Genomic DNA, 55,793 nt, shown 5'->3' with positions numbered 1-55,793 from the left:
AGGCCACGATGGACGAGCTGGTGGCCGCCGTGACCGCCTTCGACGCCGACCCCGACGTCGGCGCCGTCGTCATCACCGGCTCGGCGAAGGCGTTCGCCGCCGGCGCGGACATCAAGGAGATGGCCGGGCAGTCCTACATGGACATGTACGCCGTGGACTGGTTCCGGCACTGGGAGGACCTGACCCGGCTGCGGATCCCGCTCGTCGCCGCTGTGTCCGGCTACGCGCTCGGCGGCGGCTGCGAACTGGCGATGATGTGCGACCTGATCATCGCCGCGGACACCGCCCGCTTCGGTCAGCCCGAGATCTCCCTCGGGGTGCTCCCCGGGATGGGCGGCACCCAGCGGCTCACCCACGCCGTCGGCAAGGCGCTCGCGATGGACATGATCCTCACGGGGCGGCAGATCGACGCCGAGGAGGCCCTGCGCGCCGGCCTCGTCTCGCGCGTCGTGCCCGCCGACCGGCTGCTCGACGAGGCCCTCGAGGCAGCCGGGACGATCGCGAGCAAGTCCAAGCCCGTCGCGATGCTCGCCAAGGAGGCCGTCAGCACGGCGTTCGAGACCGGCGTGACGCACGGGGTGCAGATCGAGCGCCGTCTGTTCCACTCCGCCTTCGCCACGGAGGACCAGAAGGAGGGCATGGCCGCCTTCGTCGAGAAGCGGACGCCCGACTTCCACCACCGCTGAATTCCGCCTCTTCCCGCCAGCTCGTCACCAGATGTCCCATCCGGGCCCGATCCGGGGTCACGGTGAGCATCTATTGACGAGCTGGCGCTGAGATCGGGTTCAGGCGGGGTCGAAGTCGCCCGCCTGCTGGCGGAACCGGGCGAGGATGCCGATCAGTGCGTCGACGTCGTCGGCCTCGAAACCGGTGTCGGTGAACACCTCGCGGTTCAACGCGTCGGTGGCCCGGCGGGCGAGGTCCCGGCCGTCGGTGGTCAGGCGCACCAGGGTCGTCCTCCGGTCCAGCGGGTGCGGCGCCCGGTCCACCAGCCCGGCGGCCTGCAGCCGGTCGACGGCGTTCGTGACCGACGTCGGGTGCACCTGCAGCAGCGAGCTCGCCCGGCTCATCGGCAGCTCCCCGCGGCGCGTGAACGCGAGCAGCGTCAGCAGTTCGTACCGGGAGAACGTCAGGGCGAACGGCTTGAGCACCCCCTCGATGCGCAACATGAGCAGCTGCTGCGTGCGCATGATGGCGGTGATCGCCGCCATCGGCGCCGCCTGAGCCTCCCAGCCCCGACGCACCCAGTTCCGCTGAGCCTCAGCGATCGGATCCCGCGGCAGCGGCTGATCCATCCTCGCCTCCCTCACCGGTCCCCGAGCCGGCGCCGGCATCGGCGACGGTGCCGCCTGCATCGCCGCCGGAACCGGCATCGTCGGCGGAGGCTCCGCGCAGGGACGGGAAGTCCGTGTCGGCGTACTCGACGCCGAGGCCCTCCAGCGACGTCGTGTCCTGAGGCGTCGACGCGCCCGATCCGTGCCGCGCCACCTCAGCCGCGCGCAGTTCGACCCGGCGGATCTTGCCGGAGATGGTCTTCGGCAGCTCGGCGAACTCCAGCCGCCGGATCCGCTTGTACGCGGGCAGGTGCTCCCGGCAGTACCGCAGGATGTCCTCGGCGAGCGTCGCGGACGGCTCGTGTCCGCCCACGAGCACCACGAACGCCTTCGGCACCGAGAGACGCAGCTCGTCCGGGGACGGCACGACCGCCGCCTCGGCGACCGCCGGGTGCTCGATCAGCACGCTCTCCAGCTCGAACGGGCTGAGCCGGTAGTCGCTGGACTTGAACACGTCGTCGCTGCGGCCGACATAGGTCAGCACCCCCCGCTCGTCGCGGGAGGCGATGTCCCCGGTGCGGTAGTAGCCGTCCCGGAACACGTCGGCGGTGCGCTCGGGGTCGCCGTGGTACCCGCGCATCAGCCCCACCGGGCGCGGGTCGAGTCGGAGGGCCAGCTCGCCCTCGTCGGCCTCCGCGCCGGTCGCCGGGTCGAGCAGGACGACGTCGTAGCCGGGCAGCGGGCGTCCCATCGCGCCGAGCGTCACCCGCTGGGCGGGCGCGTTGCCCACCTGCACCGTCGTCTCGGTCTGCCCGAACCCGTCGCGGATGGTCGTCCCCCAGGCGGCGGCCACCCGGTCGATCACCTCGGCGTTGAGCGGTTCACCCGCGGAGACCAGCTTGCGCGGCGGCGTGCGCAGCTGGGTCAGGTCGGCCTGGATCAGATAGCGCCACACGGTCGGCGGCGCGCAGAAGCTCGTCACGCCGTGGCGGTCCATGCTCGCCATCAGAGCGACCGGGTCGAACCGCGAGTAGTTGTGGATGAACACGGTGGCCTCGGCGATCCACGGCGCGAAGACGTTGGACCACGCGTGTTTCGCCCAACCCGGCGAGGCGACGTTCAGGTGCACGTCGCCCGGCTCCAGGCCGATCCAGTACATCGTCGACAGATGGCCCACCGGGTAGGACGTGTGGGTGTGCTCGACGAGCTTGGCCTTCGTCGTCGTCCCGGTGGTGAAGTAGAGCAGCAGCAGCTCGTCGGCGTCCGTCGGGCCGTCGGGGGCGAAGGTCTCGGGCGCGGTACGGGAGTCGGCGTAGTCGAGCCGACCGGCCGCTACCGTCCCACCGACCTGGATGATGCGGTAGTCCCCGGGCACGTCGTCGAACTTGTCCGCGTCCTGGCGCCCGCCACCGGCCGTGCCCGGCGTCGTCGTCGCGTCCCCGGCGGCGACCGCCCACCGGGCCTCGCCGCGGGCCACCCGGTCTCGCAGGTCGGCCGGACCCATCTGCGTCGTCGTGGGGATCAGGACGACGCCGAGCTTGATGCCCGCGAGCATCAGCTCCCACAGCTCGACGCGGTTGCCGAGCATGAGGATCATCCGGTCGCCGCGTTGCACCCCCTGCTCCCGCAGCCAGGTCGCCACCTGCGCGGACCGGCGCGACAGGTCGGTCCACGTGTGGTGGGTCGCCTCCCCGTCCTCCTCGACGAGGACGAGCGCGTCCGTGTCCCCGCGCGGCCCGGCGGCGACGGCGTCGAACCAGTCGAGCGCGAAGTTGAAGTGCTCGAAGCGGGGCCAGGTGAAGGAGGCGACCGCGGTCGCGGCGTCCTCGCGCAGCTCCACGAGGTGGTCCCGCGCGGCGCGGAAGCGCTCGGTGACCGTGCCGGGAGCGTCGGGCGCTGTGGTCATGAGAACCTCCGTCGGTACGGGCTGTTCGTGATTCAGGTCACATCGGACTATACTTGGACATCCAACCATGTGGAAGTCTCGATCAGACTCCGCTGACGTGGCCGTACCCGTCTCCACACCGAGGAGCCCGCCCCGTGCGCCCCATCGCCACCCCCGTCGTCCCCGCCACCGCGTCGTCCTCCACCGCGTCGTCCTCCGTCGAGGGCAGCGCCCCGTCCGACCTGCTCGCGGGGCTGCTTCCCCTCGACGCGCTCGACGTCGCCGGGTCCCTGCCCGCGGACGAGCAGCGCCGCCTGGCCGAGGCCACCGTGTGGCTGCAGGACCATCTCCGGCCGGCCAGCATCGCGCCGTGGCGCGACGAGGCGTTCCCGCGGGACCTGGTCGCCGACCTCGGTGAGCGCGGTTACGGGAACCTGGGTCTGCAGCCCGGCAGCCGGCTGTTCACGGGGCTGCTGCACGCCCAGATCGCCCGGGCGGACGTCTCCCTCTCCTCGTTCGTCGGCATCCACAACGAGCTGGTCGTCGGCATGATCGACGCCCTCGGCTCCGCGGAGCAGCGCGCGCGGCTGATCCCCGGCCTCTCCCGCTTCACCACGCTCGGCTCCTTCGCCCTCACCGAACCCGACCACGGTTCGGACATCGCCGGGGGCCTGGCCACGACGGCCCGGCGTGACGGCGACGAGTGGATCATCTCGGGCGCCAAGCGGTGGATCGGGGCCGGCACCGTCGCCGACATCATCCTCACGTGGGCCCGCGACGAGGCCGACGGCGTGATCAAGGCCTTCATCGTCGAGACCGACCGGCCCGGCTTCGCCGCCACGAAGATCGAGCACAAGCTCGGCCTGCGGATCATGCAGAACGCGGACCTGACGTTCGACGCGGTGCGCGTGCCCGACGCCAACCGTCTGCCCGGGGCCCACGGCTTCGCCGCGGCCAACCGGCTGCTGTGCGACTCGCGCGCCTGGGTCGGCTGGCAGGCCGTGGGCGCCCAACTGGCGGCCGTCGACATCGCGCGCCGGTACGTCCTGGAGCGCGAGCAGTTCGGGCGGCCCCTCGGGGCGTTCCAGCTCGTGCAGGCCTCCCTGGTCGAGATGTTCGGCAACGTCACCCTCAGCCTCGGGCTGATGACGCAGATCGCCCGCACCCAGGAGGAGGGCCGGCTGACGATGCCGCAGGCCGCCCTGGCCAAGTCCACGCTCACCCGGCTCGCTCGGGAGACCGTGTCGCTGGGGCGCAACCTGCTCGGCGGCAACGGCATCCTCGTCGACCACGAGATGGCCAAGCTGCTCGCCGACGTCGAGGTGCTGCACACCTACGAGGGCACCTTCGAGATCAACACCCTCATCGTCGGCCGTGCCGCCACGGGCCTCTCGGCGTTCGTCTGAGCGGCGGTGGTGAGACCGCTGCCCCTGCTGCCGGACGGACCCATCCGGATGCCGTCACGCCGTCGAATACCTCACATCACGAGGCGTTCACTGGACATTCACGCGGCGTCGGTTTCAGACTTGTTGACTGGTGTCGTTACCGACGGGTCGGTCTCGATCATGTGACGATCGTTCCGTCGGGCCGGGTGAATCGACACCCGGGAACGCCACGCAGACACGTCTCACGAGAGAGCCGACCGATGACCACGATCCGGTCCGAACACCCCGATCCTTCCTATTTCCTGCTCCACCTCAGCGATACCCACCTGCGAGCCGAGGGCCGCGTGGGCGGCGTCCTCGACGCCGAGGAGCGCACCCGGGGGGTGTTCGAGCAGATCCGGACGGCCGGGGGATCTCCCGACGCGATCGTCGTCACCGGCGACCTCGCCGACCACGGCGAGGCCGACGCGTACGCGGCCCTGCGCGCGATGGTCGACCCGGTCGCCGAGAGCCTCGGCACGCGGATGATCTGGGTGATGGGCAACCACGACGACCGCGCGAACCTGCGGGAGCACCTGCGCGGCGACGCCCGCACCACCGAGCCGATGGACGAGGTGCACTGGGTCGGAGGCCTGCGGATCATCGTCCTGGACACCACGGTGCCGGGCTACCACCACGGCGAGCTCTCCGACGAGCAGCTGCGCTGGCTCGCCGACGAGCTGGCCGTGCCCGCACCCGACGGCACCCTGCTCGCCATGCACCACCCGCCCGTGCCGTGCGTGCAGGACCTCGCCGCCCTCGTCGAGCTGCGCGGCCAGTCCCGGCTCGCCGACGTGGTCCGCGGCACCGACATCGTCTCGATCATCGCCGGGCACCTGCACTACTCGACGACGGCGACCTTCGCGGGCATCCCCGTCTCGGTGGCCTCCGCCACCTGCTACACGCAGGACCTCACCCGCGCCGTGGACGCCGAGAGCGGCATCCGGCCGACCATGGGCCGCGACGCGGCGCAGACCTACAACATGGTGCACGTCTACCCGGACACCGTGCTGCACACCGTGGTCCCCGCCGCCGGTGGCGACCTGGTCGGGGAGCGCGTGGACGCCGAGGAGGTGGCGCGCCGCCTCGCCGCCGCCGGGCACGACGTGCGCACCGCCCCCGCGACCCACACCCTCGCCTCCTCCGGACTGCGGGCGTAGGGCGACTCGCAGCGTCGGCACACCCCGCGCCGGCGCACCGCCGGCCTCACGGGGATGCCGGCGTTCGGCGCGTCAATTCGACGCTGCGGGGGCCTCCGGAGCGGGCACGACGCCGCTGACGGCGTCGTCGGCGGAGGGCTTCTCCCAGGGGGCCGGGATCGGGAAGTACCGGGTGAGGAAGTCGGTCACCCGCTGCTGCCGCTCGGCGGCGCTCACCTCGGGGAAGGACCCGTCGTTGAGGCAGAAGAAGTCCTGATTGCGCTTGCGCAGCAGCTTGTCCAGCTGGTTCAGGCCGCTCGGCACCGTGGTGTCCACGTACTTCACCTTCGCGCCCACCTTGGTCACCGCGCGCCCGGTCAGCAGCGCGTAGTAGTGATACAGCGAATTGGTCACCGAGATGTTGTCCTTCGCCCGGAACCGGCTGGCCGCGGTCTCGGCGAAGTCCGTGCTGAACTCGTGCTCCATCTCCCGCAGCACGCTCTTGCGCATCGGCGCGGCCGTGTGCTCGAGGTGGCGGGTGGTGATCCGGCCGAACTTCTCGTACAGCAGGCGGCGGTTCACCCGGGCGGCGTTCTCGAAGCCGGAGCGGTCCAGGTGGTTGTCGCCGAGCCCGATGCGGGTGCTCGCCTCGATGAACTTCGTGATCCCGCCGGGGGAGAAGAAGAGGTCCGGGCTGATCGGGCGGCCGAAGAACATGTCGTCGTTGGAGTAGAGGAAGTACTCGCTCAGTCCCTCGATGTTCTGCAGCTGCGCCTCGATGGCCTGCGAGTTGAACACCGGCAGCACGGACGGGTCGGCGAAGTGGTCCTCGGCGCGCACGACGGTGATCGCCGGGTTCTCGGCGTCGAGCCACTCCGGCAGGGCCGAGTCGGTGCACAGGAAGATGCGGCGGATCCAGGGCGCGAACATGTGCACGGACCGCAGCGCGTACCGCAATTCGTCGATCTGCCGGTACCGGGCCTCGGCGTCGTCGCCCTCGCCGAGCACGGCACCCGGCAGGTAGGACGCGCGGCGGGCCAGCAGCTCGGCGTCCGAACCGTTCACCCACGAGAAGACGATGTCGATGGGGAAGGCGATGTCCGTCGCGTGGTCGGCGAACATGTTCTCGATGGTCGGCCAGGTCCGGCCGAACCGATCGACGGTGCCGCGCACCGCCTCGTCGGACGGCAGGGTGCGCCGCGTGATCGAGTTCTCGATCGGCAGCTGGAGGGTCGCGCCCTCCCACTTCCACAATTCGATCTGCACGCCGGTCTCGTGCCCGTACAGCAGCCCGCCGTGCGTGACCACCCGTGGCCGGTAGAGACGGAACATGCGCGCCTTGGTGCTCTCGGCCAGCTTGCCGTCCGCCACCAGCAGCGCGCGGTTCTTCCGCGCGTCGACGGTCACCGAGTAGAACGGCTCGTCCTGGCACGCGGCGACGAGCGCCTCCCGCAGCTTCTTCCGCTCCGTCCACGGCACCGCGATCACCGGCCGCGCGTCGTTGCCGCGCACCAGCAGCAGGGAGATCCCGGCCCGGTCCAGCGCGTCCCGGACGAACAGGAGATCCTCGACCATCGCCTCGTGCGGCGTCAGCCCCTCGTTCACCAGCGCGTACCCGCGGGCACTGTGCACGACGTCGGGCCGGTCCGCGAGCCGCCGCCCGGCCGCCGCGGAGGTGACCTCCTGGACCGTGGTCAGATAGGTCTCGTCCTCCGCGGTCGCGTGATAGACGTCGGTGGGCGTGACGGTGGGATTCACAGCATCCTTTCCTGGACGGTCTCGCGGCCATGATAGGTCCTCGCGGTACCCGCGGGCGCCGCACCCGTGCTGACGGGGGCCGCGACCGCGCTGGATAGACTGGCGTGCATGAGCACACCCCCTTCCCTCGACGACGCCCGCGCGCGCCTGCAGGAACTGATCAGCGCGCTGGCCGTCGTGCGCGGCCGGGTCACGCTGGCCAGCGGGATGGAGGCCGACTACTACATCGACCTGCGCCGCGTCACGCTGCACCACGAGGCCTCCCCGCTGGTGGGCCGGGTGCTGCTGGACCTGATGGACCGCAACGACCTGGGCGACGTCGACGCCGTCGGCGGCCTGACCATGGGCGCAGATCCGGTGGCCACGTCGATCATGCACGTCGCCGCCGCCTCCGACCGGCAGATCGACGCCTTCGTCGTCCGCAAGGCGCAGAAGTCCTACGGGATGAGCCGGCAGGTGGAGGGGCCCGACGTCGCCGGGCGTCGCGTCGTGGTCGTCGAGGACACGTCGACCACCGGCGGATCGGCCCTGACCGCGGTCGAGGCGCTGGTCGCCGCGGGCGCCGAGGTGGTCGCGGTGCTCGTCATCGTTGACCGCAACACCGGGGCGCGCGAGCGCATCGAGCAGACCGCCGGCGTCCCGTGCCTGGCGGCCTTCAGCAAGGACGATCTCGGGTTGTAGCGCCGTGGACGGTCTGCCGGATCTGACGGGGACCGCGGAACAGCTGCGGTTCATCGCCCGGACGCGGGCGATGTCGCGGCGGGCCTTCCTGCGCACGGCGGCCGTCGGCGCCGTGCTCGCCACCGACCTGGGGATCACCGGCCGCATCGCCCACGAGCGGTCGACCCACACCGTCCAGGGGGTCGGCTCGGCCGAGGCGGACGCCCTGCACCCGACCACCAGCTGGCTGGTGCTGCCCGGCTTCAAGCTCAGCTGGGAGGAGAGCCAGTGGGTGCTCGCCTCCCTCGCGCCGGCGATGGTCACCCGCGGCCGGCTGGCGTGGGCGGGCTACTCCAACGAGGGCCTCGAGATCGCCGCGCTGACCCGGGCGGCGCTCGCGTACGCGACCGAACGCGGCATCACGTCGATGCTGCTCTACGGGCACAGCTTCGGCGGCATGGTCGCCGTCCAGCTCGCGGTGCGGTTGCGTCGGGCGGGTCTCGCGGTGCCCCTGATCGTCCTCGACTCCACCCCGCACAGCCGGCTGGACGTGCTCAACTCCCGGTGGTTCGACGGCCTGGCCTACTCGTACGAGCTCGGTTACGCGATCCCGTCCACCGTGCGCGCGGCGATGGAGTTCGGGGAACGGGTGGCGAACAAGAACGAGCGGACCTGGCAGCAGATCGCCGATCAGACCGCGGCCCAGCTGAGCCCGCTCGCGCCGTCGAACACGCTGATCCAGTCCGAGTCCGCGTACATCTACAACTACGACGCCGGCGTGTTCGCGAACGACCTCGGCTCGACCGCCGTCGGTTACCTCGGCAACGCCGGCGACGACACCGTCGATGCGGTCAACGCCGCCGCCGGCTGGGCGGACACCCTGCCCCGCAACCTCGTGCCGCCGCTGATCTCGACCGCCGGTGCCCGGCCGGCGCACGCCAGCCCCCAGTGGAACCCGCAGCTGTACCAGCAGGCGCTGGACCGGCTGTGCTGGCAGTGCCTGCCGGTGCCCCGCGCGATCGGCACGACGTCGGGAACCGCGAGCCCCGGGCCCTGACGCCGTCGCGCGTCTGCCCGCCGTCACAGGTCCTTGAGCAGGGCCCCGACGTGGTCGTAGATGCGGTTCGGCCGGAACGGGAAGGTGCCCAGGTCCTCCCGGGTGGTGATGCCGCTGAGGACGAGGACGGTCAGCAGGCCCGCCTCCATGCCGGCGATGATGTCGGTGTCCATCCGGTCGCCGATCATCGCCGTCGTCTCCGAGTGCGCCTCGATCCGGTTCATCGCGGATCGGAACATCATCGGGTTGGGCTTGCCGACGATGTACGGCTGCAGGCCGGTGGCCTGCGAGATCAACGCGGCCACCGCCCCCGTCGCGGGCAGCACGCCCTGCGGGGAGGGACCGGTGACGTCCGGGTTGGTCGCGATGAACTTGGCGCCGTCCATGATGAGCCGGATCGCGGACGTGATCGCCTCGAACGAGTAGGTCCGGGTCTCCCCGAGGACCACGTAGTCCGGCTCGCTGTCCGTGAGGATGAAGCCCGCCTCGTGCAGGGCCGTCGTCAGGCCCGCCTCGCCGATCACGAAGGCGCGACCGCCGGGCGCCTGATTCGCCAGGAACTGGGCCGTGGCCAGCGCCGACGTCCAGATGTTCTCCTCCGGCACGGCCAGGCCGGACCAGGAGAGCCGGGCCGCGAGGTCCCGCGGCGTGTAGATCGAGTTGTTGGTCAGCACGAGGAAGCGCCGCGACGTGTCGACCCAGCGCTCGATCAGTTCGGCGGCACCGGGGATGGCCTGGTTCTCGTGCACCAGGACCCCGTCCATGTCGGTGAGCCAGCACTCGATGTCCTGGGGGTTTCTGATGGTGGCCTCCTCAGCGCGGTGGCAAGGGCGGATGCCCCGATCCTGCCACCGTTGCCGCCCCCACGCGAGGCTTCGGCGGTGTGATGCCGATGACGGCGACGGGTCGCGGACGGCGCGGAGAGCCGCCGGTGGCCCACTACGGTGAGACGGTGACCCTCCCGCCTGACGCCGACCCGCCCGCCGACCCGTCCGGCGCTGCGTCCGGCGCGGCCGACGACGCGGAGCCGGTGCTGCCGGTGGGGGTCGGCCCGTGGGAGGGGCCGTGGCCGGAGGGAGAGCACTGGGACCCGGAGCTGCTGCGACACGGTGACGCCCGCAACGTGGTCGACGCCTACCGGTACTGGCGGCACGAGGCCATCGTCGCGGACCTCGACGAGCAGCGGAACCCGTTCCACGTCGCGATCGAGAACTGGCAGCACGACGCCAACATCGGCTCGATCGTCCGGACCGCCAACGCGTTCCTCGCCGCTGAGGTGCACATCATCGGCCGGCGTCGCTGGAACCGTCGCGGCGCCATGGTCACCGACCGCTACCAGCACGTCCGCCATCACGAGACGCTCGCCGACTTCCTCGCCTGGGCGCAGGATGCCGGCCTCACGGTGCTCGCGATCGACAACGGTCCCGGTTCCGTTCCGCTCGAGACCGCCGACCTGCCCCGGGCCTGCGTGCTCGTGTTCGGCCAGGAGGGCCCGGGCCTGACCGACGCCGCGCACGACGCCGCGGCGGCGACCCTCTCGATCGCCCAGTACGGGTCGACGCGATCCATCAACGCCTCCGCGGCGGCGGCGATCACCATGCACGCGTGGGTGCGCCGGCACCGCTTCCAGCAACGTCCGCGGTGACGGGATCGGCGGTGCGGCCGGGACCGCCCCGCACGTGAAGCGGCTGGCACCGGCACCCGGGGGGACGAGGTCGATACCAGCCACTCATTCATCTCGACCGAGCAGGGAATGGGGGACGTGTCGCCGCCCGGGAGATGGCATCAGCATAGCGCTGAATCTCGAAAAACGAGAGAGATTCGGCGCGTCGATCGGGCGCCACCGACGCTCGCCTTCCCAAGCACACCACCGACGGTCTGTCGAGATCTTTCGGAAACCTCACTATCGCTCTAGGCTCCCGCCCATGTGGGCGCACAGGGCGCCCGCCAAGCGAAGAGGTATCCCATGAGAGCCCTACGACGCTCCACAGGATCCGGGCGAGCCGCTGCACTCGCCGCAGGCATCACCTGCCTGTTGACCATCGGCGCGACCGGCGCGGTGGCCGCACCACCCGGCCCTCACACCCTCGCCGGGTCCGTCCCCTCCTGGGCCACCGCGGCCAACGATCAGGGTGCCGCGGCGACCGACACGACGGTCGAGGGGGAGATCTACCTGCCCCTGCGGAACGCGGATCAGGCCCGGGCGCTCGCGACGTCGGTCTCCACGCCGACGTCCCCGAACTACCGTCACTGGCTCAGCCCGCAGCAGTGGATCCAGCGGTTCTCGCCGACGCAGGCGGACCTGAACAGCGTGCTGGCCTACCTGAAGGCGCACCACGCCACCATCACCGCCGTCCCGGAGAGCCGGCAGTTCGTCGTCTTCCGCACCACCGCCGCGCAGGCGGGGACGGCCTTCGGCACCCAGCTGCACCGGTACGTCCACGGCGGCAGGTCCGTCGTGGCGCCCTCGACCGCCGCGTCCGTACCGGCCGCGCTCGCCGGCAAGGTCGCGGGCGTCAGCCTCGACCAGGGCCGTCTGCTCACCCACCCCGACCTGGTCAAGCCGGACGCGCCGTCGCCCGCGCCCCGCAAGGCGGCGGCCGCCACCCCGGCCGTGCAGACGCCCTGCAGCACCTACTGGAACGAGCACCAGGTCACGGTGCCGCCCGCGTACGGCGGCAACACCCGGTACGGGACCTACATCTGCGGGTACCAGCCCAGCCAGCTGCAGTCCGCGTACGGCCTGACCACCTACACGAAGCACGGCGTCGACGGGCACGGCCAGACGGTCGCCATCATCGACGCCTACGCGTCCCCGACCATGCGGCAGGACGCCAACAGGTTCTCGGCCGCGGCGGGACTGCCGCAGCTGACGGCCTCCACCTACCGGGAGATCGTCCCGTCGCCCTCCCAGTTCACCGATCAGGCCCTCTGCGCGCAGCCGAGCGGTTGGCAGGGTGAGGAGACGCTGGACGTCGAGTCCGTGCACGGCGTCGCTCCCGGCGCGTCGATCCTCTACGTCGGCGGCACGAACTGCGGTGGCGGGCTCGACGTCGCGATGGCGAAGATCCTCGACCGCAAGCTCGCGACCATCGTCAGCAACAGCTACGGCAACCAGGGCGAGAACCTGCCCGCCGACGCGATCGCCGGCGAGGTGAACGAGCAGATGCAGGCCGCCGCCGAGGGCATCGGCCTGTACTTCTCGAGCGGTGACTCCGGTGACGAGGCGGCCGCCCTGGGCTACCCGGACCCGGACTTCCCCGCCAGCTCCCCGTGGGTGACGTCGATCGGCGGCACGAGTCTCGCCGTCGGCCGGAACGGGAACTACCTGTTCGAGACGGGCTGGGGTTCGTCGCGCCAGCAGATCGTCACGACCTCGACCGGTGGGCTGGCCTACGCCGGAGCGCTGCCGGGCACGTTCCGGTTCGGTGCCGGTGGCGGGCCCAGCCTGCTGTTCCCCGAACCCGCGTACCAGCGCGGGGTGGTGCCGTCGTCCCTGGCGAACGGCCACCGCGTCTCCCCGGACCTCGCCGCCGTCGCCGACCCCTACACCGGCTACCAGATCGGGTACCGGCCGATTGTCGACGACGCCACCCTGCAGACGGGCGACTACATCAACGAGACGTACGGCGGCACCTCGCTGGCCTCCCCGGTCGTGGCGGCCCAGATGGCGATCGCCCAGCAGCTGACCCACCGCACGCTCGGTTTCGCGAACCCGACCATCTACCTGACCGACCGGTACGCGCCGAGCCTGTTCCGTGATGTGCTGCCGCAGAACCCGCGGCAGGCGCTCGCCTTCACCAGCGAGACCACGGGGTCCAGCTACCTGATCAGCCTGGACACCGACACCTCCCTGACCACGAAGCGCGGGTACGACGACGTGACCGGGGTCGGGAGCCTCTCGCTGAACGTGGCGGCCACCCTGCTGCGGCGATGATGACGGCGCGTCACCAGGCTCCCGACGGAGCCGGGTGACGCGGTGGTCGCTCCTCGGCGCCCCGGCACGACGTCCTCGACGGGACGGGCGTGCCGGGGCGCTTCCACGCCCGGGGTGCCTCGGGGCCGGGGCACGTCAGGACCACGCCCGGCCGGTGCCGTCACGCCCGGCGGCGGACCTCGCCTGCTGACTAGGATGGGGGCGGAAGTCCTGGGCGGAGGCCGGTGCCACCGGCCCGCCAGCACAGCCGCGACGGCACGACGGCCGTCGCCCCGACGGATCAAGGAGACGGTCATGCCCGTTGTATCGCCCGAGAAGTACGTCGAGATGATCGATCGCGCCAAGGACGGCGGCTTCGCCTACCCCGCGGTCAACGTCACGTCCTCGCAGACGCTCAACGCCGCGCTGCAGGGCTTCGCCGACGCCGGCTCGGACGGCATCGTGCAGGTCTCCACCGGTGGCGCCGCCTACTGGTCCGGCTCCTCCGTCAAGGACATGGTCGCCGGCTCCCTCGGGTTCGCCGCCTTCGCCCGCGAGGTCGCGAAGAAGTACCCGGTCAACATCGCCCTGCACACCGACCACTGCCCGAAGGACAAGCTCGACAGCTTCGTGCTGCCGCTGCTCGCCGAGTCCGAGGCCGCCGTCAAGCGCGGCGACGGCCCGATCTTCAACTCGCACATGTGGGACGGCTCCGCCGAGACCCTCGAGGAGAACCTGCGGATTGCCGAGGAGCTGCTCGCCCGCACGTCGGCCGCGAAGATGATCCTCGAGGTCGAGATCGGCACCGTCGGTGGCGAGGAGGACGGCGTCGCCAACGAGATCAACGACAAGCTCTACACCACCGCGGCCGACGGCCTGAAGACCGTGGAGGCCCTGGGCGCCGGCGAGAAGGGCCGCTACATCACGGCCCTGACGTTCGGCAACGTGCACGGCGTCTACAAGCCGGGCAACGTCAAGCTCCGCCCGGAGATCCTCAAGCAGATCCAGGACGAGGTCGGCGCGAAGCTCGGCAAGGAGCGCCCCTTCGACCTCGTGTTCCACGGTGGCTCCGGTTCCTCCGAGCAGGAGATCGCCGACGCCGTCTCCTACGGCGTGATCAAGATGAACATCGACACCGACACCCAGTACGCCTTCACCCGGCCGGTGGCCGGGCACATGCTCTCCCACTACGAGGGCGTGCTGAAGGTCGACGGCGAGGTCGGCAACAAGAAGCAGTACGACCCCCGCGTCTGGGGCGCCGCTGCGGAGGTCGGCATGGCCGCCCGCGTCACCGAGGCGGCCCGGCACCTCGGGTCCGCCGGCCACACCTTCTGAGCCGCTCACCCGAGGTCACCGTCAGCAGCAACGCCAGGACGCCGGGCCCGCACCGCGATATCCGCGGCGCGGGCCCGGCGTCTGCCCGTCCCGAGAGGAACACATGAGCGAGAACCCGCACCGCAACCTGCTCGAACCCGAGCCGACGCTCCTGCCCGAGCAGCCCGAGCTCGACGCACGGATCGAGGCCGGTGACGAGGCCGACGACCTGGCCCGCCAGTTCCCCGCCACCTCACTGCCCTGGGCCCTGCTCGCCGAGGACGCCCTCGCCGACGGACGGGTGATCGAGGGCTACGCCTACGCCCGGGTTGGCTACCACCGGGGGCTCGACGCCCTGCGCCGGGCCGGCTGGCGTGGCGCCGGGCCCGTCCCGTACCGGCACGAGCCCAACCGCGGCTTCCTGCGTTCCCTGGCGGCGCTCGGTTCGGCCGCCGCGCAGATCGGGGAGATCGACGAGGCGGAGCGCGTCACCGTGTTCCTGCGCGACTCGGATCCGACCGCCACGGACGCCATCCGCGACGCCGGCCACCACGGCACGGCGGGCTGAGCGATGGACGTCGAAGCCCTGTTCACCCAGTTGGCGGTCGACCTGGAGAGTGAGGGAGCGATCACCGGCGAGCTGTTCGGCGGATCCGGTCTGTTCGTGGGCGGCGTCCCCTTCGCCTGCCTGAAGCGGGACACCATGGCGTTCCGGCTCGGCGAGGACACCCCGGCGGCGCAGGACGCCCTGCGCATCGACGGCGCGGGCGACTTCTCGCCGGCCGGTGACGGGACGGTCGAGCCCGGCTGGGTCGCCGTCCCCGTCGAGCAGGTCTCCGAGTGGAACCGGCTCGCCGAGGCCGCGCTGGCCGCCGTCCGGAGCTGACCGGGCGCCGCGACCTCTGGACTTTCCGACCCGGTCCCTCCACGCTGGAGGGGCCGGCGCGCCAACCCCGCGGAGCCGGTCTTCGCGCCGGCGAGATCCGTTCGGCGCGGCACCGTCAGAACGGAGCGTCATGCGCGTCGGAGTCGTCAAGGAGATCAAACCAGCGGAGCGGCGCGTGGGGCTGGACCCCTCGGGTGCCCGAGCCCTGACCGACGAGGGCCACCGCGTGTTCGTCGAACCCGGTTCCGGCACCGGTGCCGGCCACACCGACGCGGACTACGAGGCCGCCGGCGCGAGCATCGCCGACGTCGAGCGCGTCTGGGCCGAGTCGGACCTGCTGGTCAAGGTCAAGGAGCCGGTCGAGGCGGAGTACCCGCACCTGCACGCCGGCCAGACCCTCTTCACCTACCTGCACCTGGCCGCCGACCGGCCGCTCACCGAGGCGCTGCTGCGCTCCGGCGCCACCGCCATCGCCTACGAGACGGTGCAGGACCACACCGGCCTGCCGCTGCTCGCCCCCATGAGCGAGGTCGCCGGGCGGCTCGCCGGGCAGGCCGCCGCCATGTATCTCCAGGCCCCGTTCGGCGGTGCCGGCATCCTGATGGGCGGCGTCCCCGGCGTGCGGCCCGCGCGCGTCGTCGTCATCGGCGGTGGGGTGGTCGGCACCCAGGCAGCGCTGATGTCGCTGGGGCTGCGGGCCGAGGTCACCGTGCTGGACACCAGCCCCACCCGGATCCGCCAGCTCGAGGAGTTCTTCGGCGGCCGGGTGCGCGTGCTGATGAACGACCCGCACACCCTGGAGGCCGAACTGGCCGACGCGGACGCCGTCATCGGCGCCGTGCTCGTGCCCGGCTCCGCGGCGCCGAAGGTCATCCGCCGCGAGCACCTGCGCCTGCTCAAGCCGCACTCGCTGCTCGTCGACGTCGCCATCGACCAGGGCGGCTGCTTCGAGACGTCCCACCCGACGACCTACGACGACCCCGTGTTCGAGGTGGACGGCATCCAGCACTACTGCGTCGCGAACATGCCCGGCGCCGTGCCGTGGACCTCGACGAAGGCGCTGATCAACGCGACCCTGCCGTACGTGCAGCGGCTCGCGCGCCTCGGCACCGAGGAGGCGCTGCGGGCCGATCCGGCGCTGGCGCGCGGACTCAACGTGGCCGACGGGCGCATCGCCCACCCCGGCGTCGCGGCGGCGTTCCGGGACCTGCCGGCGTCCCTGCGTCAGCTCTCCGCGGCCGGCTGATCCGGTGACGACGCCCGGCCGCTGACCGTCGGCGCGGTCGCCACGCCGACCCTGCCGCTGTGCTGCTCGCTCGAGCCGGCGGCGGGGAGGCGGGACGGAACAGGTGGATCGGCTCTGCGCAACCGATCAGGTTCGGTGAGGTCCCGGTCTGCCGGCGTTCAGCCGCGCCGGGAGGCTCGCGGTGCGGCGTGATCGTGCTGGTCGTGACCGGCGGGGTGCGGCGGATCCAGCGGCGCGGCGACCTGGTCGGCCATCGCGGTGAGGAAGTCGGTGACGATCTCGGCCTGCGCCGGGTCGAGGGAGCGGGCGACGCCCAGCATCCGTTCGTGCATGCTGCCGAGCGTGCTGCGCACCTCGCCGTCGGTGTCCGCCGTCGGCAGCACCACCAGGGCGCGCCGGTCCGTCGGGTGGGGTGCCCGGCGGACGTGGCCGCTGCGCGTCAGCCGGTCGAGCAGCGTCGTCGTCGAGGCGGTCGAGATGCTGAGCCGGCGCGCGAGGTCGCCGGGCGTCAGCGGCGTGCCGGCGCGGTTGGCCTCCAGCAGATAGCGCAGCGCGAGCATGTCCTTCTCGCCCATGCCCATGGCCTCCCGCGAGCGGCGGCGCATGGCGGACTCGGCGGTCCGGTAGTCCCGGAGCGCGTTCAACACGCGGACCGCCGGCTCGGCATGCTCCGGTCGGGGGCGGCCCGGTTCGGCGGCGTCGGGCCGAGTGCTGGTGTCGACCGGTGCGAGCGGGGCGGGAGTCGACGATGCCGGGGCTGCGGCGGGCTGCGTGGAGCCGTACCAGTAGCCGGAAGAGGCGCGATCGTCGTGCTGCATGAAGCAATCATACGTCTCTCATGCATCACGTCATCCGAATAACTAGACAAACTAATAGTCAGTCGTGTTGAGTGAAGCCAGACACAGCGGATCGACGGGAACGTCCAGCCGCCCAGCATGAACAGAAGGACGGCAGACGATGGAGAGCGGACTGATGGAACCCCAGCACGAGGAACTCGGTGACCTGCTCGTCCTTCCCACCGCGGCGGCGGAGAGTTCCGTCCCGTCACACTGCGGTCGCCCCATGCGGCAGCGGCGCCTCGAGTTCGGCGCCATGCACGACCGGGCCAACCACGTCATCGCCCAGGCTGCTCTCGAGGGTCGTCGGGTGCTCGCCTGCGAGTGCGGCTTCCTCCACGAACAGCCGGTGAGCGGCGAGGCCGTCCTCGTGCCGGACGACGTCGACCCGCGCCTGTTCGTCGGCTTCTTCGGCCGCCGCGTGCTGGCCGCCGCCGGGCACGCCGAGTCCCTGGAATGGAGTCTGGACCAGAGCCGTGACGGCGGTGCGAGCGGTCAGGGACCCGTCGACGACGCGCTCGTGGCCGAGTTCGACGACGCCACCCGCGCGTTGGAGGCCGAACTGCTGCTGGCGCTGGGCAACCGGGTGCCCGGGGCCGACCTGGCTCGCGACGCCGGCATCGAGGAGAGCGAGATCGCCGACCTGCTGCACCGGCACGGCGTGACCGGGATCGCGGCGGCCGAGAGCGCGTCGGTGAGCACCGCTGTGCCGCTCACCGTCGCCGTGAACTCCTGCGAGCACGCGGAACGTCCCGTCTCCGCCTGAGTCGTCCGCCCTGGCCCGGAGGACTCAGGTCCGTCCCGAGCGGCCCTCACCCGATCGACGTCCCGTCGTTCGGGTTGGGCTTCACGCCCTGCCGTCCGATCCCTCCCGGTCCGTGCCTTCCTGCCCGGGTCCGGCCGGTGCCGGCTGCGCTACTTCGCGCCGGTAACCGCTCGGGGTGACGCCGAGCACGCGACGGAACTCGTTGGTCAGGTGCGCATGATCGGCGTAGCCCAGATCCGCGGCGAGATCGGCGAGGGAGGTGGAGGGAACGGTCCGCAGCCGCTCGGCGGCCTCCTGCAGCCGGCGACGACGGATCATCGCCGCCGGCGTCAGCCCCACGTACACGGCGCACAGGCGCTGGACCGTCCGCACCGAGATGCCGAGCCGATCCGCGGCGTCCTCGACCCGGCTGATCGACGCATCGGCCTCGATCAGCTCGGCGAGGGCGTTGGCCGTCCGCCCCGTGTCCGTGACGACCGGAACCCGGGCGCACAACCAGGACGTGAAGGTGGCGACGGCCGCGTCGTGCCGGGAGCCCGGATCCGTGGTGACCAGGTCCATCGCCGCCGCCACCGCGGTGTGCAGGTCCTCGGCGTCGACGGGACGGTAGGTGTCGCGCAGGTCGGTCGGATGGTCCGTGAACGCGGGGACGGCCGCCGGCCGCAGCATCGCCCCGACCGCCCAGCCGCGGCCGTGCAGGTCCCGGTGGGAACGGCGCGTCGTCGGGCCGGCCAGGCCCACACCGTCGTGCTCGACCACGAGGTTGGACGCCGGGAACGCCACCACGTGCTGCCGGGAGGATCGGCCGGGGGCGATGTCCCATTCGGGGATCCAGAACCAGCGCACCAGATCCGCCACCGGTGAGGGCGCCGGGATCCGCGTGAACCGCGGCAGGCGGGCCGGGTAGAGCACCCCGCGCGTGGTCGCCGTCATGGCCACACCCTAGCGCCGCGATCCGCTGCTCCGGTGGCGGGAATCTGCAAGCGCCGGGCATCCATCTGCCCCTACCGTCGTGCCATGAGCGAGAACACGAGCACCCAGGAATCGGCGGCCGCGAAGGGCGTCACCGGCCAGCACACGACCGCCGGCGTCCCGCACGGCGTCACCAGCCTCACCCCGTTCCTCTCGGTGCCGCGGGCGGGCGAGGCGATCGACTTCTACCGCGATGTCTTCGGCGCCCGCGTCGTCGGCGTCACCGAGATGGGCGGCGTCGTCGCGCACGCCGAACTCGACTTCGGGCAGGGCCACCTGCAGCTCGGCGAGCCGATGCCCGACTACCACCTCGTTCCCTCACCCGAGGGGGAGGACGACTGCTACTCCCTGGGCCTCTACGTCGAGGACGCCGACGAGGTGACCCGCCGCGCCGAGGCGGCCGGGGCCACGATCCGCGAACCGCTCACCACGTTCGTCTCCGGCGACCGGTTCGCCAGCATCCGCGATCCGTTCGGCGTGCGCTGGTCGATCCTCAGCCGGGTCGAGGACCTCTCCGAGCAGGAGAGCGCCCGACGCGTCGACGTGTGGGCGGCCGAGCAGCAGCAGTCCTGACCGCGGCTCCGCCACCGGGACGCGTCAGCGCACGATGGTCGTGGTGACGCGAGCGAGGGACGGCGCGGCCGGGGCCGAGGAGAAGCCGAACGTCACGGGCGGATCGAGCGGGCGCAGGCCCCCGAGGTCCGTGCCGGCGTCGTCTCCGTCGACCGACACGACGTGGTGCAGGTCGCGGACGCCGTAGTACTCGCGACGGCCCGCGCCCGCGGTCCCCGCGGTGTGGACCCCGCGCACCAGCCGCCCCGCGACCGGGTCGATCAGCTGCAGCCACGGGGGAGCGGCCGCGAGCGGCCCCGGCACCAGGCGGAGCAGACGGCCCCACCCGGTGCGGCCACCGATGCCCACGGTCACCGTCAGGCCGGCGGCCGCGAGGTCGAGCGTCGCGGTCAGAACCCCGTCGCGCGGTTCGCCACGGGTCCGGATCACGGGGGCGATCGCGCAGGAGACGGCCTCGATGCGCACCTCGTCGAACCGGTAGGTGGCACCGACGTAGTCGGCGATCGCGCGGTCGGGGGCCAGCAGCGTGCGGGTGCCGTCCGCCGCCTGGAGCATGACGTCGGTGAAGGCGCCGAACGGCGAGGCGTGCCAGTGGCCGACGACGACGCGCAGGCCGCTGCCCGTGCCGAAACCGGCGATGTGTCCGTCGAAGCGGTCGCGGACGGGTTCCGGCACGGTTCCTCCCTCGGGTGTCGGTGGCACGAGCGGCCCCGACTGCCGCAGGATGGTCCGTGTGACCTCCCGCATCCCCGAGCCTGCCATCCAGGACACCCCGAGCGATACCCACCCCGCCGGCCTCGCGTCGACCGCCCCCACGCCCGGCGCGGCCGGGTTGACCTCGGCCGCCGCCGTCCGTGACGCCGCGGCCGCGCTCGATGCCGCCGACGCGCTCGCCGCCTGCCGGGACCTCTTCGCGCCCGCCGACGCGCCGGGCGCCGGTGTCCCCGTGACCGCGTACCTGGACGGGAACTCGCTCGGGCGCCCGCTCCGCGCGACCGAGGCCCGGCTGCACGATCTCGTGCGCGGCGCCTGGGGAACCGGACTGATCCGCTCCTGGGACGAGCAGTGGATGGCGCTGCCGTACCGGCTGGGGGACCGGCTCGGCGCCGTGTGCCTCGGTGCCGCCGCCGGGCAGACCGTGGTCGGGGACTCGACCACCGTCATGCTCTACAAGTTGCTGCACGCCGCGCTGGTCCACCAGCGGGCGGCCAGCGACGGTCGCCGCACCGAACTGGTCCTCGACTCGGAGAACTTCCCGACCGACCGGTATGTCGCCGCGACGCTCGCCGACGCGCTGGACGTGGAGCTCGTCTGGATCGAGCCGGACCCGGCCGCGGGCGTGACCGTCGAGCAGGTGCGTGACGCCGTCGGTGAGCGGACCGCCGTCGTCCTGCTCTCCCATGTGGCGTACAAGTCGGCCTGGCTCGCGGACCTGCCGGCGATCACCGCGGCCGTGCACGACGCCGGGGCCCTCGTGCTGTGGGACCTCTGCCACTCCGCCGGCGTCGTCGAGGAGGGACTGGACGAGCACGACGTCGACCTCGCCGTCGGCTGCTCCTACAAGTTCCTCAACGGCGGGCCCGGCGCGCCCGCGTTCGGCTACGTGGCCGCGCGGCTGCAGGCGGATCTCGCCTCGCCGATCACCGGCTGGATGGGGCACGCCGAGCCGTTCACCATGGGACCGGACTACGCCGCGGGGAACGGGATGCGGCGATTCGTCTCGGGCACGCCCGCCGTCCTCGGCATGGTCGGCATCGAGGACACCGTCGACCTGATCGACGAGGTCGGGCTGACCGCCGTCCGGGACAAGGCGGTGGACCTCGGTGCGTTCGTCATCGCCGTGGTCGACGGTCTGCTGTCCCGGCACGGCGTCCGGGTGGTCAGCCCGCGGGACCCGGCGCAGCGCGGCGCACACGTGACGATCGCCCACCCCCGGTGCCGGGAGCTCTACCGGCAGCTGTGGGGCGAGGGCATCGTGCCGGACTTCCGGGAGCCCGACGGAATCCGGCTCGGACTGGCCCCGCTCTCGACGTCGTTCGCCGAGGTCGCCGCCGCGCTCCTGCGGATCGACGAGCTGCTCGGCTGACACCTGCCGGGTGTCGCGTTGGCACCCGAGTCAGCGGGTTCGGACCTCGTCGCGTCGTCCTGCGCGGCAGCCTGGTGTGCCGTGAGCACGGTGTCTGCGTCGGGCGCGGTCGTCCCTCACCCCGCGCATACTGGGACGATGACGGACACCGTGGCTCTGATCACCGGAGCGAACAAGGGAATCGGACTGGAGACCGCCCGGCAGCTCGGGAAGCGCGGCATGACCGTGCTCGTGGGTGCGCGGGACGCCGACCGGGGCGCCGAGGCCGAGCGGACACTGACGCAGGAGGGCATCGACGCGCGGTTCATCAGCCTCGACGTCACCGACGACGCGTCAGTGACCGCCGCCGCGGAGCAGATCGAGAAGGACTTCGGCCACCTCGACGTGCTGGTCAACAACGCGGGCATCCCCAGCGCGAGCGGCCGCCGCGCCACCCCCGGCGAGACGTCGATCGAGGACATGCGCGCCGTCTTCGAGGTGAATGTGTTCGGTCTGGTGCGCGTGACCAACGCGATGCTGCCGCTGCTGCGCAAGGCTCCCGCCGCGCGGATCGTGCAGGTGTCGAGTGAGGTCGGGTCGATCGACGCGACGTCCAATCCGGGTTCGCCCCTGAGCACGATGCCGGCGTCGGCGCAGTACCCGTCGTCGAAGGCCGCGGTCAACATGCTCACCGCCCAGTACGCCAAGGAACTGGCCGGCACCCCGATCAAGGTCAACGCCGCGAACCCGGGCTTCACCGACACCGAGTTCAACGGCCACCGGGGCATCCGGCCGGTCGAGCAGGGCGCCGAGCCCAGCGTGTACCTGGCGACGCTGCCCGACGACGGGCCCTCCGGTGTGCTCTACGGACACCTGTGGACCACCGAGGGCGACGGCGACGGCGGGTACGGCATTCTGCCCTGGTGACCCGGACAGGAGCGACGGGGCAGACGGACGGCTGAGCTGTCCTGCGCCCGGCCGAGACTCCGCTGAGTCCGCCACTTCCACCCTCAGCGGGTGGTCAATGACCGGGGCGGAAGGGCGGAACCGGCGGACTCAGCGATCCGCGCGGCTGCAACCGGCGGACTCAGCGACGCGTCAGGGCACAGCCTGACGAACGGCGCGGAGCTGACGGATTCGGAGAAACGCCCGAGAACCTCAGCGGCCGGTGAGCTGCCGCAACTCCTCGAGCACGGTCGGCCAGTACGGGCTGTCCGGGTCGATCAAGTCGAGGTGGTGCGCTCCCGACAGGATCCGCGTGTGCAGCCGCGGGTTCGCGGGCAGTCCCGTGGTCAGACCGACCGGCACCAGCGTGTCGAGGTCCCCGTGCAGGACGGTCACGGGGGCGGTCGGCTCGGCGCCGGACTCCAGCAGCGCCTGCGGATCCAGGCGCGCATAGCGGTCCGGGTGGGCGGTGGGGGACCCGCCGATCCAGTCCGGCACGGCGTCCGACCCGAGATGGTCGCGGTACGCGACCGCGAGATCCGCGACCGGCGCCAGCGCCAGGACCGGTACCGGGGCGGCGTCGTCGGCGAGCGCGCGCAGCAGGACGAGGGCGCCACCGGCGGAGTGACCCACCCAGGCGGCAGCGGGCCCGTGGTCTCCGGTGAGGGCGACGTCGAGCGCCCGCAGGTCCTCGACCGTGACATCGGGCGTACCTGGAACCCGCCGGTACTCGGCGAGCGCCACGTGATACCCCTCCGCCGCGAGGGCTCGTGCCTGGGGACGGGCGTGGGCGCGGTCCGTACCCGGTCGGAAGTAGCCGCCGTGCACGACGACGACGAGCGGCCCGTCGTCGGGCCCGAACAGCTCGGCCAGCTGGTCCGGCTCCGATCCGTAGGACCACGTCGAGCCGGCCGGCCCGGTGTCCGCGTTCAGCGCCGTCAGGGCGCGCTGCTCGTCCGCGGCGGCCGCCTCGGCCGACCGGGTCGCCACGCCGTCGTCCGGTGTGCCGGGCTGAATCGCTCCGCTGTCGCTCATCGGCCGGGCCGACCCAGCGGCGTGTCGTCGAGGCCGTCCCGCAGGTCGGTCAGGGAGTCGACCACCGTGATGGCGCCCGCCTCGGTCAGCTCCTCGACGGAGAAACCCCCGGTGCGCACGGCGATGGTCGGGATGTCGGCCTTGCCGGCGGCGATCGCGTCCCACGTCGAGTCGCCGATCATGACGGCGTCGTTCCCGCCGACCTTCTCCAGTGCCACCTGCACGAGGTCGGGCGCGGGTTTGGACTGCTCGGCGTCCTCGGAGGTCGTCCAGGCGTCCGTGATGTCCCTGCCGCCGACGAGGTCGAGGAAATGCTCGACGTGCTTCTTCTTGCCCGAACTGGCGAGAACCAGCCGGAAGCCGCGGTCCTTGACCTCGGCGAGCAGCTCGCGGGCACCCTCGAACGCGGCGACGGAGTCGATCATGCCGTCGAACTCCTCCACCCAGGTGTCCCGCAGCGCGTCACCGTGCTCCTTCTCGACGGCGTCGCCGGCGACGTGGGGCACGAGTTGATCACCGCCCATGCCGATCGCGCGGTGCAGGCGCCACACGGGCAGGGTGATGTCGAACCGCCGGAACGCCTGGTACCAGGCCAGCGCGTGCTGGTAGTTGGTGTCGACCAGGGTCCCGTCGACGTCGAAGATCGCGGTGTCCGCCATGGTCTCGCCCTTTCATCGGAAGCGTGCTCTCCCTCTGCACGCTACTCGTCGTCGGGGTGCGCAGGAGCGGCGAGTGCCGGGACCGGTGACGCCGACGACGTGCGCGGGGTCGGGACCGACGCCCGCGGTCACGTGCCGCAGGTCCGGCCAGCGTCCCGCGGTGTCCGCGACGACGAGGGCGACGCCGTGCCGGCGCACCTGCTCCACGAACGCCGGGGTGTCGTGACCGGGGTGGCGGATCTCGAGGGCGTGGCGCAGCGGACGGTCGACATCGACGTCGAGCCAGGTACGCTCCGTCGTCAGCTTCTCGTCGTGGTCCGCGCCGAGCCGGGCGGCCTCGGCCGTCGTGCGCGGCAACTGCGCGAGGAACTGCTCCAGCGTCCCGGCGTCGTACTCCACCCGCTCGGGCAGCTGCCACAGCACCGGTCCCAGCTTCTCCTCGAGGGCCAGCACGCCGGAGGCGAAGAAGTTGGCCAGCGCACGGTGCACGTTGCGCAGCCGGAGCAGGTGGGTGATGTAGCGGCCGCCCTTGACCGAGAAGACGAAGTCCTCCGGGGTGTCCGCGTACCACTGCCGGTAGCTGGAGGGCCGCTGCAGTGAGTAGAAGGAGCCGTTGATCTCGATGGTGCGCAGGTGCGCGGCGGCGTACTCCAGTTCCCGGCGCTGGGGCAGTCCCTTCGGGTAGAACGAGCCGCGCCAGGGGGCGTACCGCCAGCCGGAGATGCCGACGCGCGCCGTCCCGGTTCCCGCTCCCGCTGCCGCCGACCCGTCTCGCATGCTCGAACGCTACCGGCCGTCCGGCCCGCCCGTCAGTCGAAGACCGGTGGCCGCGGATACGATGATCCATCGTGGCCAAGCTGTATTTCCGCTACGGGGCGATGAACTCCGGCAAGTCGACCGGTCTGCTGCAGGCGGCGTTCAACTACGAGGAGCGCGGGCAGCGGGTGCTGCTCGCCAAGCCGCAGATCGACGTCAAGGGCGAGGACCAGATCCTCTCCCGGCTCGGTGTCGCTCGGTCCGTGGACTTCCTCGTCCCCGCCGGCGCCGACGTCGGGGAGCTCTTCCACCGGCACGCCGTCGGTGACGACCCGTCGGCCCTGCTGCAGCACGTGGACACGGTGATCAAACCGGTCGCGTGCCTGCTCGTCGACGAGGCGCAGTTCCTCGAACCGGCCCAGGTCGACGACCTGCTCCGCATCGCCGTCGAGCAGAACGTGCCCGTGATGGCCTACGGCATCCGCACCGACTTCCGCACCCGGTCCTTCCCCGGATCGGCTCGGCTGCTGGAACTGGCGCACGCCCTCGAGGAGCTCAAGACCATCTGCCGGTGCGGCCGGAAGGCGATGTTCAACGCCCGCCGCATCGGCGACCGGTTCGTCTTCGAGGGGGACCAGGTGGCCATCGACGGTGTCGCGGTCACCTACGAGTCGCTCTGCGCGAACTGCTATCTGACCGAGTCCGGAGGACGGCTGAGTTGACCCTCCCGGCGGCGGGGAAGGCCCGGTCCGGTAGACTCGGGCCCGAAGCGCCCCCTGGTCTGCGGTTCCCGCAGTGCACGAGGGGCTTTCTCATGTGTGGCCGCCGAGCGGCATCGGCGTCACCCGCATCGCAACGAAGGAGTGATCCGATGCCAGCGATCGTCGTGGTCGGGGCCCAGTGGGGCGACGAGGGCAAGGGCAAGGCCGTCGACCTGCTCGGCGGACGGGTCGACTACGTGGTCAAGCCCAACGGCGGCAACAACGCCGGGCACACCGTCGTCGTCGGTGGCGAGAAGTACGAGCTGAAACTCCTTCCCGCCGGCATCCTCTCCCCGAACGTCGTCCCCGTGATCGGCAACGGCGTCGTGATCAACCTCGAGGCCCTGTTCGAGGAGATCGACGGGCTGACCAGGCGCGGCGCCGACACCTCGCGACTGCTGGTCTCCGCCAACGCGCACCTCGTGGCGCCGTTCCACCAGACGATGGACAAGGTCACCGAGCGCTTCCTCGGCAAGCGGGCGATCGGCACGACCGGCCGCGGCATCGGCCCGGCGTACATGGACAAGATCGGCCGGCTCGGCATCCGCGTGCAGGACGTGTTCGACGAGTCGATCCTGCGGCAGAAGGTCGAGGGGTCGCTGCGGCAGAAGAACGAGCTGCTGGTCAAGCTGTACAACCGGCGCAGCATCGACGTCGAGGAGGTCGTCGCGTACTTCCGCGGGTTCGCCGACCGGCTCGAACCGATGATGGTCGACACCACCCACGTGCTGAACAACGCGCTCGACGCCGGCAAGGTGGTGCTGATGGAGGGCGGTCAGGCCACGTTCCTCGACGTCGACCACGGCACCTACCCGTTCGTCACCTCCTCGAACCCGACGGCGGGCGGCGCGTCCGTCGGCTCGGGCATCGGGCCCACCCGGATCAGCCGGGTGGTCGGCATCATCAAGGCCTACACGACGCGCGTCGGCGCCGGCCCGTTCCCCACCGAGCTGTTCGACGAGTGGGGCACCTACCTGCAGAAGACCGGCGGCGAGTTCGGCGTCAACACCGGCCGGCCGCGCCGCTGCGGCTGGTACGACGCCGTGCTGGCCCGGCAGGCCTCCCGCATCAACGGCTTCACCGACTACTTCCTCACCAAGCTCGACGTCCTGACCGGCATCGAGCGGATCCCGGTGTGCGTCGCGTACGACGTCGACGGCGTCCGGCACGACGAGATGCCCGTGACCCAGACCGAGTTCCACCACGCCAAGCCCGTGTTCGAGTACTTCGACGGGTGGACCGAGGACATCTCGGGCGCCCGTTCGCTGGAGGACCTGCCGGCCAACGCCCGGGCCTACGTCGCGGCGCTCGAGTCCATGAGCGGCACTCGGTTCTCGGCCGTCGGCGTCGGCCCGGACCGAGAGCAGACGATCGTGGTCCACGACCTGATCGGCTGAGCCCCGGCCGGCCGCAGCACCCCGTGGGTCAGGAGTTCGTGGGCGAGCCGGAGGCGCTGAGCGTCCGCGCTGCCACCGCACCGCTCCTCGCCTGACCGCCACCGGCGTACGTGACGACGGGCGGGATCAGGGGGTGGAGTCGGGCTGATTGGGGCCGGGGACCGGCGTCTCTCGCACGAGGTACGTGCTGCCATCGGGGCGCTGCACTCGCGTCCACTGTCGCGCCTCTGCCTCGAGCCGGGCGAGTTGAGCCCTGCTCTGGGCCGTCAACTCACCCTCGGTCGTCCCACGGTCGGCCGGGCCGAAGACGGTCCGCAGCCTGCCAGTGGCACGCATGAATCGATGGACGAAACCCTGGTCGGCCATGGCCCGGAGCCTTCCTCTCGGCGTGAACTCCTATCGTACGGAGGATCGTCGCTGCCTACCGACCCGTGCTCGAGCCGATGGGACTGACGCACCCGCAGTACCGCGTCATGCTGGCCCTGGGGGAGCGAGCGAGCCCCGCACCGTCAAGGACATCAGCGCGACGCTCGTTCTCGAACCTTTCACCGTCGCTTCGCTGCTCACGCGACTCGACGAGAGCGGGCTGGTCGCCCGGACGCACAGGGCGGGGAACGAACGAGCTCGGAGCCCGCGACCATCCTCTACTGTGGGAGCAGTCCCCGAGCTCGAGGAGGAGGAGGGCACATGCTGGTCAGTGTCGGTCAGTTCGACCCGGCGGGATCGCCGGAGGCCAACGTCACGGTGATGCGCACCCTGGCCGGGCAGGCCCGTGCCGCGGGCGCCCAGCTCGTCATCTTCCCCGAGGAGTCGATGTGCAGCATCGGCAAGGTCGCGGGCGAGTTCGCCGCGACCGTCGCGGCGCACTGGTCCTCTTTCGTCCGTGATCTCACCGCCGTCGCCCAGGACCTGCAGATCGCCGTCATCGCCGGCGGGTACGAGCCGTCGAGCGATCACCGGCCGTACAACACGCTCGTCGTCATCGACGCCGAGGGCCGCGTGGTCGAGACCTACCGGAAGCTCCACCTGTACGACGCGTTCTCCTACCGCGAGTCCAACCGCATCGCCGCGGGGGACGAGGGCCCGAAGAACGTCAACCTCGGCGGCCTGAACGTCGGCGTGATGACCTGCTACGACCTGCGGTTCCCCGAGATGGCGCGCGTACTCGCCGAGGAGGGCGCCGACCTCATCGCGGTGCCGTCCGCCTGGTTCACGGGCGACCACAAGGTCGACCACTGGGAGACGCTGCTCAAGGCGCGGGCCATCGAGAACACCTGCTGGGTGGCCGCCGCGGGCACCGCGAGCGCGCACACCATCGGACACTCGGCGATCATCGACCCGATGGGTGTGCCGCAGGACTTCCTCGAGGGGGAGACGCAGGGACTGGTGACCGTCGACGTCACCCGGCGGCGGATCGACGAGGTGCGCGAGTTCCTCCCGGTGCTGCGCAACCGCCGGCTGCTGTCCTCCCGCACGCTCGTGCCCGCCCCGAACGGGGACTGACCGTGCCGGCGCTGCGACCGGAACGCGTCCGGGAGCTGTGCCTGCGACTGCCGGGGACCTGGGAGGACTTCCCGTTCGGTCCGGAGACCAGCGTGTTCAAGGTCCGCGCCGGTGGCGGCGTGGCCCGGATGTTCGCGCTGACCACCCTGGCCGCGACCCCGCTGAGCATCAGCCTGAAGTGCGAGCCCGCGCTCGCCGTCGCGCTGCGCGCCGCCCACCCGGAGATCACCGGGGCCTGGCACCTGAACAAGACCCACTGGAACGGCGTCGCGCTCGACGGCGAGCTGGAGGAGGCGATGGTGGCCGACCTGATCGAGGACTCGTGGGATCTCGTCGTCGCCGGACTGCCGCGGCGGGACCGGGAGCTGCTGGCGTGGCGGGAGCGGGCGGCGGATTCCGAATGAGCGAGGCGGCGCGTGTCCCGGAGGAGCTGGCCCGTGGCCTGACCTACCGGCAGGTGGGATGGACGGCCACCGGCTGGTGGCCGCCGGGCTGGTTCTCCGTGCGCCGCCGGCATGTCGTCGGACGCGGGGACGAGGCGTTCGCCGCGCTCGGGGGAGCCATCGCCCGCTGGGGCATCCTCGCCGGTGCCGGGCTGACCGTGGATGCCGACGAGGACATCGCCCGGCCCGGCGTCGAGGTGCGCAGCACCGTCGGGGCGGAGACCCTGGTCCGTGCGCTGGCTCCCGTCCGCGACCACCTGCCTGGCCCGCTCGGCGGACTGCTGACGGCGGGCGTCACCGCACCCTGCCGGGTGGTGTGGGTGGCGGGGAGCGCACCGGTCGTCCCCCTGGCCGGCCGGATCCCGGTGGCGAGCGCCGGCTTCGGCTACGGCACGCTGCCCGGCCACCCCGAGCGCGGGGAGGAGGCGTTCCTCGCCCACCTGCAGAGGGACGGCGACGTCGAGTTCGAGATACGGGCCTTCAGCCGGCCCGCGACGACGCTGCTCGCGCTCGGGTCCCCGGTCAGCCGGCGGGTGCAGCGACTGATCACCGACCGGTACGTCGACGCGGCCCGCGCCGCCGCTCAGACGGTGGCGGGGCGCTCCCGGCGGTAGCCGCGCTCGAACGTCTCCTCGGCGTCGTCGTCCTCGGCCGTGAAGCCGCACTTGACCAGCACCCGCTGGGCGGCCTCGTCCTCCCATGGGGTGCTCGCCTGCACGGCGCCGATCTCCGGGAAGGAGAAGGCGAAGTCGACGAGGGCGGTCGTGGCCTCCGTGGCGTACCCCTGGTTGCGGCGGGACGGGCTGATGCTGCAGATGAGCTCACCCACCCCGTCGATCGGCGGCCCCTCGAAGCCGATCAGCCCGACCACGAAGCCGGACCCGCGTTCGACGATGGCCAGGTGCCCGAAGGACGTCGAGACGTCGAACGCGCCCCCGCCGACCTCGAGCAGGCGGGCGGTGTCCACGTCACCGGGCTGGGGGAAATCCTCCGCCCACTCGACGGGGTGCGCCCCCGCGAGGATGGCGGCGACGTCACTTGCGGTCATGGGACGGAGGATGAGGCGCTCCGTTCCCACGCCGATGGCGGGATCGAGATCCCCGGGGCTGATCTGCATGGCCCCATTATGGGGGACACCACCGGTCGTTCCCCAGCCGCGGCCTTACACGTTAAGCTTCGGCGCGTCGCGCGACGGACCGTGACCCCGTGGTCGGGTCAGGCGGCCTCGGAACGGGCGGCGTGCTCCGGCCAGAACGGTGCGGCGGGCAGGCTCCGCATCCCGCGGTTGCCGAGAGCGAGGACGACTGCGAACCCCGCGATGCCTGCGCACAACGCCAGCACGCCGGACCACCCCCATGCGGCGTATCCGAAGCCGGCGAGCAGGGGAGCGAGCGGGACGGCTCCCAGGGCGAGCAGGTCCAGGGCGCTGTTGGCCCGGCCCAGCAACCGGGAGGGCACGGCGACCAGGTAGTAGCCGAGCAGGCCGGCGTTGATCGCCGGGACCGCCACCATGCCGGCGGCCAGCGCGGCGCAGACGGCCGGTAGCGCCCGCACGAACGGCAGCACCGCCAGCGCGGCCGCCATCATCACCAGGCCGGCGCCGCTGAGCACCCCGGTGGGCACCCGCTGCACCAGCCTCGGCGCGGCCAGCGACCCGACCAGCAGGCCGACGCCGACGGACGCCGACGTCAGCCCGATGGTCGCCGGGGACTCGCCGCGCTGCTGCAGCCCGATGACGACCGAGGTCATCGCCGCTCCGATGCCGAGGTTGACGATCGTGGACACGGCCATCACCCCGCGCAGGTCGGGTCGCCGGGCGAGCCAGGCGAACCCCTCCCACGCCTCCCGGACCCAGCCGGCCCGAGCAACGGAAGCAGGGGTCCCCGGCTGCGACGACTCGTCGGCATCGGCATCGGCATCGGTAGCCGCGCCGGCGCCGGGCCGCAGATCGGCGCGGATCCGCAGCACGGCGACCGCGCTGATCGCGTGCAGCACCGCCGTCGCGACGAAGGGGATCGCGTGGCCGACGGCCATCAGCAGACCACCGATCGGACCGCCCGCCAGACTGACCACCGCATCGCGACCCTGGTTCGCGGCCACGGCGGAACCCAGCCGGGACGCGTCGACGACGGACGGCAGCGCGGCGTTCGTGGTGGCGTCGACGAGACCGCTGCGCACATTGAGCACGAGGTTCAGGACGGTGAGGAGCCAGAAGTCCATGAGGTCGGCCGCCAGCAGGACGGCGAGCACGCCGGCGGTGACCACGCCGGCGCCCGCTCCGGCGAGGACGAGGACGCGCCGGTCGTACCGGTCCGTCAGGACGCCGCCCGGGAGTACCGCCAGGACGCGGCCCACCGCGCCGATCGCCGTCACCACACCGGCCTGCGCGGGACTGCCCGTCACGGACAGGGCGAGCAGGGGCACGGCGAGGGTGAGCAGAGAGCGGCCCAGTGCCGGCGCGGTGTCGGCGGCGAGCCACCAGCGATAGTCGGTGCTGCGCCACAGGCCGGCGGGTGCGGAGGGGCGAGGTTTCCGGTGAACGAGCGGCATGGCCGTCAGCGTAGATCCGCAAGAGATGGTGCGCAAGAGTATTTGCGCAACTGCGGATGCGCGTCCGGCGGGTCGGGACGACTCCGGCGTTCCTAGAGTGGTGGCATGGACGCCTACGAACCGACACGCACCGCTCCCGCCCTGGTGCCCACGGTGATGACCTCGCCGATGCTCAAGGCGATGGCGCACCCCGTGCGCCGTCGGATCGTCTCGGTGCTCGGCGCCGTCGACCACGCCAGGGCCGCGGACCTCGCCCGGCAACTCGACATCCCCGCCAACGCGGTCAGCTTCCACCTGCGCACGCTCGCCGACGCCGGGTTCGTGGAGGAGGCGCCGGAGTTCGCCCGCGATCGCCGGGACCGCGTGTGGAAGGCGGTCAACCAGTCGTGGCAGGCGGGCAGTCCGCAGCGACCGCTGCGCCCGGAGGAGGAGGGCACCCTGGCGGCGTACCTGCACCAGGTGACGCTCGACCAGCAGGACATGATGGCGCGGCTGGCCGCCTGGGCACAGGAGCGCGCCGCCGGACGCGATCGCGAGCCGCGCGGCGAGATCAGCATCGGATCCCTGCGCCTGACGACGCAGGAGGCCCGGCAGGTGTTCGACGACGTCGAGGCGGTCCTGGACCGCGCCCGCTCGCTGCACCACGAGTCCACGGACGCCGACGAGGCCGCCGGCGTCCGGGTCTGGGACTACACGTTCATGGCCGCCCGCGACGACACCTGACACTGCTCGCGGGGGCGACGACGAGCGGGGTCCGTCAGGCGACGACCTGCCGCTTGGAGGAGATCACCCCGGTGTCGAAGCCGGCCAGGTGCAGGCCACCGTGGAAGCGCGCGTGCTCGATCTTCACGCACCGGTCCATGACCACGTTCAGCCCCGCGGCCTCCGCGTCGGCGGCCACGCCCTCGTGCCAGGAGCCCAACTGGAGCCAGATGGTGCCCGCACCGGCGTCGACGGCCTCGGTCAGCACCCCGGGCAGGTCGTCGTGCTTGCGGAACACGTCGACGATGTCCGGCTTCTCCGGCAGGTCCGCCAGGGACACGTAGACCGGCTGGCCGAGGATCTCCTTCGCGACCGGGTTGACGAAGTAGACCCGGTACGGCGACGAGGAGAGCAGGTAGGTCGCCACGAAGTAGGAGGCGCGGGACGGCTTGTCGGAGGCACCGACGATGGCGATGACCTTGGCGTCGCGCAGGATGGACAGCCGCTCCGGGGCGGTGGGCCCGACCCAGGTACGGCCGGGCTGCTGCTGCTGCGTCGCGTTGGTGTTCGTGGTGGTACTCATGCGCGGGCTCCGATCTCGCAGGCCGCCCCGCCGTCGGCGGCGCCCGCCTCCGGCGTGACGAACGTGTCGTCGTTCTCCTCCAGCTCACCGGTTTTCGCCGCGACCTCCTGGGCGGCGGTGAGCGCCTGGTCCAGATCCCACAGGATGTCCTCGAGGTCCTCCAGGCCCACCGAGATGCGGATCAGGTCCTCGTTCACCCCGCCGGCGGCCAGCTGCTCCGCGGTCAGCTGCCGGTGGGTGGTCGAGCCCGGGTGCAGGACGAGCGTGCGGGAGTCGCCGACGTTGGCCAGGTGGCTGGCCAGCTGCAGCGCCTCGATGAACCGCTCGCCGGTCGCCCGGCCACCGCGCACGCCGAAGCTGAACACCGAGCCGGGGCCGAGCGGCAGGTAGCGCTCGGCCCGCTCGTGGTGCGGGTGGGACGGCAGGCCGGCCCAGTTGACGTAGGAGACCCGCTCGTCGGCGTCGAGCCACTCGGCGACCGCACGGGCGTTGGCCAGGTGCGCGTCCATCCGCTGCGGCAGCGTCTCGACGCCCTGCAGGAGCTGGAACGCGGACTGCGCGGACAGGGACGGACCGATGTCGCGCAGCTGCTCGGACCGCAGCTTGGTCAGGAACCCGTACTCGCCGAAGTTGCCCCACCAGGAGACGTTGCCGTACGAGGGCACGGGCTCCGTCATCGTCGGAAACTTCCCGTTGCCCCAGTCGAACCGGCCGCTCTCGACGACGACGCCGCCGAGGGTGGTGCCGTGCCCGCCGAGGAACTTGGTCGCCGAGTGGATGACGATGTCCGCACCGTGCTCCAGTGGCCGGATCAGGTACGGGGTGGACAGCGTCGCGTCCACGACGAGCGGCACGCCCGCCTCGTGGGCCACCGCGGCGAGGCCGGCCAGGTCGGCCACCTGGCCGGACGGGTTGGCGACGACCTCGGTGTAGACGGCCTTCGTCTCCGGGCGGATCGCCGCGGCGTAGTCGGCCGGGTCGGTACCGGAGACGAACGTCGTGTCGACCCCGAACCGGCGCAGCGTCACGTCGAGCTGGGTGACGGTGCCGCCGTAGAGCTGGGAGGAGGCGACGATGTGGTCCCCGGCCCCGGTGAGGGCGGCAAAGGTGACGAACTCGGCGGCCATGCCCGAGGACGTGGCGACGGCGCCGATGCCGCCCTCCAGCGACGCGATCCGCTCCTCGAACGCGGCGACCGTCGGGTTGCCGATCCGCGAGTAGATGTTGCCGTACTTCTGCAGCGCGAAGAGGTTGGCGGCGTCGGCGGTGTCCTTGAACACGAACGACGTCGACTGGTAGATCGGCACGGCCCGGGCGCCGTGCTCGGCGTCGGGGGTGCCGCCCGCGTGCAGCGCGCGGGTGCGGAATCCGAAACGGTGGTCTGCCATGGGTCAGCGTCCTGTCGTCGTGGCGGCCAGCTCGGGATCTCCGAGCTCGACGCCGTGCTTGCGGGCCAGGTCGGCCTCGAGTTCGCGCACGATCGGGAGGATGTCCCGGCCGAACGCGGCGACCTCCTCCTGGAAGTGCAGGTAGCAGGTCAGCAGCAGGTTCACCCCGCGCTGCTTGTAGGCGACGATCCGCTCGGCGATCTGCTCGGGCGTGCCGATCAGCTGGGTGCGGAACCCGTCGTTGTACTGGACCAGGTCCTCGAAGGAGGAGTCGGCCCACATGCCCTTGCCGTCCTTCGTGGCCGGCCCGGCCTCCTGGACGGCGTCGCGGAAGCCCTCGACGGCGGGCCGGTGCGCCTTCTCCACGATCTCCCGCAGGGTGTCCCGGGCCTCCTTCTCGGAGTCCCTCGCGATGACGAACCCGTTGAGCCCGAACCGCGGGGCCGTACGGCCGATCGCGGCGGCGGAGGCGTGCACGTCGTTGAACTGCTCGTCGAACCCGTCGAAGTCCTTGCCGTTGGAGAAGTACCAGTCGGCGACGTGCCCCGCGGCGATCCGCGCGGCGGTCGAGTTGCCGCCGAAGAAGATGTCCGGGTGCGCCCGGCCGGGCACGTCCACGGGGGCGGGGGAGAGGGTGAAGTCGCTGATGTCGTAGTACGCCCCGTGGAAGGAGAAGTCCTGCTCGGTCCACAGGCCGCGCAGGATCGAGATGAACTCCTCGGTGCGGGCGTACCGGTCGTCGTGATCGAGCCACGGCAGGCCGAAGCCGTCGAACTCGGCGCGCAGCCAGCCGGAGACGATGTTCACGGCGGCCCGGCCGTTCGAGATGTGGTCGGCGGTGATGATGTACTTCGCCAGCACGCCGGGGTGCCACATGCCCGGGTGGACCGCGGCGATCACCTTGAGCTTCTCCGTCGCGGCGAGCAGGGCCAGGGAGAACGACGTCGCCTCGTGCTGCTTGTCCGCGCCGTAGCTGGCGGCGTACCGGGTCTGGGAGAGGGCGTACTCGAAGCCGGCGTCCTCGGCGATCCGGGCGAGCTTCTTGTTGTAGTCGAAGTCCCAGCTGGTGCGCTGCTCGATCGTCGAGACGACGAGGCCACCGGAGACGTTGGGCACCCAGTACGCGAACTTCAGGGGCTCGGCGAGATTGACTCGCGCGTCGATGCTGCTCATCGGGATCTCCTTCGGGGAGACATACCGCTGTCGGGTCCCGGCAATGTGCGGCCCGGGCAGGGAACGGCCCTGTCCGATGCTCAAGATTGCTGTGCGCTCTCTTCCATCGCTTCTGGCGGTAGCACCGTGTGGTCAGCGGTTCTTCGACCACGGTTGCTGCGGCGTCATCGATCCAGATCTCTCGGCCGCTCGGGATGGCGCTGCCATTCTGCGACGCCCGCGCGGCCCGGGGCAACCCGCGTCCGCCATCCGGCGTCACGTCGCGCGCTGTCGACGAGCGGCGTCTACAGGCCGAACCGCGGCGCCTCGATCGCCGGGCAGGTGTCCATCACGACGTCGAGGTCGGCCGCGGCGGCACGGGCGGCGGCAGCCTCGTCGACCACCCCGAGCTGCAACCACACCGCACCCGCGCCGGCGGCGATGGCCTGGTCCACGACGTCGCCCACCCGGCCGGAGTTGACGAAGCAGTCGACGACGTCGAGATGGCCGCCGGCCTGCGCCGCCTCGGCCAGCGTCCGGAAGCCGGGCTCGCCGAGCGCCGCCTCCCCGCGCGGATTGACGGGCACGATGGCCATGCCGAGGTGGTCCCGCAGCAACGCCGCGATGCGGGGCGCGACCCGTCGCGGATTCTCGCTCAGCCCGACCACCGCCCAGCGGCCGGGGGTGGTCAGCAGGCGACGGATCGTGTCCGGGTCGTTCCGGTGGCTCATGCCCTCATTCTCCGCCCCGGTCCCTCGCCGGCTCGTCACCCGATGCTCGATCCGGCCTCGACGAGCCGCGTCCGGAGCATGTGTCGACGAGCAGGAGGCGGCGCAGAGGGGGCGGCGAAGTATGACGGTGCGTGGCGCCGGCGGCGTCCCCGAGTTGCCCAGCGGCCCCGTCGTGCCGTTACAGTGGGCGGCATACCATCCCGAGCGGCCGAGAGATCTGGCTCGTCGACGCCGCAGCAACCCACCGATCCGTCGGAAGGGTGCTACCGCCAGGATCGATGGAGTTGATCTCACGTGTCTCTGTTCTCGCCCGCGCGCCATGCCGCCTCCGGTGTCGCCGACCCGGCGGATTCCCCGCACTTCTGGAGTGACGGCGACGCCGGGATCACCTTCACCGGCGTGGGCCGCAGCTTCGGCGCGCACGACGTCATCGCGGGGGTCGACCTGACGGTGGCACCCGGCGAGGTGATCGCGATCCTGGGTCCGAGCGGGTGCGGCAAGTCGACGCTGCTGCGCCTCGCCGCCGGGCTGGACGCCCCGACCGGCGGCTCCCTCGTCATCGGTGACGCTCCGGTCCGGGCCTGGGACCCGCGCTGCGCGGTCGCCTTCCAGGAGCCGCGGCTGCTGCCGTGGCGGACCCTGCGCGAGAACGTCGCCCTCGGGCTGCCCCGCACCGGCCGCCGCCGCACCGCGGCGCAGGACGCCCGGATCGACGAGCTGCTCGAGCTGGTCGGCCTGTCCGGGTTCGCCGGGCACCGGCCGCGCGCCGTCTCCGGCGGCATGGCGCAGCGCACCTCCCTCGCCCGGGCCCTGGCCCGCGACCCGCACGTGCTACTGCTCGACGAGCCCTTCGGCGCCCTCGACGCCCTGACCCGGCTGAAGATGCAGGACCTCCTGCTCTCCGTGCACGCCGCCTCCCCGGCCACCATCCTGCTCGTCACCCACGACGTCGACGAGGCCCTCCAGCTCGCCGACCGGATCGTGCTCCTGGGTCCTGACGACGATGGCGCGGGTGCCCCGGGTCCGGCCCGCTCCGGCGCCGCGCCCGCCGGGGTGCGCTCCGTGCACACGGTTCCCGGCGCTCGTCCTCGCCACCGCGGTTCGGCCGACCTGGCCCGCATGCGCGTCGACCTGTTCACCGCGCTGGGCGTCGACGCCCACTGACCGCCCGGCCGGCCCGCGCCGGCGTCCCGCGCTTCCGGAGCGCCGGCCGCCGGATCGCGCGGATCAGCGCCCGCTCGACCTGCTCCGCCGGTTCACCCCGTTCTTTCCTCGTTCTTTCCGTTCCGTCACCCGTCGTCACCACTCGCAGAGGATCACCATGACCCGCCGCCCCGCCCGCCTCGTCCGCTCCGCCCTCACCGCCGTCGCCGTCGTCACCGCCGCGACCCTGACCCTGACCGGCTGCGCGGGGGAGGGCTCCGGCTCCTCGACCGCCGCCGCCGCGGGTGGCGGCGGCGACGGGAAGACGCTGAACATCGACTTCGCCACCTACAACCCGCTCTCCCTGGTGATCAAGAAGAAGGGCTGGCTCGAGGCGGCGCTGAAGGAGAAGGGCGTGACCGTGAACTGGGTGCAGTCCGCCGGCTCCAACAAGGCGAACGAGGCGCTGCGTTCCGGTGCCATCGACGTCGGATCCACCGCCGGATCGGCCGCCCTGCTGGCACGCGCCAACGGCTCACCCATCCGCACCGTCGACATCTACTCCCAGCCCGAGTGGTCCGCGCTTGTCACCACCCCGAAGACCGGCATCACCTCGGTGGCGGACCTGAAGGGCAAGTCGGTGGCCGCGACCAAGGGCACCGACCCCTACTTCTTCCTGCTGCAGTCCCTCGCCGCGAACGGCCTAAAAGCGTCCGACGTCACCGTGCAGAACCTGCAGCACGCCGACGGCCGTACCGCGCTGGAGAACGGCTCCGTGCAGGCCTGGGCCGGCCTCGACCCGATCATGGCCGCCGCCGAGAAGAACGGCGCGAAGCTCTTCTACCGCAACGTCGGCTTCAACACCTACGGCTTCCTCAACGCTCGCGAGGACTTCCTGAAGAACCAGCCGGAGATCGCCCAGACTGTGGTGAACACCTACGAGGCGGCCCGGGCCTGGGCGAAGGGGCACACCGCGGAGACGGCCGCAATCCTCGCCGACGTCGCGAGCATCGACACGACCGTGGCCACGAAGGTGATCGCGCGGACCAACCTCGGCGTCGACCCGGCGCCCGGGGCGAAGCAGCGGGCCGTGCTGGAGAAGGTCGGCACGATCATCGTCGACTCCGGTGACGTGAAGGACGCCGGCACCGTCGACACCGCGCTGAACGGCCTGCTCGACGCCGACCTCGTGACCAAGGCCGATCCCTCGGCGGTGTCCACCAAGTGAGCGCGTCCCCTCCGGACACCCGCGTCGACGCGCCTCCGGCCTCGCGTTCTCACGCGGCGCCCGGTGCGGCGGCTCCCGGCCGCCGGCGCGTCCCGGCACCGGTCCGCTGGGCCGCCGGCCTGGTCGTCCCGCTGCTGCTGCTCGCCCTGTGGCAGGCGACGACCGCTCTCGGCGTCTTCACCCCCGTGCAGCTGCCTCCGCCTGCGGACGTCCTCGCCGCCGGCGTGGACCTGCTCCGACGCGGACAGCTGGGTACCCATGTGTGGATCTCCACCCAGCGCGTGCTGCTCGGGTTCCTGCTCGGGGCCGTCGTCGGCCTCGCCGCGGGCGCCCTCGTCGGGCTGTCCCGGCTCTCCGCCCTGTTGTTCGCGCCGACCATCGGCGCGTTCCGGGCGGTGCCGTCCCTGGCGTGGGTGCCGCTGCTGCTGCTGTGGGTCGGCATCGGCGAGAACTCCAAGGTGCTGCTGATCGCCATCGGCTCGTTCTTCCCGGTGTACACGACGGTCGCGCTCGCCCTGCGGCACGTCGACCCGCACCTGGTCGAGGCCGGCCGTGCCTTCGGCTACGGCGGCGTGCGGTTGCTGCTGACCGTGCAGCTGCCGGCCATCCTGCCCGCCGTCGTCTCCGGTCTGCGGCTCGCGCTCGCACAGGCATGGCTGTTCCTCGTCGCCGCCGAACTGCTCGCCTCGTCGATGGGACTGGGGTTCCTGCTCATCGATTCGCAGAACAATGGACGGACGGACCGGCTGCTGCTCGCGATCGTGCTGCTCGCGATCCTCGGCAAGGTGACCGACGCGGTGCTGGGTCTCGCCCAGCGGGCCGCGGAACGGAAGTGGGCATGACGCGGGGAGTGATCGAGATGGACGACGCGGTGCGAGCCGCCCTGACCAGCGCGGACGAGCGGCGCGGCGACGTCGTCAACCCGGCCCACGAGGGCGACGACGCGCGGGTCGCGTTCTGGGAGCGACAGGCGCAGCGCCTGGACTGGGCGCAGCCCTGGCACACGACGCACCGGTTCGAGCCGGCCGTGGCCCGTCCCGGGCAGGCCACCGATGACGGCGAGCCCGTGTACGCGCCGCCGGTGATCGAGTGGTTTGCCGGCGGGAAGCTGAACGTCGCGTACAACTGCGTGGACCGGCACGTCGAGGCCGGCCGCGGAAGCCACGTCGCCCTGCACTTCGAGGGCGAGCCCGGCGACCGGAGCACCTACACGTACGCGGATCTGCAGCGGGAGGTCAGCCGCGCCGCCAACGCGCTCGAGAAGCTCGGCGTCGTCGCGGGGGACCGGGTGGTCATCTACCTGCCCGTCATCCCCGAGACCGTGATCATCACCCTGGCGTGCGCCCGGATCGGCGCCGTGCACTCCCTCGTGTTCGGCGGGTTCTCCGCCGAGGCCCTGCGCTTCCGGGTCGAGGACACCGGGGCGAAGGTGCTCGTCACCTCCGACGGGCAGTACCGCCGGGGTGCCGCCGTCCCGGTCAAGAAGAACGCCGACGAGGCGGTGAGCGGGACCAACGCGATCGAGCACGTCGTCGTCGTGCGCCGCACGTCCAAGCCCGGCGCCTCGCGCGGGCGCGCCGGCGTCGTCCCGATCGGTGCGCGCGGCGCCCGGTCCAGCGCCGAGAGCGCCGTGCCGTGGACCGAGGGCCGGGACGTGTGGTGGCACGAGCTGCTGGACACCGTGCCGGACACCCACGAGCCGGTGGCCTTCGACGCCGAGTCGCCGCTGTTCATCATGTACACCTCCGGTACCACCGGCCGGCCCAAGGGGCTCGTGCACACCATGGGCGGGTACCTCGTTCAGACCGCCTACACGCACGCCCTGCTGTTCGACCTGCTGCCCGCAGGTGTGGACGGGCGGGTCGACGAGCTCTCCACCGAGGTCGACCCGGCGCGGCGGGACGCGACCGTGCACTGGTGCACCGCGGACCTGGCGTGGGTCACGGCGCATACCTACGAGATCTACGGGCCGCTGGTCAACGGCGTCACCGAGGTGATCTACGAGGGCACGCCGAACACCCCGCACTTCGGCCGGCACCTGGAGATCATCGAGCGCTACGGCGTCACCACCTACTACACGGCGCCCACCCTGGTCCGCTCCCTGATGGGCGCGTTCCCGGACGGTGTCCCGGCCACCTACAACCTCGACTCGGTCCGGCTGATCGGCACCGTCGGGGAGGCGACCAACCCCGAGGCGTGGCGCTGGTTCCGGCAGAACATCGGCGGCGGCGCGGCGTCGGTGATCGACACCTGGTGGCAGTCCGAGACCGGGTCGACCATCCTCTCGCCCCGCCCGCACGACGCGGCGTTCGACCGGGAGGACGGCGAGCCCGGCGGCCCGAAGCCCGGTTGCGCGACCCGCGCTCTGCCCGGCGTCGACGCGTCGGTGGTCGACGAGGACGGCAACCGCACCGCGCCGGGGGAGCAGGGCTTCGTCGTCGTCGACGCGATCGGCCCGTCCATCGCGCGGACCGTGTGGAAGGACCCGCAGCGCTACGCCGACTCCTACTGGCGCCAGTACGCGGACCGCGGCTGGTTCTTCGCCGGCGACGGCGGGCGCTACGACGAGGACGGGGACATCTGGATCCTCGGCCGCGTGGACGACGTCATCAACATCTCCGGGCACCGGCTCTCGACCATCGAGATCGAGTCCGCACTCGTCACCCACCCGGACGTGATCGAGGCGGGGTGCTGCCCGGTCGGGGATCCGCTCACCGGCCACGCCGTCGCCGCCTTCGTCGTGCTGAGGCCCGGTTCCGCGGTCGACGCCGAGGAGCTGCGTGCCCACGTGGGCACCGTGATCGGGCCGATCGCCAAGCCGAAGGTCGTCGTCGCCGTCCCGGACCTGTCCAAGACCCGCTCGGGCAAGATCATGCGGCGGCTGCTCACCCAGCTGTGGGAGGGCACGACGCTCGGGGACACGACGAGCCTGCAGGACGAGTCGTCGGTCGACGCGATCGCCCGGGCGGTCGCGCACCAGCAGGGTTCGTAGCCCCGCCCGGGCCTCACATCAGGGCGCTGGTGAGCCGGCAGACGTTGTCGAGGAACTTGACGCCGAGCGGGCGGTTCCGCCACTCCTCGAGGTCGAGCGTCGAACTGTTGGCACGGTAGCGGGCGACGACGTCGTCGAGCGCCGTCACGAACTCCTGGCCGTGGACAAGCGTCGAGACCTCCAGGTTGAGGGCGAACGAGCGCATGTCCATGTTGGAGGAGCCGACGACGGCGACGGCGTCGTCGATCACGATCGCCTTGGTGTGCAGGACGGTCGGGGACCGGTACAGGTAGATGCGCACCCCCGCCTCCAGCAGCTCCTCGTAGTACGAGCGCTGCGCGTGGTAGACGAAGAACTGGTCGCTGATCTCGCTGACGTACAGGTTGATCCGCACACCGCGCTGGGCGGCACTCGTGACGGCGGACAGGGACGACTCGTCCGGTACGAAGTAGGGGCTGACGATGTCCACCCGGTCGAGGGCGTGGTAGAGCACCGTGTTGATCATCCGCAGGTTGTTCTCGTTCTCGAACCCCGGCCCGGACGGCACCACCTGGCACATCAGCCCGCCCGACGCCTCGTCGGGCAGCGCGTCCTGGGCCTCGTCGACGACGAGCTCCTCCGTCTCGGAGTACCAGTCGGTCACGAAGAGGGCGTTCAGGGCGTCGACCACCGGGCCGGTGCCCCGGATCCACAGGTCCTCCCACTGCAGGCCCCGCCGCCGGTTCCGCCGCTTGTTGTAGGAGCGGTCGATGCAGTTCTGGGAGCCGGTGAACGCGACCTCGCCGTCGATGACGACGATCTTGCGGTGGTTGCGCAGATCCGGGCGCGTGTACTCGAGCTTCCACGGCCGGAACGGCAGCATGCGGGCCCACTCCACGCCGGACGCGTCGAGCCGGCGGACCAGTTCCGGGTAGCCGGGGTAGCCCGCCGACCCCAGGTGGTCCAGGAGGAAGCGGACCCGCACCCCGCGGGCGACGGCGTCGTCGAGCGCGTCCAGCAGCGGGGCGGTGGTCGGGTCGTCCGCGGCGATGTAGAACTCGACGTGCACGTACCGCTGCGCCCGGCGGACGTCCTCCGCCATCGCCGTGTAGGCGGTGTCGTAGCCGTCCAGCAGGGTCAGGTCGTTGCCGGCGATCATGGGCAGGGCGCCGAGCCGGTCGTTCAGCACGGCGGCGGAGCGCACCCACACCGGCATCGGGTGGTCGTCGCCGATGACGGCCGCGGCGGGGGAGTTCTGCCGGATCAACCGGTTCATCTGCACCTGCTTCTCCCGCCGCGCCTTGGGCAACTTGTCGTTGCCGAGGACGAGGAAGAGGATCAGCCCGACGAAGGGGATCAGGTAGATCGCCAGCAGCCACCCCAGAGCGACGGACGGGCGGCGCTTGTGGGGGACGATGCCGAGCACGGCCAGCCGGATGAGGAACTCCAGGGCGGCCACCGCAATCGCCCATCCCAGCGGCAGAGCGTTGAGGTTGACGATCGACGGAGACACAGCCGCAGTGTATCGGCGGCGTCGCGACCGACACGGTTTGACACCGCCTGTGATACAGGTCACGCTGGGGCATCATCACTCAGGCATCACTCTCACGGAGGTCCCCCGTGCTCCCACCCCGCCTGTCTCGCGCTGCCCTCGCGGCCGCGCTCACGACGGCTCTGACCACGACCGCGCTGATCGGAGGGGCCGTCGCCCCCGCCCAGGCCGCACCGGTCGCGCCGCCGTCGCCCCCGGTGTCCGACGTCGCCGACCATTCACTGCGGGCGCCCGTCACCAACGAGAACTTCTACTTCGTGATGGCGGACCGGTTCGCCAACGGGACGACGGCCAACGACACCGGCGGCCTCGGGTCGAACCGGCTGGTCTCCGGCTTCGATCCCACGAGCAAGGGCTTCTACAACGGCGGTGACCTCAAGGGTCTGACGTCGAAGGTCGACTACATCAAGGGGCTCGGGACGACGGCCATCTGGCTGACCCCGAGCTTCAAGAACAAGGCGGTCCAGCTCGAGGACGGCCCCTCGGCCGGCTACCACGGGTACTGGATCACGGACTTCACGCGCATCGACCCGCACCTGGGCACCAACGCCGACCTGAAGAGCCTGATCAGCGCCGCCCACCAGCGGGGCATGAAGGTGTACTTCGACATCATCACCAACCACACGGCCGACGTGATCAGCTACGAGCCCAAGGCCCGGATGCCGTACATCACCAAGGCGCTGTTCCCGTACAAGGACGCCAACGGGAACGCGTTCGACGACAAGGCCTACGCGGGCACGAACACGTTCCCGCCGCTCGACCCGGCCGTCTCGTTCCCGTACCGGCCGATCCTGGACCCGGCGGAGACGAACCTGAAGGTGCCGGCCTGGCTGAACGACGTCACGAACTACCACAACCGCGGCGACACCACCTACCAGGGTGAGAACTCGACGTACGGCGACTTCTCCGGCCTCGACGACCTGTTCACGGAGAAGCCGCAGGTCGTCAACGGGATGATGGACATCTACGAGACGTGGATCAAGGACTTCGGCGTCGACGGCTTCCGCATCGACACGATGAAGCACGTCAACGACGAGTTCTGGCAGACGTTCGGGCCGAAGGTGCTGCAGTTCGCGCACGAGGCCGGCAAGAGCCAGTTCTTCATGTTCGGCGAGGTCTTCGACACCTCCCGCGACTTCACCAGCCGCTACACGACCACCAACAAGATGCAGTCGGTGCTGGACTTCCCGTTCCAGGACGCCGCGCGCAACTACGCCTCGAAAGGCACCTCGGCGGCGGACCTGCAGACGTTCTTCGCCGGTGACGACTGGTACACGGACGCGGACTCGAACGTCTACCAGCTGCCCACGTTCCTCGGGAACCACGACATGGGTCGCATCGGTTCCTTCATCCAGGCGGACAACGCCGGCGCCGGCGACGGCGTGTGGCTGGCGAAGGACCGGCTGGCGCACGAGCTGATGTACTTCTCGCGCGGCAACCCGGTGGTCTACTACGGCGACGAGCAGGGCTTCACCGGCCCCGGCGGCGACCAGTCCGCGCGGCAGACGATGTTCGCCTCGAAGGTGCCTGAGTACCTCACGGACGACCTGATCGGCACGACGGCCACGCACGCGAAGGACAACTACGTCACCACGCACCCGCTGTACCGCTCCATCGCGGAGCTGTCGGCGCTCACCAAACAGTACCCGGCGCTGCGCAACGGTGCCCACCAGAACCGCTACGCCGACACCGGCCCGGGCATCTACGCGTTCTCCCGGATCGACCGCGCCACCCAGCGGGAGTACGTCGTCGTGCTGAACAACAGCACCACGGCGAAGACGGCGCCGATCACCACGTTCCTGCCGCGCAGCTCCTTCACCCGCATCTACGGATCCGGCCCGAAGCTCGCGTTCAGCAACGGCGGCGGCAGCGTGCGGCTGGGGGCCCCGGCTCTCTCGGCCACCGTGTACGCGTCGAACGGGCGCATCCTCCCGTCGCACGTCGCCCCGACGGCGCAGATCAGCGCCGTCGAGACCGCCGGCGCGGACCACACCCGGCTGAACGTGCGGGCCGACGTCGCCGGCTCCTCCTTCTACGAGGTGACCTTCCAGGCGCGGACCCCGGGCAAGGACTGGCAGAACATCGGCACCGACGACACGGCGCCGTACCAGGTGTTCCACGACACCAGCGCCCTGACGCCGGGCACCGGGGTCGAGTACCGGGCCCTGGTGCTGGACAACGCGCGGCACGTGTCGACGAGCGCCCCGGCGGCGGGCACCGTCCCGACGCCGGTGACGCCGGCGCCGACCGGGCCGGTGCAGACGCCGGAGCCGACGAACGTCGCCGTCGCCGGGTCTCTCGACTCGGAGATCGGCTGCGCGGGGGACTGGGATCCGGCGTGCGACCAGGCGCAGATGACCAAGGACCCGGCGACGGGCCTGTGGAAGCTGACCGTCACGCTGCCGGCCGGCGACTACGAGTACAAGGCGGCGCTGAACAAGAAGTGGGACGAGAACTACGGTGACGGGGGCGCCCCCAACGGCGGCAACATCGCGCTGCACGTGGCCGCGACCCGGTCGGTGACGTTCACGTACGACCACGCCACCCACATCATCTCCAACAACTGACCCATCCCGGACTCACACGCCAGCTCGTCAATAGATGTTCCATCAGGCCCCGAAACCGGGCGTCGGTGAGCATCAATTGACGAGCTGGCGTGCGTCTGTGGACAACTGGACGCGGATGGAGCGCTGGTCGGGCACGATGCCGGCATGGGAGTGCGCCATCATCCGCCCGAACAGCTGCCCCGAGGCTTCTGCGTCACCGAGGGAAGAGCCGCCGGACTGAGCAGCGGACAGCTGCGCGGCATCGTCTATGAACGGCACGGGCGGGGACTTCGATCAGTCGCCGGCGCCGGGCTCGACGCCGTGGAGCTCGCGGCGGTGATGGCGCGGACGCACCCGCGGGCAGCGCTGTCCCACGTCACCGCGGCTCGCTGGTGGGGATTCCCGAGTGGCTGGCCGCCCGTCGAATCCGACGTCATCCATCTGACGGTCCCGGAGCGCAGTGTCCGCGTCCGGCGGCCGGGGGTGGCGGCGCACCAGTCCCGATTGCTGGCGGACGAGGTGGTTCTCGACGGCGGCGTGCGGGTGACGACGCCGGCGCGCACCTGGTTGGACCTCGCGCCGGAGGCAGGTTTCGTCGGACTGGTGGTGCTCGGGGATCATCTCGTCCGGATACCGCGGTCCGGGCTGGATGACCGGTCCGATCCGCTGGCCAGTGTCGCCGATCTCCAGGACCTGTTGCACGCCCACCCGCGTCGGAAGGGTGTCGTCCTCGCCCGGACGGCGCTGCAGGCCGTCCGCGTCGGTGCCGACTCTCCGCAGGAGACCCGGTTGCGGCTGGCGCTCGCGGGTGCGGGCCTTCCACCGTTCGAGGTGAACGTGCCCATTCACGATGAGAACGGAAGCCGCTTGCACGAGCCTGACTTGTCGTCGGTCCGGTACCGCGTGGCCGTCGAGTACGAGGGTGCCCATCACGCCGACCCGCTGCAGATCGATCGGGACATCCGGCGCGCCCGTCGTGCGGCGGATGCCGGATGGATCGAGGTGCGCATCAGCCGCACCGACCTCCTCGGCGGCGGGCGCTCGGCCGTCGCCGTCGTGCGTCGGGCGTTGATCGCCCACGGCTGGCGCCCCTGACCCGTCGCCAGCTCGTCAAAAGATGCTCACCGGAGCCCTGTCTGGGGCCGGATGAGACATCTATTGACGAGCTGGCGAGAGGAAAAGAGAGGGGGTGGCTCAGAGGTGGGGCAGGAGGCCCCGGACGTAGCCGGCCTGACCGAGGTGCTGGTAGCAGTCGCCGACGACGCTGGCGAGCCGCACCCCGCGGGTGACGGGCGGATCCCACCGCTCGTCGATCACCTCGTCGAGGGAGTCCGCAGTGAGGCTCTCCAGGTCGACGAGGGTCTGCTGGTGGACGTCCCGGTGGTAGCCGATGAGAAGGTCCGCCGAGGTCACCTGCACCTGGGCGACCTGCTCGGACGAGTGCCCGTACCCGGTGTCGCCCTCCGGCAGCCCGAGGGCCAGCTCCGCGCTCCATCGCTGGGGCCACACCTGCCGGTGGTCGAAGGCATCCGCCAGGTGGTCGTCCTGGACCCGGGTCAGGTGCCAGACGAGCCAGGAGATCGAGTTCGCCTCGTCGAACGGCCGCGCATTGAGCTGGTCGGCGCTCAGGCCGCCCACGGTGCGCTCGACCGACTCGGCGATCGCGTCGAAGAGTGTGCGGTAGACATCGCGTGCATCCATCGTTCGATCCTTCGCCCTTCCACGTCAGCTCGTCAACAGATGCTCACCGAGGCCCGGATTCAGGCCCGGATGGAACATCTATTGACGAGCTGGCGGAAGGGGAAGGGGACGGGCTCAGGCGAAGTGCGACGGGAGCGTGGCGGACCACGCCTCCCGCAACTGCGCCAGCGGCAGGGCGAAGTGGCCCTGCACGTCCAGCGCGGGCGCCGGGGCGTCGTCCGTGCCGGCGCCGACCGCGTCGACGACGCCGATCCGGATCGCCGGGTAACCCCGGGCCGTGCACATGTCGGTGAACCGCACCTCCTCGGACCGCGGGACGGCGACGAGCGCCCGGCCCTGCGACTCCGAGAACAGCAGGGTGAAGACGTCGACCCCGTCGCGCTCGGCCGCCTCGTCCAGCCCGATCCGCGCCCCGACGTCGTACCGCAGGCACGACTCGGACAGCGCCGCCGCGAGCCCGCCGGTGGACAGGTCGTGCGCCGCGTCGACCATGCCGTCGCGGGAGGCGTTGATGAGGATCTCGCCGAGGGTCTTCTCCGTGGCCAGGTCCACGGCCGGGGGACGGCCGCCGAGGTGGCCGCGCAGACCCGCCCAGGCCGAGCCGTCGAGCTCGTCGCGGGTCGAGCCGAGCAGGTAGATCGCCTGCCCGTCCTCGCGCCAGCCGGACGGGGTGCGCCGGGCGACGTCGTCGAACACGCCGAGGACGCCGACGACGGGCGTCGGGTGGATCGGCACGCCGCCGGTCTGGTTGTAGAGGGAGACGTTGCCGCCGGTCACGGGCACACCGAGGTCGCGGCACGCGTCGGAGAGGCCCGTGACGGTCTGGACGAACTGCCACATGACGGCGGGGTCCTCGGGCGAGCCGAAGTTCAGGCAGTCGGTGACCGCGAGCGGCCTCGCACCGGTGGTGGCGACGTTGCGGTACGACTCGGCCAGCGCCAGCCGCGCCCCCTCGTACGGGTCGAGGTACGCGTAGCGGCCATTGGCGTCGGTCGCGATGGCGACGCCGAGGCCGGTGCCCTCGTCGACGCGGACCACGCCGGCGTCGTCGGGCATCGCCAGCGCCGTGTTGCCCTGCACGTACCGGTCGAACTGGTCGGTGACCCAGTCGGGCGAGCACAGGTTCGGGGAGGACATCAGCGCGACGACGGCGTCACCCAGCGCGGCACCGGTGGGCCGGTCGGTGTCCGCGGCTGAGCCGGCGAACCGGTCGGCCTGGGTCGCGTCCTGCCAGTCCGGACGGGCCTGCGGCCGGTCGTAGACGGGCCCCTCGTGCGCGACGGTGCGCGGGTCGACGTCGACGATCACCTCGCCGTCCCACTCGATCACGAGCCGGCCGGTGTCGGTCACCTCGCCGAGCCAGGAGTACTCGACGGCCCAGCGGCCCATGATCGCCTCGAACGCGGCGACGTTCTCGGGCGCGACGACCGCCATCATGCGTTCCTGCGACTCGCTCATGAGGATCTCGCCGGGCGTCAGGGACGGGTCGCGCAGCAGCACGTCGGTCAGCTCGACGTGCATGCCGCCGTCGCCGTTGGACGCCAGCTCGCTGGTGGCGCAGGAGATCCCGGCCGCGCCGAGGTCCTGGATGCCCTCGACGACGCCGCCGGCGAACAGCTCGAGGCAGCACTCGATGAGCACCTTCTCGGCGAACGGGTCGCCGACCTGCACCGCGGGCCGCTTGGCCGGCTTGCCGGAGCCCTCGAAGGACTCGGAGGCGAGCACGGAGGCGCCGCCGATGCCGTCGCCTCCCGTCCGTGCCCCGAAGAGGACGACTTTGTTTCCCTTGCCCGAGGCGTTGGCCAGGCGGATGTCCTCGTGCCGCAGCACGCCGACCGCGAGGGCGTTGACCAGCGGGTTGCCCTGGTAGACCGGGTCGAACACGAGCTCGCCGCCGATGTTGGGCAGGCCGAGGGAGTTGCCGTACCCGCCGATGCCGGCGACGATGCCGTGCACCAGCCGGGCGGTGTCCGGGTGGTCGATGGCGCCGAAGCGCAGCGGGTCCATCACGGCGACCGGGCGGGCACCCATCGAGATGATGTCGCGGACGATCCCGCCGACGCCGGTCGCGGCGCCCTGGTAGGGCTCGACGAACGACGGGTGGTTGTGCGACTCGACCTTGAAGGTCACCGCCCAGCCGTCCCCGATGTCGACGACGCCGGCGTTCTCGCCGATGCCGACGAGCAGGTGCTCCTTCATGGCGTCGGTGACCTTGTCGCCGAACTGGCGCAGGTGGATCTTGGAGGACTTGTAGGAGCAGTGCTCGGACCACATCACCGAGTACATGGCCAGCTCGGCGGCGGTGGGCCGGCGGCCGAGGATCTGCCCGATGCGCGCGAACTCGTCCTCCTTCAGGCCCAGCTCGGCCCAGGGCAGCTCGGTGTCCGGGGTGGTGGCGGCGTGCTCGACGGTGTCCAGGTTGAAGGCGCGGGACGTGTCCGGCGCGCTGGTCTCGGGCGCCGCGGCGATGGTCTCGGTGACGTTCTCGGCAGTGTCTTCGGACATGGGGGAGCGGGTTCTCCTCAGGCGTGGACGAGCGTGGTGAGCACGGAGGTGAACAGGCCGAGCCCGTCCAGGGACGGGCCGTACCCGTCCTCCACGGCGTGCTCGGGGTGGGGCATGAGTCCGACGACGTTGCCGGCGGCGTTGGTGATGCCGGCGATGTCGCGGCGCGAGCCGTTGGGGTTGACGTCGAGGTAGCGGAACACGACCCGCCCCTCGCCCTCGAGCATCTCGACGGTGGCGTCGTCGGCGACGTACTGGCCGTCCTGGTTCTTCAGGGGCACGACGATGCGCTGGCCGCGTTCGAAGGCACCGGTCCAGGCGGTGTCGGTGTTCTCGACGCGCAGGGCCTGGTCGCGGCAGACGAAGTGCAGGTGGTCGTTCTTGATCATCGACCCGGGCAGCAGGTGCGCCTCGGTGAGCATCTGGAAACCGTTGCAGATGCCGAGCACCGGCAGCGGGCCGCCGGCGGAGGAGCCGGAGCCGCTCGCGGCGTCGACGAGGCGTTCCATCAGCGGCGCGAACCGGGCGATGGCGCCGGCGCGCAGGTAGTCGCCGTAGGAGAAGCCGCCGGGCAGCACCACGGCGTCGACCCCCTGCAGGTCCGCGTCGGCGTGGAACAGGGACACCGGGGTGGCACCGGCCAGGCGCACGGCGCGGGCCGCGTCCCGGTCGTCGAGCGTGCCCGGGAAGGTGACGACGCCGATGCGTGCGTCCGTCAGCTCGGGGCCGCCGGTGGCGTAGTTCCCGATCAGGGGCAGGTCGGTGGGGGTGCTCATCGCGTGGCGTCCGCGGCGGCGTCGACCGCGTACACGGAGACGACGTCCTCGATCACCGGGTTGGAGAGCAGGGTCTCGGCGGCCTCCCGAGCGGCGGCCAGGTCCGCGTCGGTCACCTCGCCGTCGACCGTCAGCTCGAACCGCTTCCCCTGACGGACGCCGCTGAACGCCTCGATGCCGATCCGGGGGAGGGCGTTCACGATGGCCTTGCCCTGGGGGTCCAGGATCTCGGGCTTGGGCATGACTTCGACGACGATCCGCTGCATGCGGGCGACTCCTGCGGCTGGGGGGAATCCGGGAACGCTCGCTGGCGGTGCCGTCTCACGCCGAGTCGGCGCTCCGCGAGCTTGCCGGGTCAGTCTATCGTCCGGCCGGCGGGCGTCCGGCCGGGTGTGACGGGCGCCAACCCCGCGTCCTCACGCCTCGTGGCGGACCCGGCCGCCGACCACGGTGGCGAGCACGGTCGCGTCCCGGATCGCCTCGGGGTGGGCGGTCAACGGGTCGACGTCGAGCACGGTCAGATCGGCGAGCATGCCGGGAGCGAGGGTGCCCTTGATCGCGCTCTCCCCGGAGGCGGCCGCGGCACCGGTCGTGTAGGCGGCGAGGGCCTGCCGGGCGGTCAGCCCCTCGTCCGGCTGCCATGCACCGGGGACGCCCTCGGGGTCCCAGCGCGCGATGGCCGCGGCGATGCCGTGCAGCGGCCGGGGCGGTTCGACGGGGGCGTCCGAGCCGAACGCGAGGGTGGCGCCGGCGTCGTGCACGGACCGCCAGGCGTAGGCGGCGATCGCCGGGTCCGGCACGAGGTCCTGCAGCATCAGGTCCGCGACGTAGTGCTGCGGCTGCATCGAGGCGATGACGCCGAGCTCGGCCAGCCGGGGCAGGTCGTCGCGGCGGAGGAACTGGACGTGCTCGATCCGGTGCCGCAGCCCGGCGGCGCGGGTGGCCGGCTCGGCGCGGGTGAAGGCGTCGAGCACCTGGGCGTTGGCGCGGTCGCCGATGGCGTGCACGGCGGCGGCCAGGCCGTTGCCGACCAGTCGGGAGAGCAGGGCGTCCAGCGCCGCGGGACCGGTGACCTCGACGCCGTGGGCGGCGCTCGGCTCGACGGTGACGCGCGGGTCCCCGGCCGGGAACGGGTGGCTCATCAGGCACGTGTGCGACCCGAGCGCCCCGTCGGCGAAGATCTTGACCGGGCCGATCCGGATCCAGGCGTCACCGTCGCCGGTGCGCCGGCCGGCGGCGATGTGCTCGTCGAGCGCGGCGACCGGCAGCAGCTTGACCAGGCGCAGGTCCAGCTCGCCGCGGTCCCGCAGTCGCTGGGCGGAGGTCAGCACGGTCATGCCGTCGACGTCGTGGACGCCGGTCAGGCCCTGGGCGAGCAGGTGCCGCTGCACGCGCGTGAACCGGTCGTCCGGGTTTCCGCCGGCAGGGCCGTCCTGCAGTGCGCGCACGGGGAACACCGCGGACTCGCGCAGCACCCCGGTCGCCTCGCCGTCGGCGTCGCGCGCGATCGCCCCGCCCGCCGGGTCCGGGGTGTCCCGGGTGATGCCGAGCGCGGCGAGGGCGGCGCTGTTCGCCCAGATGGTGTGCGCGTCGGAGCTGACCAGCGCCACCGGGTGGTCCCCGGTGACGGCGTCGAGGCTGCGGCGGCTCGGCGACTCGGGCGTGCTCCACCGGTTGATGTTCCAGAACCCGCCGAACACCCACGTCCCGGGGCGCAGCGTGCTGACGTGGGCGGCCACCCGGCGCACGCACTCGTCCTCGGAGGTTGCCGAGCGCAGGTCGACGCCGGCGAGCTCGTCCGCCAGGTGCGTCAGGTGCACGTGCGCGTCGGTCAGTCCGGGCACGACGACGGCGTCGCCCAGGTCGACGGTGCGGGTGCCGGCCGGGGCATGGGCCGCCAGTTCCGCCGGGTCGCCGGTGGCGACCACCCGTTCGTCATCCACCAGGATGCCGCGCACGGGTGGCGCGTCCCCGCCGGTGCCGCCGTCGGAGGCGGTCAGGGTGTGGATGGTCGCCGCGGTGTAGAGGGTCGCGCTCATGATGCCTTTCGCCGGTGGTGCCGTCGGTCTCACCCCCCATCCTGCCGGGATCACCGTCGGTGTGCGCGACTACGCTGAAGTCATGGGTGAGGAATCGAAGTCAGCGTTGCCGTTCATCATGGCCGGCGCCGTCGCGGTGGGGCTCGGCGGGATCCTGTTCTCCCAGGCGCGGCGCCAGCGCGAGGAGGAGCGTCGCCGCCGGGTGCAGGAGACGCTGCGGGCGGCCCAGGAGCGGCACGGGGACCACCCGCTGCGCCGTCCGGACCCCGCTACCCCGTCCGCTACCGACCGGCCGGCCTGACCGACCCGTCGCGTCACCTCGCGCGGGCGTCGACCCGTTCGAGTTCGGCGAGCAGGCGCCGGCGCAGGTCCGCGCCACGCTCGGCGAAGCTCCGCTGCGCGGCGACGTACTCGGCCTTGCCGGCGGGTGTCTCGATCCGGATCGGCGTCAGGCCGTGGCCGGCGAGGTCGTAGGGCGAGGCCCGCATGTCGACCTCGCGGACGTCCGCGGCCAGGTCGAGCGCCGTCAGCACCAGCTCGCTCGGCACGAGCGGCAGCAGCGTGAACGCCCACTTGTAGAGGTCCATCGTGGCGTGCAGACAGCCGGGCTGTTCGAGGTCGGGCTGCGTGTGGCGGGTGGGCTGCAGTTCGTTGCGTCCCGTCGCCTCGGGCGTGAAGAACCGGAAGGCGTCGATGTGGGAGCAGCGGATCCGGTGGCCCTCGACGACGGCGTCGGTCTGCTCGGCGCTCAGCCGCAGCGGTAGCGCCTCGTGCCGTCGCTCGTCGGCGCCCTGCCGGTAGACCATGGCCCACTCGTGCAGGCCGAAGCAGCCGAACTGACCCGGACGCGACGCCGTCGCACCGAGCAGCCGCCGGACGAAGGCGACCGTCGCCGAACGCCGGGCGAGGAAACCGCCCGCGTCGGCGGTCACCGCCGGGTCGTCCGTCGCGAGCCCGAGCGCGGCCCGCTCGGTGGCGTCGAGCGCCCGGTAGTCCTTCCAGCCGGCGCGTTCCTCCGCGGCCGCCCCGGTGAGCACGGCGCCGGCGCCGGGATGCCACCGCGCGAGCTTGCCCGGGCTGAGCGCGTAGTAGGTGAAGAGAAAGTCCTCGACGGGGTGTTCGATCCCGGCCGATCGCCGCGCCCGGAACGGCTCGGTGAACCGAGCAGCGTGCGCGAGATGACGGCCGGCGCGGTCGCTCGCGTCGTCGGCGGGCACGACGACGAGCGGGACGCCGGCGAGGCCCGGTTCCTGGACCGGGCCGGTCACGCGCATGAGGGGGTCCGGTCGGCGCGGCGCCTCAGCGGCCGGTGCCACCGTAGACGGTCGCTTCCGTCTCGCTGTCGAGGCCGAAGGCCTGGTGTACGGCGCGGACGGCGTCGTCGAGCGAGTCGGCGCGGGTCGTGACGGAGATGCGGATCTCGGAGGTGGAGATCATCCCGATGTTCACGCCGGCCTTCGAGAGCGCCGAGAAGAACTGGCTGGAGACGCCCGGGTTCGAGCGCATCGCCGCGCCGATCAGCGAGAGCTTGCCGATCGAGTCGTCGTAGGAGAGCGACTCGAAACCGATCTCCTCCTGCGCCGCCTCCAGCGCCTCGACCGCCGTCGTGCCCTGACTCATGCCCAGGGTGAAGGAGATGTCGGTGCGGCCGCGGGTGGTGGAGACGTTCTGGACGATCATGTCGATGTTCACCGCGGCGACGGCGATCACCTCGAAGATGCGGGCGGCCTTGCCGGGGACGTCGGGGACGCCGACGACGGTCAGCTTGGCTTCGGACCGGTCGTGGGCGACGCCGGAAATGATTGGCTGTTCCAAGGTGATTCCTTCGCTGATGTCGTGCGCCGTGGAGGGGTCGGGGATGACCCAGGTGCCCTCGTGGTGGCTGAACGAGGAGCGGACGTGCAGCGGCAGGCCGAAGCGGCGGGCGTACTCGACGGAGCGCAGGTGCAGCACCTTGGCGCCGGACGCGGCCATCTCGAGCATCTCCTCGCTGCTGATCCGGGCGATCTTCTGGGCGTTGGGCACGATCCGCGGGTCCGCGGTGTAGATGCCGTCGACGTCGGTGTAGATCTCGCACACGTCGGCGTGCAGGGCGGCGGCGAGGGCCACGGCGGTGGTGTCCGACCCGCCGCGGCCGAGCGTCGTGATGTCGTTGGTGCTCCGGCTCATGCCCTGGAAGCCGGCGACGATGGCGATGTTCCCCTTGTCGACGGACGTGCGGATCCGGTGGGGGTCGACCTCGACGAGGCGGGCCCGGCCGTGCAGGCTGTCGGTGATCAGGCCGGCCTGGCTGCCGGTGAAGGACTGCGCCTTCGCCCCGAGATCGGAGACGGCCATGGCGAGCAGGGCCATCGAGATCCGTTCGCCCGCGGTGAGGAGCATGTCCATCTCGCGAGCCGGCGGCGCGGTGGTGATCTGGTCGGCCAGATCCAGCAGCTCGTCGGTGGTGTCACCCATCGCGGAGACGACCACGACGACGTCGTGCCCGGCGCGCTGCGTGTCCACGACGCGGCGGGCGACGCGCTTGACGCCCTCGGCGTCGGCGACGGACGAACCGCCGTACTTCTGGACGATCAGGCTCACGGGTGGTGCGCTCCTGCCGGGTTCACGGACACGGGACGGGTCACGCGCGGAGGCGCGCGGACGCCACGGAAAGTGTAGTCCGCGGCCCGGATCGGCCTTCAATTGCGTCCGCAGTGTGGCCGCCGGGGGTCGCCCGTCGTTCTCGGTGCGCGACGGCCGGGTCAGAGGGTGCGGCGGCCCTCGAAGGCGCGGCCGAGGGTGACCTCGTCGGCGTACTCGAGATCGCCGCCCACGGGCAGTCCCGAGGCGAGGCGGGTGACGCGGATGCCCAGGGTGGCGAGCATGCGCCCGAGGTACGTGGCGGTGGCCTCGCCCTCGAGATTGGGATCGGTGGCGATGATGACCTCGGTGATGGTGTCGTCGGAGAGCCGGT

The 55,793-nt window shown here is 71.8% G+C and carries 53 protein-coding genes and 2 riboswitches (2 of these 55 cut by a window edge); of the genes, 28 read left to right on the top strand and 25 right to left on the bottom strand.

What is annotated here, in order from left to right; all coding sequences use genetic code 11:
* A protein-coding gene (locus tag BGP79_RS11630; protein WP_076696028.1) for an enoyl-CoA hydratase crosses the window boundary here: on the top strand, positions 1-686 show its 3' portion. 91 nt of this gene lie to the left of the window's left edge; 686 of the gene's 777 nt are visible here — the last part of the coding sequence; its start codon lies beyond the left edge, outside the window; its stop codon occupies positions 684-686.
* A 99-nt stretch (positions 687-785) separates the two neighbouring features.
* Here the strand turns inward: BGP79_RS11630 and BGP79_RS11625 are convergent, their stop codons facing one another.
* Both BGP79_RS11625 and BGP79_RS11620 read right to left on the bottom strand, forming a co-directional pair.
* Positions 786-1,295 (bottom strand): MarR family winged helix-turn-helix transcriptional regulator, encoded by a 510-nt coding sequence (locus tag BGP79_RS11625; RefSeq protein ID WP_076695692.1) that lies wholly within the window; start codon positions 1,293-1,295, stop codon positions 786-788.
* Positions 1,261-3,180 (bottom strand): AMP-binding protein, encoded by a 1,920-nt coding sequence (locus BGP79_RS11620; protein ID WP_083701849.1) that lies wholly within the window; start codon positions 3,178-3,180, stop codon positions 1,261-1,263. Before BGP79_RS11620 ends, BGP79_RS11625 begins: the two co-directional genes overlap by 35 nt.
* Before the next feature lie 134 nt (positions 3,181-3,314).
* Here BGP79_RS11620 and BGP79_RS11615 point away from each other — a divergent pair, with 134 nt between their 5' ends.
* On the top strand, positions 3,315-4,565 hold the full coding sequence (locus tag BGP79_RS11615) for an acyl-CoA dehydrogenase family protein (RefSeq protein ID WP_369800196.1): 1,251 nt from the start codon (positions 3,315-3,317) through the stop codon (positions 4,563-4,565).
* A 239-nt stretch (positions 4,566-4,804) separates the two neighbouring features.
* Complete coding sequence (locus BGP79_RS11610; protein ID WP_076695690.1) at positions 4,805-5,743, top strand: phosphodiesterase; 939 nt, start codon at positions 4,805-4,807, stop codon at positions 5,741-5,743.
* Positions 5,744-5,815: 72 nt separating this feature from the next.
* Here the strand turns inward: BGP79_RS11610 and BGP79_RS11605 are convergent, their stop codons facing one another.
* Positions 5,816-7,480 (bottom strand): stealth family protein, encoded by a 1,665-nt coding sequence (locus BGP79_RS11605; protein ID WP_198928473.1) that lies wholly within the window; start codon positions 7,478-7,480, stop codon positions 5,816-5,818.
* A gap of 108 nt (positions 7,481-7,588) precedes the next feature.
* Here BGP79_RS11605 and pyrE point away from each other — a divergent pair, with 108 nt between their 5' ends.
* Both pyrE and BGP79_RS11595 read left to right on the top strand, forming a co-directional pair.
* The gene (pyrE, locus tag BGP79_RS11600; protein WP_076695688.1) at positions 7,589-8,161 is read left to right on the top strand and encodes an orotate phosphoribosyltransferase; all 573 of its coding nucleotides are present in this window, start codon (positions 7,589-7,591) and stop codon (positions 8,159-8,161) included.
* Between the two features lie 4 nt (positions 8,162-8,165).
* Complete coding sequence (locus BGP79_RS11595; RefSeq protein WP_083701848.1) at positions 8,166-9,197, top strand: alpha/beta fold hydrolase; 1,032 nt, start codon at positions 8,166-8,168, stop codon at positions 9,195-9,197.
* A 23-nt stretch (positions 9,198-9,220) separates the two neighbouring features.
* On the opposite strand, the gene BGP79_RS11590 is transcribed toward BGP79_RS11595, so the two are convergent.
* Positions 9,221-9,961, bottom strand: coding sequence for an HAD-IIA family hydrolase (locus BGP79_RS11590; protein WP_198928472.1), 741 nt, complete (start codon positions 9,959-9,961; stop codon positions 9,221-9,223).
* 188 nt (positions 9,962-10,149) lie between these two features.
* Between BGP79_RS11590 and BGP79_RS11585 the strand changes: the two genes are divergently transcribed.
* From BGP79_RS11585 to ald, 6 genes are all read left to right on the top strand, one after another.
* Positions 10,150-10,842, top strand: coding sequence for a TrmH family RNA methyltransferase (locus BGP79_RS11585; RefSeq protein WP_076696022.1), 693 nt, complete (start codon positions 10,150-10,152; stop codon positions 10,840-10,842).
* 321 nt (positions 10,843-11,163) lie between these two features.
* Positions 11,164-13,134 (top strand): protease pro-enzyme activation domain-containing protein, encoded by a 1,971-nt coding sequence (locus BGP79_RS11580; protein WP_083701847.1) that lies wholly within the window; start codon positions 11,164-11,166, stop codon positions 13,132-13,134.
* Positions 13,135-13,428: 294 nt separating this feature from the next.
* Positions 13,429-14,448: a class II fructose-bisphosphate aldolase gene (gene fbaA / locus BGP79_RS11575; protein ID WP_076695684.1), complete on the top strand. Its 1,020-nt coding sequence runs from the start codon at positions 13,429-13,431 to the stop codon at positions 14,446-14,448.
* A 103-nt stretch (positions 14,449-14,551) separates the two neighbouring features.
* The gene (locus tag BGP79_RS11570; RefSeq protein ID WP_076695682.1) at positions 14,552-14,995 is read left to right on the top strand and encodes a DUF3151 domain-containing protein; all 444 of its coding nucleotides are present in this window, start codon (positions 14,552-14,554) and stop codon (positions 14,993-14,995) included.
* Positions 14,996-14,998: 3 nt separating this feature from the next.
* The gene (locus BGP79_RS11565) at positions 14,999-15,313 is read left to right on the top strand and encodes a TfoX/Sxy family protein (RefSeq protein ID WP_076695680.1); all 315 of its coding nucleotides are present in this window, start codon (positions 14,999-15,001) and stop codon (positions 15,311-15,313) included.
* Positions 15,314-15,443: 130 nt separating this feature from the next.
* Positions 15,444-16,559, top strand: coding sequence for an alanine dehydrogenase (gene ald / locus BGP79_RS11560; RefSeq protein ID WP_076695678.1), 1,116 nt, complete (start codon positions 15,444-15,446; stop codon positions 16,557-16,559).
* Positions 16,560-16,717: 158 nt separating this feature from the next.
* Here the strand turns inward: ald and BGP79_RS16200 are convergent, their stop codons facing one another.
* The gene (locus BGP79_RS16200; RefSeq protein WP_083701846.1) at positions 16,718-17,377 is read right to left on the bottom strand and encodes a MarR family winged helix-turn-helix transcriptional regulator; all 660 of its coding nucleotides are present in this window, start codon (positions 17,375-17,377) and stop codon (positions 16,718-16,720) included.
* A 139-nt stretch (positions 17,378-17,516) separates the two neighbouring features.
* Between BGP79_RS16200 and BGP79_RS11550 the strand changes: the two genes are divergently transcribed.
* A complete protein-coding gene (locus BGP79_RS11550) occupies positions 17,517-18,161 on the top strand; it encodes a hypothetical protein (RefSeq protein ID WP_076695676.1) in 645 nt (214 codons plus the stop codon).
* 81 nt (positions 18,162-18,242) lie between these two features.
* Here the strand turns inward: BGP79_RS11550 and BGP79_RS11545 are convergent, their stop codons facing one another.
* Entirely contained in the window at positions 18,243-19,094 is an 852-nt protein-coding gene (locus tag BGP79_RS11545) for an AraC family transcriptional regulator (RefSeq protein ID WP_076695674.1), read from the bottom strand.
* 84 nt (positions 19,095-19,178) lie between these two features.
* Between BGP79_RS11545 and BGP79_RS11540 the strand changes: the two genes are divergently transcribed.
* Positions 19,179-19,706 carry a glyoxalase/bleomycin resistance/extradiol dioxygenase family protein gene (locus BGP79_RS11540; protein ID WP_076695672.1) on the top strand — a complete coding sequence of 176 codons (528 nt, stop codon included), beginning with the start codon at positions 19,179-19,181 and terminating at the stop codon, positions 19,704-19,706.
* A gap of 24 nt (positions 19,707-19,730) precedes the next feature.
* Here the strand turns inward: BGP79_RS11540 and BGP79_RS11535 are convergent, their stop codons facing one another.
* Positions 19,731-20,381, bottom strand: coding sequence for a hypothetical protein (locus BGP79_RS11535; protein ID WP_076696019.1), 651 nt, complete (start codon positions 20,379-20,381; stop codon positions 19,731-19,733).
* A gap of 157 nt (positions 20,382-20,538) precedes the next feature.
* Between BGP79_RS11535 and BGP79_RS11530 the strand changes: the two genes are divergently transcribed.
* Both BGP79_RS11530 and BGP79_RS11525 read left to right on the top strand, forming a co-directional pair.
* Positions 20,539-21,792 (top strand): kynureninase, encoded by a 1,254-nt coding sequence (locus BGP79_RS11530; RefSeq protein WP_076696017.1) that lies wholly within the window; start codon positions 20,539-20,541, stop codon positions 21,790-21,792.
* A 138-nt stretch (positions 21,793-21,930) separates the two neighbouring features.
* Complete coding sequence (locus tag BGP79_RS11525; RefSeq protein ID WP_076695670.1) at positions 21,931-22,698, top strand: SDR family oxidoreductase; 768 nt, start codon at positions 21,931-21,933, stop codon at positions 22,696-22,698.
* 231 nt (positions 22,699-22,929) lie between these two features.
* Here the strand turns inward: BGP79_RS11525 and BGP79_RS11520 are convergent, their stop codons facing one another.
* From BGP79_RS11520 to BGP79_RS11510, 3 genes are read right to left on the bottom strand one after another with little or no spacing between them, the layout of a single operon-like run.
* Positions 22,930-23,751: a S9 family peptidase gene (locus BGP79_RS11520; RefSeq protein ID WP_198928471.1), complete on the bottom strand. Its 822-nt coding sequence runs from the start codon at positions 23,749-23,751 to the stop codon at positions 22,930-22,932.
* The gene (locus BGP79_RS11515; RefSeq protein WP_076695668.1) at positions 23,748-24,410 is read right to left on the bottom strand and encodes an HAD family hydrolase; all 663 of its coding nucleotides are present in this window, start codon (positions 24,408-24,410) and stop codon (positions 23,748-23,750) included. Before BGP79_RS11515 ends, BGP79_RS11520 begins: the two co-directional genes overlap by 4 nt.
* Positions 24,411-24,422: 12 nt before the next feature.
* Positions 24,423-25,187, bottom strand: a complete 765-nt coding sequence (locus BGP79_RS11510; RefSeq protein ID WP_076695666.1) for a DUF72 domain-containing protein — start codon at positions 25,185-25,187, stop codon at positions 24,423-24,425.
* 71 nt (positions 25,188-25,258) lie between these two features.
* Between BGP79_RS11510 and BGP79_RS11505 the strand changes: the two genes are divergently transcribed.
* The 5 genes from BGP79_RS11505 to BGP79_RS11480 all read left to right on the top strand — a co-directional run bounded on the left by BGP79_RS11505 (position 25,259) and on the right by BGP79_RS11480 (position 29,884).
* Entirely contained in the window at positions 25,259-25,888 is a 630-nt protein-coding gene (locus BGP79_RS11505) for a thymidine kinase (protein WP_076695664.1), read from the top strand.
* A gap of 149 nt (positions 25,889-26,037) precedes the next feature.
* Positions 26,038-27,324, top strand: a complete 1,287-nt coding sequence (locus BGP79_RS11500) for an adenylosuccinate synthase (RefSeq protein WP_076695662.1) — start codon at positions 26,038-26,040, stop codon at positions 27,322-27,324.
* Between the two features lie 687 nt (positions 27,325-28,011).
* Positions 28,012-28,827: a carbon-nitrogen hydrolase family protein gene (locus BGP79_RS11490; protein WP_076695658.1), complete on the top strand. Its 816-nt coding sequence runs from the start codon at positions 28,012-28,014 to the stop codon at positions 28,825-28,827.
* Between the two features lie 11 nt (positions 28,828-28,838).
* Entirely contained in the window at positions 28,839-29,231 is a 393-nt protein-coding gene (locus BGP79_RS11485) for an MmcQ/YjbR family DNA-binding protein (protein WP_076696013.1), read from the top strand.
* Positions 29,228-29,884, top strand: a complete 657-nt coding sequence (locus tag BGP79_RS11480; protein ID WP_076695656.1) for a DUF1990 family protein — start codon at positions 29,228-29,230, stop codon at positions 29,882-29,884. The genes BGP79_RS11485 and BGP79_RS11480 overlap by 4 nt, the downstream gene beginning before the upstream one ends.
* Here the strand turns inward: BGP79_RS11480 and BGP79_RS11475 are convergent.
* A complete protein-coding gene (locus tag BGP79_RS11475; protein ID WP_076695654.1) occupies positions 29,854-30,387 on the bottom strand; it encodes a GNAT family N-acetyltransferase in 534 nt (177 codons plus the stop codon). The genes BGP79_RS11480 and BGP79_RS11475 overlap by 31 nt on opposite strands.
* 98 nt (positions 30,388-30,485) lie before the next feature.
* Entirely contained in the window at positions 30,486-31,820 is a 1,335-nt protein-coding gene (locus BGP79_RS11470) for an MFS transporter (protein WP_076695652.1), read from the bottom strand.
* 105 nt (positions 31,821-31,925) lie between these two features.
* Here BGP79_RS11470 and BGP79_RS16760 point away from each other — a divergent pair, with 105 nt between their 5' ends.
* Entirely contained in the window at positions 31,926-32,543 is a 618-nt protein-coding gene (locus BGP79_RS16760) for a helix-turn-helix domain-containing protein (protein WP_198928470.1), read from the top strand.
* Between the two features lie 34 nt (positions 32,544-32,577).
* Here the strand turns inward: BGP79_RS16760 and BGP79_RS11460 are convergent, their stop codons facing one another.
* The 4 genes from BGP79_RS11460 to BGP79_RS11445 form a co-directional block, all read right to left on the bottom strand.
* Entirely contained in the window at positions 32,578-33,105 is a 528-nt protein-coding gene (locus tag BGP79_RS11460; protein WP_076695649.1) for a CoA-binding protein, read from the bottom strand.
* Complete coding sequence (locus BGP79_RS11455) at positions 33,102-34,493, bottom strand: O-acetylhomoserine aminocarboxypropyltransferase/cysteine synthase family protein (RefSeq protein ID WP_076695647.1); 1,392 nt, start codon at positions 34,491-34,493, stop codon at positions 33,102-33,104. Before BGP79_RS11455 ends, BGP79_RS11460 begins: the two co-directional genes overlap by 4 nt.
* A 3-nt stretch (positions 34,494-34,496) precedes the next feature.
* A complete protein-coding gene (gene sfnG / locus BGP79_RS11450; protein WP_076695645.1) occupies positions 34,497-35,666 on the bottom strand; it encodes a dimethylsulfone monooxygenase SfnG in 1,170 nt (389 codons plus the stop codon).
* A gap of 100 nt (positions 35,667-35,766) precedes the next feature.
* Positions 35,767-35,867: riboswitch (SAM riboswitch) on the bottom strand.
* Positions 35,868-35,950: 83 nt separating this feature from the next.
* Positions 35,951-36,376 carry a CoA-binding protein gene (locus BGP79_RS11445; RefSeq protein ID WP_076695643.1) on the bottom strand — a complete coding sequence of 142 codons (426 nt, stop codon included), beginning with the start codon at positions 36,374-36,376 and terminating at the stop codon, positions 35,951-35,953.
* A gap of 192 nt (positions 36,377-36,568) precedes the next feature.
* Positions 36,569-36,661, top strand: a riboswitch (SAM riboswitch).
* Positions 36,662-36,670: 9 nt separating this feature from the next.
* Between BGP79_RS11445 and BGP79_RS11440 the strand changes: the two genes are divergently transcribed.
* The 4 genes from BGP79_RS11440 to BGP79_RS11425 all read left to right on the top strand — a co-directional run bounded on the left by BGP79_RS11440 (position 36,671) and on the right by BGP79_RS11425 (position 41,739).
* Positions 36,671-37,540, top strand: coding sequence for an ABC transporter ATP-binding protein (locus BGP79_RS11440; RefSeq protein WP_083701844.1), 870 nt, complete (start codon positions 36,671-36,673; stop codon positions 37,538-37,540).
* 157 nt (positions 37,541-37,697) lie between these two features.
* A complete protein-coding gene (locus tag BGP79_RS11435) occupies positions 37,698-38,747 on the top strand; it encodes an aliphatic sulfonate ABC transporter substrate-binding protein (RefSeq protein ID WP_076695641.1) in 1,050 nt (349 codons plus the stop codon).
* Positions 38,744-39,589: an ABC transporter permease gene (locus BGP79_RS11430; protein WP_076695639.1), complete on the top strand. Its 846-nt coding sequence runs from the start codon at positions 38,744-38,746 to the stop codon at positions 39,587-39,589. Before BGP79_RS11435 ends, BGP79_RS11430 begins: the two co-directional genes overlap by 4 nt.
* A gap of 17 nt (positions 39,590-39,606) precedes the next feature.
* Positions 39,607-41,739 (top strand): AMP-binding protein, encoded by a 2,133-nt coding sequence (locus tag BGP79_RS11425; RefSeq protein ID WP_076696008.1) that lies wholly within the window; start codon positions 39,607-39,609, stop codon positions 41,737-41,739.
* Between the two features lie 13 nt (positions 41,740-41,752).
* On the opposite strand, the gene cls is transcribed toward BGP79_RS11425, so the two are convergent.
* Positions 41,753-43,231, bottom strand: coding sequence for a cardiolipin synthase (cls, locus tag BGP79_RS11420; protein WP_083701842.1), 1,479 nt, complete (start codon positions 43,229-43,231; stop codon positions 41,753-41,755).
* A gap of 107 nt (positions 43,232-43,338) precedes the next feature.
* Between cls and BGP79_RS11415 the strand changes: the two genes are divergently transcribed.
* A complete protein-coding gene (locus BGP79_RS11415) occupies positions 43,339-45,837 on the top strand; it encodes an alpha-amylase family glycosyl hydrolase (RefSeq protein ID WP_076695637.1) in 2,499 nt (832 codons plus the stop codon).
* Positions 45,838-45,981: 144 nt separating this feature from the next.
* Entirely contained in the window at positions 45,982-46,911 is a 930-nt protein-coding gene (locus BGP79_RS11405) for a hypothetical protein (RefSeq protein WP_143588404.1), read from the top strand.
* 99 nt (positions 46,912-47,010) lie between these two features.
* On the opposite strand, the gene BGP79_RS11400 is transcribed toward BGP79_RS11405, so the two are convergent.
* From BGP79_RS11400 to BGP79_RS11380, 5 genes are all read right to left on the bottom strand, one after another.
* Entirely contained in the window at positions 47,011-47,517 is a 507-nt protein-coding gene (locus tag BGP79_RS11400) for a DUF664 domain-containing protein (RefSeq protein WP_076695633.1), read from the bottom strand.
* 114 nt (positions 47,518-47,631) lie between these two features.
* Positions 47,632-50,022, bottom strand: a complete 2,391-nt coding sequence (purL, locus tag BGP79_RS11395) for a phosphoribosylformylglycinamidine synthase subunit PurL (RefSeq protein ID WP_083701840.1) — start codon at positions 50,020-50,022, stop codon at positions 47,632-47,634.
* A 17-nt stretch (positions 50,023-50,039) separates the two neighbouring features.
* Entirely contained in the window at positions 50,040-50,798 is a 759-nt protein-coding gene (gene purQ, locus BGP79_RS11390; protein WP_076695631.1) for a phosphoribosylformylglycinamidine synthase subunit PurQ, read from the bottom strand.
* Complete coding sequence (gene purS / locus BGP79_RS11385) at positions 50,795-51,064, bottom strand: phosphoribosylformylglycinamidine synthase subunit PurS (protein WP_076695629.1); 270 nt, start codon at positions 51,062-51,064, stop codon at positions 50,795-50,797. The genes purQ and purS overlap by 4 nt, the downstream gene beginning before the upstream one ends.
* Positions 51,065-51,214: 150 nt before the next feature.
* Complete coding sequence (locus tag BGP79_RS11380; RefSeq protein ID WP_076695627.1) at positions 51,215-52,837, bottom strand: amidohydrolase; 1,623 nt, start codon at positions 52,835-52,837, stop codon at positions 51,215-51,217.
* 82 nt (positions 52,838-52,919) lie between these two features.
* Between BGP79_RS11380 and BGP79_RS11375 the strand changes: the two genes are divergently transcribed.
* Positions 52,920-53,138, top strand: a complete 219-nt coding sequence (locus BGP79_RS11375; protein ID WP_143588403.1) for a hypothetical protein — start codon at positions 52,920-52,922, stop codon at positions 53,136-53,138.
* Positions 53,139-53,151: 13 nt separating this feature from the next.
* On the opposite strand, the gene BGP79_RS11370 is transcribed toward BGP79_RS11375, so the two are convergent.
* The 3 genes from BGP79_RS11370 to recR all read right to left on the bottom strand — a co-directional run.
* The gene (locus tag BGP79_RS11370) at positions 53,152-54,111 is read right to left on the bottom strand and encodes a 3-methyladenine DNA glycosylase (protein ID WP_076695623.1); all 960 of its coding nucleotides are present in this window, start codon (positions 54,109-54,111) and stop codon (positions 53,152-53,154) included.
* Positions 54,112-54,136: 25 nt separating this feature from the next.
* Entirely contained in the window at positions 54,137-55,420 is a 1,284-nt protein-coding gene (locus tag BGP79_RS11365) for an aspartate kinase (RefSeq protein WP_076695621.1), read from the bottom strand.
* A 161-nt stretch (positions 55,421-55,581) separates the two neighbouring features.
* A protein-coding gene (gene recR / locus BGP79_RS11360; RefSeq protein ID WP_076695619.1) for a recombination mediator RecR crosses the window boundary here: on the bottom strand, positions 55,582-55,793 show its 3' portion. Its footprint extends 382 nt past the window's final position; the window shows 212 of its 594 coding nt (coding positions 383-594); the start codon falls outside the window, past its right edge; the stop codon is at positions 55,582-55,584.

The organism is Tersicoccus sp. Bi-70 (assembly GCF_001968825.1).
GTDB lineage: Bacteria > Actinomycetota > Actinomycetes > Actinomycetales > Micrococcaceae > Tersicoccus.
Note: the sequence above shows the minus strand (reverse complement) of the source record. Positions and strands in the feature narration are given on the sequence as shown.

What these genes read in the sequence shown, in the direction of transcription:
- BGP79_RS11625 (WP_076695692.1), bottom strand. Translation starts at nt 1,295, where the DNA reads ATGGATCAGCCGCTGCCGCGGGATCCGATCGCTGAGGCTCAGCGGAAC.
- BGP79_RS11620 (WP_083701849.1), bottom strand. Translation starts at nt 3,180, where the DNA reads ATGACCACAGCGCCCGACGCTCCCGGCACGGTCACCGAGCGCTTCCGC.
- BGP79_RS11610 (WP_076695690.1), top strand. Translation starts at nt 4,805, where the DNA reads ATGACCACGATCCGGTCCGAACACCCCGATCCTTCCTATTTCCTGCTC.
- pyrE (WP_076695688.1), top strand. Translation starts at nt 7,589, where the DNA reads ATGAGCACACCCCCTTCCCTCGACGACGCCCGCGCGCGCCTGCAGGAA.
- BGP79_RS11590 (WP_198928472.1), bottom strand. Translation starts at nt 9,961, where the DNA reads ATGGACGGGGTCCTGGTGCACGAGAACCAGGCCATCCCCGGTGCCGCC.
- BGP79_RS11580 (WP_083701847.1), top strand. Translation starts at nt 11,164, where the DNA reads ATGAGAGCCCTACGACGCTCCACAGGATCCGGGCGAGCCGCTGCACTC.
- fbaA (WP_076695684.1), top strand. Translation starts at nt 13,429, where the DNA reads ATGCCCGTTGTATCGCCCGAGAAGTACGTCGAGATGATCGATCGCGCC.
- BGP79_RS11570 (WP_076695682.1), top strand. Translation starts at nt 14,552, where the DNA reads ATGAGCGAGAACCCGCACCGCAACCTGCTCGAACCCGAGCCGACGCTC.
- BGP79_RS11565 (WP_076695680.1), top strand. Translation starts at nt 14,999, where the DNA reads ATGGACGTCGAAGCCCTGTTCACCCAGTTGGCGGTCGACCTGGAGAGT.
- ald (WP_076695678.1), top strand. Translation starts at nt 15,444, where the DNA reads ATGCGCGTCGGAGTCGTCAAGGAGATCAAACCAGCGGAGCGGCGCGTG.
- BGP79_RS16200 (WP_083701846.1), bottom strand. Translation starts at nt 17,377, where the DNA reads ATGCAGCACGACGATCGCGCCTCTTCCGGCTACTGGTACGGCTCCACG.
- BGP79_RS11550 (WP_076695676.1), top strand. Translation starts at nt 17,517, where the DNA reads ATGGAGAGCGGACTGATGGAACCCCAGCACGAGGAACTCGGTGACCTG.
- BGP79_RS11545 (WP_076695674.1), bottom strand. Translation starts at nt 19,094, where the DNA reads ATGACGGCGACCACGCGCGGGGTGCTCTACCCGGCCCGCCTGCCGCGG.
- BGP79_RS11540 (WP_076695672.1), top strand. Translation starts at nt 19,179, where the DNA reads ATGAGCGAGAACACGAGCACCCAGGAATCGGCGGCCGCGAAGGGCGTC.
- BGP79_RS11525 (WP_076695670.1), top strand. Translation starts at nt 21,931, where the DNA reads ATGACGGACACCGTGGCTCTGATCACCGGAGCGAACAAGGGAATCGGA.
- BGP79_RS11520 (WP_198928471.1), bottom strand. Translation starts at nt 23,751, where the DNA reads ATGAGCGACAGCGGAGCGATTCAGCCCGGCACACCGGACGACGGCGTG.
- BGP79_RS11515 (WP_076695668.1), bottom strand. Translation starts at nt 24,410, where the DNA reads ATGGCGGACACCGCGATCTTCGACGTCGACGGGACCCTGGTCGACACC.
- BGP79_RS11510 (WP_076695666.1), bottom strand. Translation starts at nt 25,187, where the DNA reads ATGCGAGACGGGTCGGCGGCAGCGGGAGCGGGAACCGGGACGGCGCGC.
- BGP79_RS11500 (WP_076695662.1), top strand. Translation starts at nt 26,038, where the DNA reads ATGCCAGCGATCGTCGTGGTCGGGGCCCAGTGGGGCGACGAGGGCAAG.
- BGP79_RS11490 (WP_076695658.1), top strand. Translation starts at nt 28,012, where the DNA reads ATGCTGGTCAGTGTCGGTCAGTTCGACCCGGCGGGATCGCCGGAGGCC.
- BGP79_RS11480 (WP_076695656.1), top strand. Translation starts at nt 29,228, where the DNA reads ATGAGCGAGGCGGCGCGTGTCCCGGAGGAGCTGGCCCGTGGCCTGACC.
- BGP79_RS11475 (WP_076695654.1), bottom strand. Translation starts at nt 30,387, where the DNA reads ATGCAGATCAGCCCCGGGGATCTCGATCCCGCCATCGGCGTGGGAACG.
- BGP79_RS11470 (WP_076695652.1), bottom strand. Translation starts at nt 31,820, where the DNA reads ATGCCGCTCGTTCACCGGAAACCTCGCCCCTCCGCACCCGCCGGCCTG.
- BGP79_RS16760 (WP_198928470.1), top strand. Translation starts at nt 31,926, where the DNA reads ATGGACGCCTACGAACCGACACGCACCGCTCCCGCCCTGGTGCCCACG.
- BGP79_RS11460 (WP_076695649.1), bottom strand. Translation starts at nt 33,105, where the DNA reads ATGAGTACCACCACGAACACCAACGCGACGCAGCAGCAGCAGCCCGGC.
- BGP79_RS11455 (WP_076695647.1), bottom strand. Translation starts at nt 34,493, where the DNA reads ATGGCAGACCACCGTTTCGGATTCCGCACCCGCGCGCTGCACGCGGGC.
- sfnG (WP_076695645.1), bottom strand. Translation starts at nt 35,666, where the DNA reads ATGAGCAGCATCGACGCGCGAGTCAATCTCGCCGAGCCCCTGAAGTTC.
- BGP79_RS11445 (WP_076695643.1), bottom strand. Translation starts at nt 36,376, where the DNA reads ATGAGCCACCGGAACGACCCGGACACGATCCGTCGCCTGCTGACCACC.
- BGP79_RS11435 (WP_076695641.1), top strand. Translation starts at nt 37,698, where the DNA reads ATGACCCGCCGCCCCGCCCGCCTCGTCCGCTCCGCCCTCACCGCCGTC.
- BGP79_RS11425 (WP_076696008.1), top strand. Translation starts at nt 39,607, where the DNA reads ATGGACGACGCGGTGCGAGCCGCCCTGACCAGCGCGGACGAGCGGCGC.
- BGP79_RS11405 (WP_143588404.1), top strand. Translation starts at nt 45,982, where the DNA reads ATGGGAGTGCGCCATCATCCGCCCGAACAGCTGCCCCGAGGCTTCTGC.
- BGP79_RS11400 (WP_076695633.1), bottom strand. Translation starts at nt 47,517, where the DNA reads ATGGATGCACGCGATGTCTACCGCACACTCTTCGACGCGATCGCCGAG.
- purL (WP_083701840.1), bottom strand. Translation starts at nt 50,022, where the DNA reads ATGTCCGAAGACACTGCCGAGAACGTCACCGAGACCATCGCCGCGGCG.
- purQ (WP_076695631.1), bottom strand. Translation starts at nt 50,798, where the DNA reads ATGAGCACCCCCACCGACCTGCCCCTGATCGGGAACTACGCCACCGGC.
- purS (WP_076695629.1), bottom strand. Translation starts at nt 51,064, where the DNA reads ATGCAGCGGATCGTCGTCGAAGTCATGCCCAAGCCCGAGATCCTGGAC.
- BGP79_RS11380 (WP_076695627.1), bottom strand. Translation starts at nt 52,837, where the DNA reads ATGAGCGCGACCCTCTACACCGCGGCGACCATCCACACCCTGACCGCC.
- BGP79_RS11375 (WP_143588403.1), top strand. Translation starts at nt 52,920, where the DNA reads ATGGGTGAGGAATCGAAGTCAGCGTTGCCGTTCATCATGGCCGGCGCC.
- BGP79_RS11370 (WP_076695623.1), bottom strand. Translation starts at nt 54,111, where the DNA reads ATGCGCGTGACCGGCCCGGTCCAGGAACCGGGCCTCGCCGGCGTCCCG.